Origin of the sequence: Microbacterium sp. OVT16B, from assembly GCF_019969705.1 — a bacterium.
GTDB lineage: Bacteria > Actinomycetota > Actinomycetes > Actinomycetales > Microbacteriaceae > Microbacterium > Microbacterium natoriense.
On record NZ_JAHXZA010000001.1, the window covers coordinates 3,347,195 to 3,404,030 of the forward strand.

At 69.4% G+C, this 56,836-nt stretch carries 49 protein-coding genes and 3 tRNA genes (1 of these 52 only partly in view); 20 read left to right on the forward strand and 32 right to left on the reverse strand.

The window, feature by feature from the left end; genetic code table 11:
* Positions 1 to 7: 7 nt before the first annotated feature.
* From LC438_RS15865 to hpt, 10 genes are all read right to left on the reverse strand, one after another.
* Entirely contained in the window at positions 8 to 712 is a 705-nt protein-coding gene (locus LC438_RS15865) for a DUF2520 domain-containing protein (RefSeq protein WP_223587150.1), read from the reverse strand.
* Positions 705 to 2,777 carry a PH domain-containing protein gene (locus tag LC438_RS15870; protein WP_223587151.1) on the reverse strand — a complete coding sequence of 691 codons (2,073 nt, stop codon included), beginning with the start codon at positions 2,775 to 2,777 and terminating at the stop codon, positions 705 to 707. Before LC438_RS15870 ends, LC438_RS15865 begins: the two co-directional genes overlap by 8 nt.
* Positions 2,774 to 3,370 carry a PH domain-containing protein gene (locus LC438_RS15875; RefSeq protein ID WP_105674867.1) on the reverse strand — a complete coding sequence of 199 codons (597 nt, stop codon included), beginning with the start codon at positions 3,368 to 3,370 and terminating at the stop codon, positions 2,774 to 2,776. The genes LC438_RS15870 and LC438_RS15875 overlap by 4 nt, the downstream gene beginning before the upstream one ends.
* Positions 3,306 to 3,803, reverse strand: a complete 498-nt coding sequence (locus LC438_RS15880) for a DUF3180 domain-containing protein (RefSeq protein ID WP_223587152.1) — start codon at positions 3,801 to 3,803, stop codon at positions 3,306 to 3,308. Before LC438_RS15880 ends, LC438_RS15875 begins: the two co-directional genes overlap by 65 nt.
* Positions 3,800 to 4,339: a 2-amino-4-hydroxy-6-hydroxymethyldihydropteridine diphosphokinase gene (gene folK, locus LC438_RS15885; RefSeq protein WP_105674871.1), complete on the reverse strand. Its 540-nt coding sequence runs from the start codon at positions 4,337 to 4,339 to the stop codon at positions 3,800 to 3,802. The genes LC438_RS15880 and folK overlap by 4 nt, the downstream gene beginning before the upstream one ends.
* Positions 4,336 to 4,731: a dihydroneopterin aldolase gene (folB, locus tag LC438_RS15890; protein ID WP_105674873.1), complete on the reverse strand. Its 396-nt coding sequence runs from the start codon at positions 4,729 to 4,731 to the stop codon at positions 4,336 to 4,338. The genes folK and folB overlap by 4 nt, the downstream gene beginning before the upstream one ends.
* Positions 4,732 to 4,737: 6 nt before the next feature.
* Positions 4,738 to 5,535 (reverse strand): dihydropteroate synthase, encoded by a 798-nt coding sequence (folP, locus tag LC438_RS15895; RefSeq protein WP_105674875.1) that lies wholly within the window; start codon positions 5,533 to 5,535, stop codon positions 4,738 to 4,740.
* Entirely contained in the window at positions 5,532 to 6,122 is a 591-nt protein-coding gene (gene folE / locus LC438_RS15900) for a GTP cyclohydrolase I (RefSeq protein WP_105674901.1), read from the reverse strand. The genes folP and folE overlap by 4 nt, the downstream gene beginning before the upstream one ends.
* Before the next feature lie 2 nt (positions 6,123 to 6,124).
* Positions 6,125 to 8,125, reverse strand: coding sequence for an ATP-dependent zinc metalloprotease FtsH (gene ftsH, locus LC438_RS15905; RefSeq protein ID WP_223587153.1), 2,001 nt, complete (start codon positions 8,123 to 8,125; stop codon positions 6,125 to 6,127).
* A gap of 118 nt (positions 8,126 to 8,243) precedes the next feature.
* Positions 8,244 to 8,795: a hypoxanthine phosphoribosyltransferase gene (gene hpt, locus LC438_RS15910; RefSeq protein ID WP_105674879.1), complete on the reverse strand. Its 552-nt coding sequence runs from the start codon at positions 8,793 to 8,795 to the stop codon at positions 8,244 to 8,246.
* A 193-nt stretch (positions 8,796 to 8,988) separates the two neighbouring features.
* Here hpt and LC438_RS15915 point away from each other — a divergent pair, with 193 nt between their 5' ends.
* Positions 8,989 to 9,576, forward strand: a complete 588-nt coding sequence (locus LC438_RS15915) for a DUF937 domain-containing protein (RefSeq protein WP_105674881.1) — start codon at positions 8,989 to 8,991, stop codon at positions 9,574 to 9,576.
* A 125-nt stretch (positions 9,577 to 9,701) separates the two neighbouring features.
* On the opposite strand, the gene tilS is transcribed toward LC438_RS15915, so the two are convergent.
* The gene (tilS, locus tag LC438_RS15920) at positions 9,702 to 10,694 is read right to left on the reverse strand and encodes a tRNA lysidine(34) synthetase TilS (protein ID WP_105674883.1); all 993 of its coding nucleotides are present in this window, start codon (positions 10,692 to 10,694) and stop codon (positions 9,702 to 9,704) included.
* Positions 10,695 to 10,770: 76 nt separating this feature from the next.
* Between tilS and LC438_RS15925 the strand changes: the two genes are divergently transcribed.
* Together LC438_RS15925 and LC438_RS15930 are read left to right on the forward strand one after the other, a co-directional pair.
* Entirely contained in the window at positions 10,771 to 11,433 is a 663-nt protein-coding gene (locus LC438_RS15925) for a TMEM175 family protein (RefSeq protein ID WP_223587154.1), read from the forward strand.
* Between the two features lie 85 nt (positions 11,434 to 11,518).
* Positions 11,519 to 12,010, forward strand: a complete 492-nt coding sequence (locus LC438_RS15930; RefSeq protein WP_060926386.1) for an inorganic diphosphatase — start codon at positions 11,519 to 11,521, stop codon at positions 12,008 to 12,010.
* Positions 12,011 to 12,105: 95 nt separating this feature from the next.
* Here the strand turns inward: LC438_RS15930 and LC438_RS15935 are convergent, their stop codons facing one another.
* Complete coding sequence (locus LC438_RS15935) at positions 12,106 to 13,458, reverse strand: M23 family metallopeptidase (protein ID WP_223587155.1); 1,353 nt, start codon at positions 13,456 to 13,458, stop codon at positions 12,106 to 12,108.
* Positions 13,459 to 13,686: 228 nt separating this feature from the next.
* On the opposite strand from LC438_RS15935, the gene LC438_RS15940 reads away from it, so the two are divergent.
* From LC438_RS15940 to LC438_RS15950, 3 genes are all read left to right on the forward strand, one after another.
* Positions 13,687 to 13,759, forward strand: a tRNA-Glu gene (locus LC438_RS15940).
* 28 nt (positions 13,760 to 13,787) lie between these two features.
* Positions 13,788 to 13,861 (forward strand) — tRNA-Asp (locus LC438_RS15945).
* Between the two features lie 69 nt (positions 13,862 to 13,930).
* Positions 13,931 to 14,003, forward strand: a tRNA-Phe gene (locus tag LC438_RS15950).
* Between the two features lie 161 nt (positions 14,004 to 14,164).
* On the opposite strand, the gene LC438_RS15955 is transcribed toward LC438_RS15950, so the two are convergent.
* Positions 14,165 to 14,587 (reverse strand): GNAT family N-acetyltransferase, encoded by a 423-nt coding sequence (locus LC438_RS15955; RefSeq protein ID WP_223587156.1) that lies wholly within the window; start codon positions 14,585 to 14,587, stop codon positions 14,165 to 14,167.
* 2 nt (positions 14,588 to 14,589) lie between these two features.
* Entirely contained in the window at positions 14,590 to 15,111 is a 522-nt protein-coding gene (locus LC438_RS15960; RefSeq protein ID WP_219844602.1) for a GNAT family N-acetyltransferase, read from the reverse strand.
* A 120-nt stretch (positions 15,112 to 15,231) separates the two neighbouring features.
* Between LC438_RS15960 and LC438_RS15965 the strand changes: the two genes are divergently transcribed.
* Positions 15,232 to 15,684, forward strand: a complete 453-nt coding sequence (locus tag LC438_RS15965; RefSeq protein WP_308116183.1) for a GNAT family N-acetyltransferase — start codon at positions 15,232 to 15,234, stop codon at positions 15,682 to 15,684.
* Between the two features lie 79 nt (positions 15,685 to 15,763).
* Here the strand turns inward: LC438_RS15965 and LC438_RS15970 are convergent, their stop codons facing one another.
* Positions 15,764 to 16,780, reverse strand: a complete 1,017-nt coding sequence (locus LC438_RS15970; RefSeq protein ID WP_223587157.1) for a CHAT domain-containing protein — start codon at positions 16,778 to 16,780, stop codon at positions 15,764 to 15,766.
* A gap of 95 nt (positions 16,781 to 16,875) precedes the next feature.
* On the opposite strand from LC438_RS15970, the gene LC438_RS15975 reads away from it, so the two are divergent.
* A complete protein-coding gene (locus tag LC438_RS15975) occupies positions 16,876 to 17,793 on the forward strand; it encodes an AEC family transporter (protein WP_223587158.1) in 918 nt (305 codons plus the stop codon).
* Here the strand turns inward: LC438_RS15975 and LC438_RS15980 are convergent.
* Entirely contained in the window at positions 17,697 to 18,482 is a 786-nt protein-coding gene (locus LC438_RS15980; RefSeq protein ID WP_223587159.1) for a DUF2071 domain-containing protein, read from the reverse strand. The two genes, LC438_RS15975 and LC438_RS15980, sit on opposite strands and share 97 nt — an antisense overlap.
* Complete coding sequence (locus tag LC438_RS15985; protein ID WP_105673970.1) at positions 18,479 to 18,817, reverse strand: metalloregulator ArsR/SmtB family transcription factor; 339 nt, start codon at positions 18,815 to 18,817, stop codon at positions 18,479 to 18,481. The genes LC438_RS15980 and LC438_RS15985 overlap by 4 nt, the downstream gene beginning before the upstream one ends.
* A gap of 69 nt (positions 18,818 to 18,886) precedes the next feature.
* Between LC438_RS15985 and LC438_RS18790 the strand changes: the two genes are divergently transcribed.
* The 3 genes from LC438_RS18790 to LC438_RS16000 all read left to right on the forward strand — a co-directional run bounded on the left by LC438_RS18790 (position 18,887) and on the right by LC438_RS16000 (position 21,849).
* Positions 18,887 to 19,411 carry a hypothetical protein gene (locus LC438_RS18790; protein ID WP_223587160.1) on the forward strand — a complete coding sequence of 175 codons (525 nt, stop codon included), beginning with the start codon at positions 18,887 to 18,889 and terminating at the stop codon, positions 19,409 to 19,411.
* Positions 19,408 to 20,256: an NAD(P)-dependent oxidoreductase gene (locus LC438_RS18795; protein ID WP_223587161.1), complete on the forward strand. Its 849-nt coding sequence runs from the start codon at positions 19,408 to 19,410 to the stop codon at positions 20,254 to 20,256. The genes LC438_RS18790 and LC438_RS18795 overlap by 4 nt, the downstream gene beginning before the upstream one ends.
* A 138-nt stretch (positions 20,257 to 20,394) precedes the next feature.
* Positions 20,395 to 21,849, forward strand: coding sequence for a cell division initiation protein (locus LC438_RS16000; protein WP_105673964.1), 1,455 nt, complete (start codon positions 20,395 to 20,397; stop codon positions 21,847 to 21,849).
* A 120-nt stretch (positions 21,850 to 21,969) separates the two neighbouring features.
* Here LC438_RS16000 and LC438_RS16005 read toward each other — a convergent pair whose 3' ends face one another.
* The 6 genes from LC438_RS16005 to LC438_RS16030 form a co-directional block, all read right to left on the reverse strand.
* Positions 21,970 to 22,566, reverse strand: coding sequence for a DUF998 domain-containing protein (locus tag LC438_RS16005; RefSeq protein ID WP_105673962.1), 597 nt, complete (start codon positions 22,564 to 22,566; stop codon positions 21,970 to 21,972).
* On the reverse strand, positions 22,563 to 23,000 hold the full coding sequence (locus LC438_RS16010; protein WP_105673960.1) for a MarR family winged helix-turn-helix transcriptional regulator: 438 nt from the start codon (positions 22,998 to 23,000) through the stop codon (positions 22,563 to 22,565). Before LC438_RS16010 ends, LC438_RS16005 begins: the two co-directional genes overlap by 4 nt.
* A gap of 101 nt (positions 23,001 to 23,101) precedes the next feature.
* Positions 23,102 to 24,223 (reverse strand): acyl-CoA desaturase, encoded by a 1,122-nt coding sequence (locus LC438_RS16015; RefSeq protein ID WP_308116193.1) that lies wholly within the window; start codon positions 24,221 to 24,223, stop codon positions 23,102 to 23,104.
* Positions 24,224 to 24,329: 106 nt separating this feature from the next.
* Positions 24,330 to 24,614, reverse strand: a complete 285-nt coding sequence (locus LC438_RS16020; protein ID WP_146114292.1) for a hypothetical protein — start codon at positions 24,612 to 24,614, stop codon at positions 24,330 to 24,332.
* Positions 24,615 to 24,847: 233 nt separating this feature from the next.
* On the reverse strand, positions 24,848 to 25,816 hold the full coding sequence (locus LC438_RS16025; RefSeq protein WP_223587163.1) for an intradiol ring-cleavage dioxygenase: 969 nt from the start codon (positions 25,814 to 25,816) through the stop codon (positions 24,848 to 24,850).
* Between the two features lie 90 nt (positions 25,817 to 25,906).
* A complete protein-coding gene (locus LC438_RS16030) occupies positions 25,907 to 27,073 on the reverse strand; it encodes a low temperature requirement protein A (protein ID WP_223587164.1) in 1,167 nt (388 codons plus the stop codon).
* Positions 27,074 to 27,387: 314 nt separating this feature from the next.
* Between LC438_RS16030 and LC438_RS16035 the strand changes: the two genes are divergently transcribed.
* From LC438_RS16035 to LC438_RS16050, 4 genes are read left to right on the forward strand one after another with little or no spacing between them, the layout of a single operon-like run.
* A complete protein-coding gene (locus tag LC438_RS16035) occupies positions 27,388 to 28,920 on the forward strand; it encodes a sugar transferase (protein ID WP_105673950.1) in 1,533 nt (510 codons plus the stop codon).
* A 5-nt stretch (positions 28,921 to 28,925) separates the two neighbouring features.
* Entirely contained in the window at positions 28,926 to 30,092 is a 1,167-nt protein-coding gene (locus LC438_RS16040) for a DUF1972 domain-containing protein (RefSeq protein ID WP_223587166.1), read from the forward strand.
* Entirely contained in the window at positions 30,086 to 31,219 is a 1,134-nt protein-coding gene (locus LC438_RS16045; RefSeq protein ID WP_374197880.1) for a glycosyltransferase family 4 protein, read from the forward strand. Before LC438_RS16040 ends, LC438_RS16045 begins: the two co-directional genes overlap by 7 nt.
* A 4-nt stretch (positions 31,220 to 31,223) precedes the next feature.
* Positions 31,224 to 32,237: an acyltransferase family protein gene (locus LC438_RS16050; protein ID WP_105673946.1), complete on the forward strand. Its 1,014-nt coding sequence runs from the start codon at positions 31,224 to 31,226 to the stop codon at positions 32,235 to 32,237.
* A 21-nt stretch (positions 32,238 to 32,258) separates the two neighbouring features.
* Here the strand turns inward: LC438_RS16050 and LC438_RS16055 are convergent, their stop codons facing one another.
* Positions 32,259 to 35,459: a right-handed parallel beta-helix repeat-containing protein gene (locus LC438_RS16055; protein WP_223587168.1), complete on the reverse strand. Its 3,201-nt coding sequence runs from the start codon at positions 35,457 to 35,459 to the stop codon at positions 32,259 to 32,261.
* A 79-nt stretch (positions 35,460 to 35,538) separates the two neighbouring features.
* Positions 35,539 to 36,912, reverse strand: coding sequence for a polysaccharide biosynthesis tyrosine autokinase (locus tag LC438_RS16060; RefSeq protein WP_181155869.1), 1,374 nt, complete (start codon positions 36,910 to 36,912; stop codon positions 35,539 to 35,541).
* A gap of 259 nt (positions 36,913 to 37,171) precedes the next feature.
* On the opposite strand from LC438_RS16060, the gene LC438_RS16065 reads away from it, so the two are divergent.
* From LC438_RS16065 to LC438_RS16075, 3 genes are read left to right on the forward strand one after another with little or no spacing between them, the layout of a single operon-like run.
* Complete coding sequence (locus LC438_RS16065) at positions 37,172 to 38,248, forward strand: polysaccharide pyruvyl transferase family protein (protein ID WP_223587169.1); 1,077 nt, start codon at positions 37,172 to 37,174, stop codon at positions 38,246 to 38,248.
* Positions 38,245 to 39,456: a Coenzyme F420 hydrogenase/dehydrogenase, beta subunit C-terminal domain gene (locus LC438_RS16070; RefSeq protein WP_223587170.1), complete on the forward strand. Its 1,212-nt coding sequence runs from the start codon at positions 38,245 to 38,247 to the stop codon at positions 39,454 to 39,456. Before LC438_RS16065 ends, LC438_RS16070 begins: the two co-directional genes overlap by 4 nt.
* A complete protein-coding gene (locus tag LC438_RS16075) occupies positions 39,456 to 40,922 on the forward strand; it encodes a lipopolysaccharide biosynthesis protein (RefSeq protein ID WP_105673938.1) in 1,467 nt (488 codons plus the stop codon). The genes LC438_RS16070 and LC438_RS16075 overlap by 1 nt, the downstream gene beginning before the upstream one ends.
* Here LC438_RS16075 and LC438_RS16080 read toward each other — a convergent pair.
* The 7 genes from LC438_RS16080 to LC438_RS16120 all read right to left on the reverse strand — a co-directional run bounded on the left by LC438_RS16080 (position 40,850) and on the right by LC438_RS16120 (position 54,862).
* Positions 40,850 to 42,148, reverse strand: coding sequence for a hypothetical protein (locus tag LC438_RS16080; RefSeq protein WP_105673936.1), 1,299 nt, complete (start codon positions 42,146 to 42,148; stop codon positions 40,850 to 40,852). The genes LC438_RS16075 and LC438_RS16080 overlap by 73 nt on opposite strands.
* A 60-nt stretch (positions 42,149 to 42,208) precedes the next feature.
* Positions 42,209 to 46,885: a PKD domain-containing protein gene (locus LC438_RS16085; RefSeq protein WP_223587171.1), complete on the reverse strand. Its 4,677-nt coding sequence runs from the start codon at positions 46,883 to 46,885 to the stop codon at positions 42,209 to 42,211.
* A gap of 331 nt (positions 46,886 to 47,216) precedes the next feature.
* Positions 47,217 to 51,887 (reverse strand): PKD domain-containing protein, encoded by a 4,671-nt coding sequence (locus tag LC438_RS18800; protein WP_308116184.1) that lies wholly within the window; start codon positions 51,885 to 51,887, stop codon positions 47,217 to 47,219.
* A complete protein-coding gene (locus tag LC438_RS16105; protein WP_223587172.1) occupies positions 51,887 to 52,420 on the reverse strand; it encodes a DUF4352 domain-containing protein in 534 nt (177 codons plus the stop codon). The genes LC438_RS18800 and LC438_RS16105 overlap by 1 nt, the downstream gene beginning before the upstream one ends.
* Positions 52,421 to 52,581: 161 nt before the next feature.
* Positions 52,582 to 53,220: a hypothetical protein gene (locus LC438_RS16110; protein WP_105673928.1), complete on the reverse strand. Its 639-nt coding sequence runs from the start codon at positions 53,218 to 53,220 to the stop codon at positions 52,582 to 52,584.
* A complete protein-coding gene (locus tag LC438_RS16115; RefSeq protein WP_223587173.1) occupies positions 53,217 to 54,122 on the reverse strand; it encodes a glycosyltransferase family 2 protein in 906 nt (301 codons plus the stop codon). Before LC438_RS16115 ends, LC438_RS16110 begins: the two co-directional genes overlap by 4 nt.
* 5 nt (positions 54,123 to 54,127) lie before the next feature.
* Complete coding sequence (locus LC438_RS16120; RefSeq protein ID WP_105673924.1) at positions 54,128 to 54,862, reverse strand: CDP-alcohol phosphatidyltransferase family protein; 735 nt, start codon at positions 54,860 to 54,862, stop codon at positions 54,128 to 54,130.
* A gap of 181 nt (positions 54,863 to 55,043) precedes the next feature.
* On the opposite strand from LC438_RS16120, the gene LC438_RS16125 reads away from it, so the two are divergent.
* On the forward strand, positions 55,044 to 55,997 hold the full coding sequence (locus LC438_RS16125) for a glycosyltransferase (protein WP_223587484.1): 954 nt from the start codon (positions 55,044 to 55,046) through the stop codon (positions 55,995 to 55,997).
* Positions 55,994 to 56,836 carry the 5' portion of a glycosyltransferase family 2 protein gene (locus LC438_RS16130; protein ID WP_223587174.1) on the forward strand. Its footprint extends 66 nt past the window's final position, so the window shows 843 of its 909 coding nt (coding positions 1-843); the start codon lies at positions 55,994 to 55,996; the stop codon falls past the right edge of the window. The genes LC438_RS16125 and LC438_RS16130 overlap by 4 nt, the downstream gene beginning before the upstream one ends.

Genomic DNA, 56,836 nt, shown 5'->3' on the forward strand with positions numbered 1-56,836 from the left:
AGAGGACTCAGATCAGCGGAGACGGATCGGATGCCTCGCGCAGCGCCCGCTCCACGGTGGACTGCACCAGCGCCGAGAGGTATCCCCCGGGGTTCTCGATGCCGATCTCCCGGAGCCGTCCGGTCGACTGGCCGATGAGCGACCGCGAGAACTCCGTCACGGCGACGATCGCATCCGCGTACGCCTCACGGTCGGACTCACCGACCACGACCGGCTCGCACCCCATCTCGACGGCGAGCGCCTGCGCGATCGGGAGGACGGGAGCGGGCGCGGTCACGGCGGCATACCCCGCCTGCAGCTGCCGGAGGTCGATCGACGTCCCGGTGAACGTGATGGCCGGATGCACGGCGAGCGGGATCGCGCCGCGCTCGGCCGCGGGACGCAGCACCTCGATGCCGTAGGCCGGGTCGGTGTGCAGGACCAGCTGACCGATCTGCCAGCCGTCGAGCTCGGCGATCCCCGCGACGAGGGCGGGAAGCTGATCGTGCGGCACTGCGATCACCACGAGCTCGCTGCGGCGGACCACGTCGAGCGCATCGAGTACCGGGACGCCGGGGAGCACCGCCGACGCGCGTTCGTCGTCGGAGCCACTCGTCATCCCGGTCACCGCGTGACCGGCACCGGCGAGCGCCGCGCCGATCACCGGTCCGACTCGCCCGGCGCCGATGATCCCGACGCCGAGGCGTCCGTCGCGGCGCAGGGGGTCACTCATCGGTCGATGCGGGCGGGACGACGGGCGGGGCCGGCGGGACGACGTGTTCCGGCGCAACCGGAGCCCCGGACGGAGCGACGTATGCCGGCGGAACCGGAGCGACCGGAGGAACCCGCGGCGCCGCGTACGTCGGCGGAGCAACCGGCGGCGCCGGGGGGACCGCATACGTCGGCGGAACCGGGGCCGTCGCGGTCGCGGGCGGAGGCACCGGGGTGCCCGACGTGGTCGACGGGGTGCCGGGGTACACGTACGGCGGCGGAACCGGAGCCGTACCGGGCGGAACCGGCGGCGCCGGGGTCGTCGAAGACGCCACGGGAGCGCCGGGGATGTACGGCGGCGGTGTCGGCGGCATCCCGGAACCCGCTGGTGCGTACGCGGGCGGGACGGCAACAGCATCCGGGGCGTGCTCTCCCCAGCGGTGGCTGTGATCGCGGGAGGCGGCGAGCACGGCCGCCCGGCTCACACCGTTGATGAGGTCGAGCGCGTCGGCTCTCTCGAGCCCCGACAGCAGGCCGGTGATCGGCCCCTGCACGGAATGCACCTGCGCGCCGGAGACGCGCTGCGCGCGGTCGATCGGCCCCTGCGACAGCGAGACGCCCTGCAGCCGGGCCAACGGGAAGATCGCGAGCTTGCGCCAGACCGTTCCTCTGCGCAGCAGCAGGCCGAAGTCCGTGACCGCGTAGCCGTGCCGCTTCCACGACACCGGTCGACGCCACCAGGCGCGGGCGGGCATGGTGCGGTAGGGGTCCCCGGCCACCGGGCCGAGGATGCCGTGCTCCCAGACCAGCGGGATGTCGGCGACGGGGGCGTCGGGGAGGATCAGCCCGAGCACACGCTCGACATCGGCCCGCTTGCCCACGGGGAGCACGATGTTGAACTGCTGCGCGCTGCCCGACTGCTGCTGCGCCGCGCTCTTGCCGCCCATGCGGTTGATCTTGATCGTCCACCAGCCGAACGGGCGCCACAGCAGCGACTGCGACACCTCGACCGCGAAGATGCGGCCGGGCGGCAGCGTCTCGGTGACCGTGGTGAGCAGGCCGTAGGTGATGCGCACGCCGTCGGGCGTGGGGGCGATCGAATAGCGCAGCGACTTGGAGATCTGCGCCCAGGTGATGCCGACCACGGCGATCACCATGGGGATGCCGATGCCCAATCCCACGCCGAGCCCGATGACCGAGGTGATCGGCTGCCCGTCGATGAGGCCGCCGATGAAGATGCCGCCGGTCGCGACGAGCAGGATGATGACGAAGAACGCCACCCACAGCAGGCTCGAGATGAGCTGCGAGCCGACGAGACGACCGGTCGGGATCTTCACGACGCTCTCGGGAGCGACGTCGGCGAGGTCGACACCGGCGATGAGTCCGGTGACGCCGTGGTTCACCGATCCGACGAACTGGGCGCGAGCCGACGACGGCGCCGCCGCGGCATCCGCCACCGGCCTTCCGGACGCGGCGTCCACGGCCGCCTGCCTCGCCGCGCGTGCACCGGAGGCGAGACGCAGGATGTCGCTGCGCACCGACTCCGCACGGGTGGTGGCGAGGTACTCGAGGTCGACGTTCGCATCGGTGCCGGCGCCGACGACCTCGAGCTTCGCGAGGCCGATGATGCGGGCGGGGAACGGACGGGTCAGGTTCACGCCCTGCACGCGGTCGAGCGGCGCCCGGCGGTGCGAGCGGAAGATGATGCCCTTGCGCACCTCGACGTGGTCGCCGGTGATGCGGAACTGCTGGAATCGCCAGATCACCCAGAAGATCGCCATGAGCACGACCACCAGGGCGAGGACGGACAGCAGCGCGATGATCGCCAGGTTGTTCGACAGCACCCAGTCGACGGGGTCGCCGCCGTTGTACTGGTCGTAGTGCGCGTCGGGCTCGAAGAGGTCGACCACCCAGGTGATGAGCCTGTCGCGCAGGTTCGCGATCAGGAAGCCGCCGATGATGAGAAGCGCCAGCCCGCCCTTGAAGAGCGGGGTGAGCGGGTGCATCCGATGCCACTCGCCGTCGGCGAGGGAGTCGCTCGCTGCGGGGCCCGTGGTCTGCGCCTGGGCGGGGAACTGCTCGCTCACAGGCCGGTCCGGCGGGTCTCGGCCACCTCGATGAGCGTGTCGCGGAGTGCCTCCGCCGCCGCCTGCGTGAGACCGGGGATCTGCACGCCCGTGGTCGCCGCAGCCGTGACCATCTTCAACTGCGAGATCCCGAAGGCGCGGTCGAGCGGTCCCTGCGTGATGTCGACGAGCTGCATGCGCCCGTAGGGCACCGCGATCATCCGCTGCCACAGGATGCCCTTGCGGAACACGATGTCGTCGTCGCGCAGCATGTAGCCGATCGCCCGCGCCTGCCTCGGCAGGATGATGAGCGTGATGAGGGTGATGACGACGATCACCGCTCCGGGGATGAGCGCCCAGAGCTGTCCGAGGACGAACGCCAGCACGAGAGCGGCGATCACCACGATGGCGATGAAGATCAGGTTCTGCACGATCTGCGACACGACGTAGCGCGGGGAGATCTGGTGCCACACGCCGTCGAGCTCCAGCCGCGACTCGCTGCGTGTCGTGCGCAGCGCCGTGTAGGTGCCCTGGTCGAGGGCGCCGCCGTCAGTGACTGCCGCCGAACTCAGGGGAGCCGGGATCAGGGGAGGGTTCTCGGGGTTCTGAGTCATCAGGATCCTTCGGAAGAGTGCAGAACTGTTCGGCGATGAGCGAGGCGATCACGAGCACGACCGCGCTCGCGATCAGGGCGATCATCGCCACAGTCGACCCTACCTGTGGATCTATCGGGCGGGACAGGAGGAACACCAGCAGTCCCGCGCCGAATCCGGCCATGATCGCGCCGAGCAGGCTCGATGCGCGGGCCAGGGTCACGGCGCGCGTCGCGCGGAACGGATCGATGCGGATGCCCGTCCGCACGCTCCGCCGCACCGGCCATGCCAGCGCGAGCGCCGCGGCGCCGACGATCACGAGGAGGACGGGCAGCAGCAGAGACGGGGTGAAGGTCACCCTCCCCATCGCGGTGAGCACCTGGTCGACGAGGAACCCCGCCCCCGCGCCGACGAGCGCGAGCACGACGAGGACGCCGGCGGAGGTGCGCCTCATGCGCTCCCCTGCCTGCGCAGCGTGGCGGCGAGGTCGGCGATGCGTCCGTGGCCGGAGAGCACGGCGTCTGGGTCGAGATCGAGCCAGGGGTCGAGCACGAACAGCCGCTCGGCGGCGCGAGGATGCGGCAGCTGGAGGTTCGGCTCGTCGGAGGACTCGTCGCCGTAGGCGATCAGGTCGAGGTCGAGCGTGCGGTCGCCCCAGCGCACCTGGCGCTCGCGCCCGTTCTCGTCTTCGATCGCGTGCAGCATGCCGAGCAGGATGCTCGGGGCGAGACGGGTCGTGACCAGCGCTACGGCGTTGACGTAGCCCGGCGCTTCGGGGTCGGGGCCGTCCAGGGTCAGGGCGACCGTCTCGTGCAGAGGAGACAGGCGCACGTCGCTCACCAGAGGCAGTCGCGCGATCCGCTCCGCCGCCTTCCTGATGGTGCCCTCGCGGTCGCCCAGGTTCGCGCCGAAGGCGACGACGGCGACGGCATCCGCCCTCCCCTCGCGGGGGACGGTGATGTCGGGCGGGATGGTGAGGTTGCGGCTCATGATGCGGAGAACTCCACGGCGGATTCGGGGCGGGACCGGCGGACGGTCACCGAGACGTCGGAGAACGTGAGCGGGATGGGAGCGTGCGGCTTGTGCACGGTGACGGTCGCGAACAGGACCCGCGGATCCTCGAGCGCGACGTCGGCGATGCGAGCGGCGAGGGTCTCGATGAGGTTCACGGGCTCGCCGGCGACGACGGCGGCGATCTTCTCGGCGAGCTCTCCGTAGTGCACGGTGTCGGCGACGTCGTCGGATGCCGCGGCCGGCCCCAGCGGCAGGTTCAGTCGCACGTCGATGGTGAACTCCTGTCCGTCCCGGCGCTCGTGCTCGTAGACGCCGTGCCGGCCGAACACCGTGAGCCCGGTGAGGGCGATCTCGTCGATGGGGAACATGGGGGTCTATCCTTCCCAGGCGTGCGCGATCGCGAGCGCATCCCGCGTCGCGGCCACGTCGTGGACGCGCACCGCCCAGACGCCCGCGCGGGCCGCGAGGGCGCTCGTGACGGCGGTCGCGAGGTCTCGCCGCGTCTCCGTGATCGGCTCACCCTGGTCGAGGGTCTCAGCGAGGAACCTCTTGCGCGAGGTTCCGATGAGCACGCGGGGTCCGAGTGCGACGATCTCGTCGAGCCCGCGCAGCACGTCCCAATTCTGCTGGCCGGCCTTCGCGAAGCCGACGCCGGGGTCGATGATGAGGCGCGACGGCGCGATGCCGGATGCCGCGGCCTCCCCCATGCGCTCCTGGAGCTCTCCTGCCACCTCGCGCGCGACGCGGCGGTACTCGGCGTTGGCGTACATGTCCGCGGAGAACCCGCGCCAGTGTCCGATCGCGTAGTCGGCGCCGGACTCGGCGACGGCCGCGCGCATCTCCGGGTCGGCGAGCCCGCCGGAGACGTCGTTGACGATCCGCGCTCCCGCCCGCACCGCCGCAGCGGCGGTCGACGCATTGAGCGTGTCGATGCTCACGGGCGCACCCGCGGCGGTGAGCTGCTCGATGACCGGGATCACGCGCGCCTGCTCGACCTCCGGGGTCACGCGGTCGGCACCCGGTCGCGTCGATTCGCCGCCGACGTCGAGCACGGTCGCCCCCTCGGCGCGCAGACGCAGACCGTGCGCGACCGCCCGCTCGACGTCGAGGTAGCGTCCGCCGTCGCTGAACGAGTCCGGAGTGACGTTGACGATCCCCCAGATGCCGGTCATTCCGCGCCCCGGCCGATCAGGGCGATGAGCTCGGTGCGGGCCACGGCATCCGTGTACTCCCCGCGGGCCGCGATCGTGAGGGTCGTCGCCTCCGGCTGACGTCCGCCGCGCATCGTGACGCAGCCGTGGCTGGCGTCGAGGACGACGAGAACGCCACGGGTGTCGAGATGCTCGGCGATGGTGTCGGCGATCTGCTCGCCCAGCCGCTCCTGCACCTGGGGGCGGGCGGCGAGGATCTCGACCACCCGCACGAGGGCGCCGAGCCCGACGACCTGCTCTCCGGGGAGGTAGGCGATGTGGGCGTGCCCTGCGAACGGCAGCAGGTGGTGCTCGCAGACGGAGCGGAATCGGATGTCGCGCAGCAGCACGGCGCCAGAGGGCAGGGTGTCGGGCGCAGGCCCCCTCGTCACGCTGATCGTGCGCGCGAGGGGCTCGGCGGGGTCTTCTCCCACGCCTGCGAAGAACTCCGAGTACAGCTCCGCCATCCGCGACGGGGTCTGCTTGAGGCCCGGTCGGTCAGGATCCTCGCCGATCGCCTCGAGAAGCTCATGAGTGAGGCGTGCGACGCGTTCCCGGTCGACGGCCACGGTCACGCCGTCGCAGGTCGTGCGTGACCGGCACCTGCCGTTCCCGGCTGCGTGCGAGGCGCAGCGGACGGCGCCTCGACGGATGCCGCGAGCGAGACGTCCTTCTTGGGCACCTCGATCGGCGGACGCTCCGACACGGGGCGATCGTCGCTCGACAGCCACAGCGGACGCTCGGGGAGCTTCTGCACCTCGGTGAAGATCTCCGCGATGCGGTTGTGGTCGAGGGTCTCCTCCTCGAGCAGCGCGAGGGCGAGCTTGTCGAGGATGTCGCGGTTCGCGCTGATCACCTGGTAGGCCTCGTTGTGCGCCTGCTCGATGAGGGCGCGCACCTCGGCGTCGACCCGCTGGGCGATCGTCTCGGAGTACTCGCGGCCACGGCCCATGTCGCGGCCGGCGAAGGGCTCGCCGCCCTCGGTGCCGAGCTTGACCGGACCGAGCTCGGTCGTCATGCCGTACTCGAGCACCATCTTGCGAGCGATCGAGGTCGCCTTCTCGATGTCGTTCGAGGCGCCGGTGGTGGGGTCGTGGAACACGATCTCCTCGGCGACGCGACCGCCCATGGCGTAGGTCAGCTGATCCTGCAGCTCGTTGCGGGTGACGGAGTACTTGTCGTCCAGCGGCAGCACCATCGTGTAGCCGAGCGCCTTGCCGCGGGGCAGGATCGTGATCTTGGTGACGGGGTCGGTGTAGTTCATGGCCGCGGCTGCGAGGGCGTGGCCGCCCTCGTGGTACGCGGTGATGAGCTTCTCCTTGTCCTTCATCACGCGGGTGCGCCGCTGCGGACCGGCGATCACGCGGTCGATGGCCTCGTCGAGGGCGCGGTTGTCGACCAGCTGCGCGTTCGAGCGGGCGGTCAGCAGGGCCGCCTCGTTCAGGACGTTGGCGAGGTCGGCTCCGGTGAAGCCGGGGGTCTTGCGGGCGACGACCTCGAGATCGACGCTCTGCGCGAGCGGCTTGCCCTTGGCGTGCACCTCGAGGATGCGCTGGCGGCCCTTGAGGTCGGGGGCGTCGACGCCGATCTGGCGGTCGAAACGGCCGGGCCGCAGGAGCGCGGGGTCGAGGATGTCGGGGCGGTTCGTCGCTGCGATCACGATGACGTTCGCGTTCGGGTCGAAGCCGTCCATCTCGACGAGCATCTGGTTGAGCGTCTGCTCGCGCTCGTCGTTTCCGCCGCCGAGCCCGGCGCCGCGGTGGCGTCCGACGGCGTCGATCTCGTCGATGAAGATGATGGCCGGGGAGTTCTCCTTGGCCACGTTGAACAGGTCGCGGACGCGGGACGCTCCGACGCCGACGAACATCTCGACGAAGTCCGAACCGGAGATCGAGTAGAAGGGGGCGCCTGCCTCGCCGGCGACGGCGCGGGCGAGCAGCGTCTTTCCGGTTCCGGGAGGGCCGTACAGCAGCACGCCCTTCGGGATGCGGGCGCCGATGGCCTGGAACTTGGCCGGGTCCTGCAGGAACTCCTTGATCTCGTGGAGCTCCTCGATCGCCTCGTCGGCGCCGGCGACGTCGGCGAAGGTGACCGTCGGGGTCTCCTTGTTGACGAGTTTGGCCTTGGACTTGCCGAACTGCATGACCTTGCCGCCGCCGCCCTGCATCGAGGAGAGCAGCCACCAGAACAGCAGGCCGAGCAGGAGCATCGGGATCAGGAGCGAGAGGAAGCCGTCGAACCAGCTGGCGCGCGGAACGGCGTCGTCGAAGCCCTTCTTCGGGTCGGCCTTGTCGATCGCGGCGACCACGTCTGCCGCGCGGGCGTCGACGTAGTAGAACTGCACCGACTCCGAGCCCTCGAACGGCTTCGAGAGCGTCATGTCGACGCGCTGATCGCCGTCGGTGTTGACCACCTCGGTGACGGTCTCGCCGGCGAGCAGCTTGAGACCCTCCTGCGTGGTGATCTGCTTCGGGGCGCCGAGGTTCGAGATCAGCAGGAAGCCGCCGAAGAGCAGCAGACCGATCAGGGCTACGTAGATCAGCGGATTCCGGGTGAGCTTCTTCACATCCATGATCGGATCAGCGTATCGCGCGAGCGCTTGGTGCCTGCTGTGCGTTCACCCACGGCGTACCGGCCTCCGCAGAGCACGGCTCGGCGGGGCAGTCGGCGCCATCGCGCCACGACGCCGGTCAGCTGTAGACGTGGGGCGCGAGCACCGCGACGTCGCGCAGGTTGCGGTAGCGCTCGTCGTAGTCGAGGCCGTATCCGACGACGAAGTCGGTGGGGATGTCGAAGCCCACGTACTTGCAGTCGATGACGACCTTCGCCGCCTCCGGCTTGCGCAGCAGGGCGAGCACCTCGATCGACTCGGCTCCGCGCGATCCGAAGTTCTCCAGCAGCCAGCTCAGGGTCAGTCCGGAGTCGATGATGTCCTCGACGATCAGGACGTGCTTGCCGTTCAGGTCGCTGTCGAGGTCCTTGCGGATCTGCACGACGCCGCTCGACTTCGTGCTGGCTCCGTAGCTCGACACCGCCATCCAGTCCATCGGCGCGTGGAACGGCAGCGCCCTGGCGAAGTCGGCCATGACCATCACCGCGCCCTTGAGCACGCCGACGAGGAGCAGATCCTTGCCCTCGTAGTCCACGGCGACCTTCGCTGCGAGCTCGTCGAGCTTGGCGATGATCTGCTCCTCAGTGACGAGGATCTGGGCAAGGTCGTCCTGGATGTCCGCGGCGCGCATGGATCGATTTTAGGTGAAGGGATCGGGTGTCGAGTCCAGTGGCATCCGATCCCGCGTCGCGCGGCCCTGCATCGACCGGGATCGGCCGCGGATTCCGGTCGTGATGTATCGGGTCGCGTATACCCGCACCCCGTTCTTCCGCACTACTGTGAGCCTTGAGACGGGCGGACGCCCACAGACGGAAGGATTCACCATGGCCCTCGACGACATCCTCGCGCAGGTCCCGATCGACGACATCGCGGAGAAGCTCGGGGTCTCCCCCGACGTCGCCAAGGCCGCCGTGGAGCAGGGCGGCGCCGTGCTGCTGAGCGGACTTGCGAAGAACGCCTCCACGGAGGAGGGCTCCTCCGCCATCGAGAACGCGCTGAAGCGTCACGAGGGCTCCGCCGGCGCGACCAAGGTCGATGACATCGACCAGGCGGACGGCGGCAAGATCGTGTCGCACATCCTCGGCGCCAAGCAGCAGGAGGTCACCGAGAAGCTCACGACCTCGAAGGAGACCGCCGGCATCGACTTCGGCAAGCTCCTGCCGATCCTCGCGCCGATCATCATGGGCCTGATCGCCAACGCCAACAAGGGCAAGGCGGAGACGTCGGATGCCGGCGCACAGCAGTCCGGCGGACTGGGCGACATCATCGGCGGTCTCCTCGGCGGTGGCGGCAACGGTGCGAGCACCGGCGGCATCGGCGACATCATCGGCGGTCTGCTGGGCGGCGGCAGCGGCTCGTCCGGCGGCGGCATCGGCGACCTGCTCGGCGGCCTCTTCGGCGGCAAGAAGTAGGACTCCCCTCCCCTCGCGCCCCGGTCGCCTGGCGGTCCGGGTCGCCGAGCGAGGGAACGCAGCGACAGAGACGAAACGCCTCACCCGACGTCGAACGTCAGGTGAGGCGTTTCGTCTGCGTCCGCTCAGCGACCGGATGCCGTGAACACGATGCGCCCGCCGACACGGGTGGCGGAGCATCCGGGCAGGTCGATGGGCCCCTGCCCTGACCAGTCCGTCGCGAGACGGGCGACCTCGACGGTCTGCGTGCGGGTGAGGCTCGCGCCGAACTCGCTGTCGACGACGAGGCGGATGATGCGGTTCCGCAGCGCGGCGGGGTTGGCCGCGAGCGCCGCGACGCTCACCGAGATGCCGGCCTCTGCGTGCTCGACGATGTCCTCGATCGTCTCGTGGATCATCTCGTCGAAGGCCTCTGCGTCCTCCCGCAGCTGCTCCGCGGTGCGCGCGAGGGCCTCGGCGATGCCTGGTCCGAGCTCGGACTCGAGAACCGGGAGCACGCGTTCCCGCACACGGACCCGGGCGAAGCGGCTCTCGGAGTTGTGCGGATCGTCCCAGAACTCGATGTCGGATGCCGTGCAGAACGCGCGCGTCGTCTCACGGCGCACACCGAGCAGCGGGCGGATCCAGCGCAGACCGTCGTCGTCCTCGCGCACCGGGGCCATGCCCTGCAGGCTGGTCGCCCCCGACCCTCTCGCGAGGCCGAGCAGCACGGTCTCCGCCTGGTCGTCGAGGGTGTGGCCGAGGAGCACAGCGGCAGCGGCGACGTCGGACGCGGCATCCCGCAGCACCCGATGACGCGCATCACGAGCCGCCGCCTCCGGCCCCCCTTCCTCGCCCACCTCGACCCTCACGACGAGCGGATCGAGACCGAGCCCCGCTGCGGTCTTCGCTGCGCGGAGGGCGACGGCATCCGACCCCTCCTGCAGTCCGTGGTCGACGGTGAGGGATGCGGCGCGCAGACCGAGCTTCGGCGCTTCGAAGCCGACGGCCGCGGCGAGCGCGAGCGAGTCGGCGCCGCCGGAGAGGGCGACGATGACCGTCGCTCCTTCAGGCAGCTCTGCGAGCGCGGTGCGCACGGCGAGGCGGATCTCGGCGACAGCGGGTGGGAGCGACGGCACTCCTCCACGCTAGGGCACGCACCCGGCATCCGCGCGTCCGTCTCCGCACGGGAAGCGCGCGGACTAGTCTGACGCCGTGGCAGATCACAGCGGCATGAGGACTTTCACGACCGAGCGGTTCAAGGCGTTCGTCGACGCGGTCGTCGCCATCGCGATGACGCTTCTCATCCTTCCCCTCATGGAATCGGTGTCGGAGGCGGCATCCGGGCACCTCGGCACGGCGGAGTTCCTGTCCGAGCACTCCGGCCAGCTGCTCAGCTTCGGGCTGAGCTTCCTCCTCATCGCGACGTTCTGGATGGGCCACCACCGGCAGTACCGCGACGTCGAGCTGATCACCGCGCCCCTGCTGTGGATCAACGTCGCCTGGATGGCCACGATCGTGTGGCTGCCCGTGCCCACCGCCATGATCGGCCAGATGGACACCGATCCGCTGCAGGCCGTGGTCTACATCGGAACGCTCATCATGACCCAGGTCACGACCCTCGCCGGCTGGATCTATCTGTCGCGCCACCCCGAGCTGACGACGGCGCCGGCAGACACGCTGCGTGCGGGGGTGATCGGCGATGTCACGGCGATCATCCTGTTCGCGGGGGCGCTCCTGATCGCGGTGCTCGCGTCCCCCAACGGCTACGTGGGGCTGTTCCTGCTGCTCCTGAGCGATCCCGTGAGCCGTCTGCTGAGCCGCCTCTCGCGACGGCGCACTCCCCCGTCCTCCCCCGCGACGGGGACCGACGCCTAGACCGAGCGGGGCCGACTCTGCGTGAGCGCGCGGCCCGAGTAGGCTGGTCCGCGGCATCCAACCGTCTTTTCTGAGGAGCACACGCATGGGCGCACACGACGCCGTCATCGAGATCCCGCGCGGCAGCCGCGTGAAGTACGAGGTCGACCACGAGACCGGGCGAGTGCACCTCGACCGCGTGCTCTACACGACCTTCGGGTACCCGGCCGACTACGGCTACTTTGACAACACCCTCGGCGAGGACGGCGACCCGCTCGACGTGCTCGTGCTCCTCGACCACGCGATCTACCCCGGCGTCGTCGTCGAGGTCCGCCCCGTCGCCGTGCTCAAGATGAGCGACGAGGCCGGTGGCGACGACAAGCTGGTGGCGGTGCTGTCGAAGGACCCCCGCTGGGCGCACATCCAGGACATCGGCGACATCGCCGAGTACACGAAGAAGGAGATCGCGCACTTCTTCGAGCACTACAAGGACCTCGAGCCCAACAAGTGGGTCAAGGTCGACGAGTGGGGCGACGCCGCCGAGGCGCAGCGCATCCTCGACGAGGCGATCGTCCGTTTCGGCGAGCAGGGCCATTGACCCTCGACGTCTAAACGAAGAGAAGACCCCCGGTTCCGCTCAGCGGCCGGGGGTCTTCTCTTCGTTCATGAGGTCTGCGCCTGTGAGGCGGGTGTTCAGACCGAGATGCCGCGCTGGGCGAGGAAGTCGATCGGGTTGACCGTGCCGCCGTTGATGTACACCTCGAAGTGCAGGTGGCAGCCCGCCGAGTTGCCGGTGTTGCCTGCGTAGGCGATGACCTGTCCGGCGCTGACCTGCTGGCCGCGGCCGACGGCGAAGCCGCCCGGCTTGATGTGCGCGTAGCCGGTGCCGACGCCGCCGCCGTGCTGGATGCGGATGTAGTTGCCGTAGCCGCCGTTGGGGCCGGCGAAGTCGACCGTCCCGGCGTGGGCCGCGTAGATCGCCGCGCCACAGCCGTTGGCGATGTCGACGCCACGGTGGAACGTCGAGCATCCGCTGCAGGGCGCAGGACGCGAGCCGTAGCCGGCACTGCGGTGGCCGCCGTGCGGGCGGACCCAGCCGCCGGTTCCAGGGGTTCCCCCGGTACCGCCGCCGCCTCCGCCGCCCCCGCCGTTGTTGCCGGCGGCTGCAGCTGCGGCCTCCGCGGCTTCGCGACGCTTGCGCTCCTCCTCGGCGACGCGGACACCCTCCTGGTAGCCGGCGACGGTGGTCGCCGTCTGGTCCTTGAGGGCGGCCAGCTGAGCCTGCATCGTGGCGAGGTTGGCCGTCTGCTCGTCGAGCGCCGCCTGCGCGGCATCCGCTGCGGCCTGCGCCTCGAGCATCTTCTGCTCGGCGAGCTTCTGCAGGCGATCGCGCTCGTTGCGCGCGACCTCGGCCTGATCGCTCAGCGACTGCGCGGTGTTGCGCGCCTTCACGGCGGTCTCGTACACCGTCTGGGTGTAGCCGTATACCTTGTCCATCGTGCCGAGGCGCGAGAGGAGATCGTCGGCGTTCGCGGCAGACCCTGCGAAGAAGAGCTCGAGAGACGTGTCGTCTCCGCCGTCGCGGTAGAGCTGGGTGGCGACCTGAGCGGCCTTGCGCTCGGCCTCCGTCGCGGTGGCCGCCTGCGTGTCAGCCTGGCTCTGCAGCTCGTCGGCCTTGGTGGCGGCGTCGAAGAACGCCTGCTGGGCGTCGTAGAACTCCTGGCCGGCCTTCTCGGCGGCGGCCTGGGTCTCGGCGACCTTCTGCGTCAGACCGTCGATGAGCCCCTGGATGCGGGTGACCTCCGCGGCCTTGGACGATTCGCTCGCCATGGCGCGCTGCACGTCGTCCCAGCTCGGATACGAGGCCGCATACGCAGCGGAGACGCCCGACGACACCCCGAACGCGCTGAGGGCGACGGCACTGAGCACGCCGATCCCGAGGGCGTTGCGACGGGTGATCGAGCCGTTCTTCCAGAAGGCACGGCTTTCGGCGGGCGTGGGTGCGCACCCGCAGTCGACGGATGCCGCTTCCGCAGCATCCGCCATAGATGGCTTGTCGTTCACACGGCCCCTTCCGCCGGTTTCACTCATGCCACACTAACAACAACTTTCACATCCGCAACAGGGTGTGGAGCAGGTTCGCGGGCATGGTGAACACCCCCATCGTCCTCCCGAACACGCCCGGGCGGAAGCAGACTCGCCCTCGATTCGCGATTTGCCTGAAACATCCCTTATGCTTGAGCGTCGGCAAGGAAGTCCCCCGGGACAGACTTCGGCCCCATCGTTTAGCGGCCTAGGACGCCGCCCTTTCACGGCGGTAGCACGGGTTCGAATCCCGTTGGGGTCACTCATCCGATACAATTGAAAACAAGTATGGCCCTGTAGCGCAGTTGGTTAGCGTGCCGCCCTGTCACGGCGGAGGTCGCGGGTTCAAGTCCCGTCAGGGTCGCTCTGTGCGATTGGTCCTTTTCTCGGAGAGGGCCTTTCGTCTAGATGCGACAGGTTTCGCCGGTCGCACGGCTCTGTAGCTCAGTTGGTAGAGCGCACGACTGAAAATCGTGAGGTCACGGGATCGACGCCCGTCGGAGCCACACGGACCGTCGTTACAACGGTCCCAGAAACCCTCGCCTAGCTTCTACATGGCGGGGGTTTTGTTTTGCCCGTGGTGGCTCCACCGTTGCCGCCGTGCAAGCGGATCGCCCTCCGCCCCGCTCGTCGAGCGCAACGAGACCACACGCCCTCGTGACCCGACTCACCGCCCGACCGGACGCCTCCCCTGCCTGACCATCGCCGTCGCATCGGGGGCGCCGAAGCCGAACTTCTCATAGAGGCCGTGTGCGTCGCCGGTGAAGAGGGTCCAGCGAAACGCGACCCCGGGGCCGTCGTCGATCATGGTCTGCACGAGCAGCGCACCCGCTCCGTGGCCGCGCGCCGCAGGGTCGACGATCACGTCGGCCAGGTATGCGTCGTTGACGCCATCGGACACGGCGCGCGCGAAGCCGATCTGCGCCCCGGAGTCCGCGTCGTACACGCCGACCACCCGCCACGCGGCATCGAGCTGGGCATCGACGTCCGCTCTCGTGCGCCAGCGGTGCCAGTAGGCCTCGGTCGACAGCATCCGCCACACCCACTCCCGGTCGATCCGCGTCGGGTCGTCGTCCGCGATGATTGCCATGCTCAGCCGAGCCTCCGCCCGAGCAGCTGCCCTGGCCAGTCGTCTTCATCGAAGGTCGAGATGCGCTCGTATCCGCAGGACTCGTAGAACTCCACGAGCGCTCCCGTGCCTCCGCCGTAGCAGTCCACGCGGAGGCGATCCACTCCCGCGGCGCGCGCCTCGTCGTCGGCGAAGGCGAGCAGCCGCCTGCCGGTGCCGCGAGCGCGGGGGTCCCTCGATGCGAGCAGCAGTCGCACGTACAGTTCGGGTTCCTCGGCGGCCGGCACGTAGTCCATCGCGTCGCCCAGGACCAGCACGCCGATGACACCCACATCGGGATGCTCGGCGATCCACGCACCGGGCAGCGCACAGGCCTCGGTCACCCTGGCGATCTGCCGATCCTGCGTCGACCAGGGCTCCACGCCCCACTGCCCCTCGTTGCCGATGGAGACGAACCAGGCGATGATCTCGTCGAAGAGCCGCAGCACCTCGGGGACATCGGCGGGTGTGGCCCTGCGAATCGTCGCGGGCGGTGTCGTGTTCATCGTCATCCTGTCGGCAGCCTCTCGCCCGTGTCGTCGCATGCGCGTCCACCGTATCGGCGTCCCGAGCCGATCAGCCTGTCGCGCGCCCGCGGTTTGGCGAGGACGGCACCGACTGGTTCGATGGCAGGCATGGGAGCGAACTGGACCTTCAGACCGAGCCTCGCGGCAGATGCGCCGTGGATGGCCGAGGTGCGGGCGGAGACGATGCGCCCCGACCTGGAACGTCTCGGCGTCTTCGACGAGAAGCGCGTGCGGACGCGGTTCCTCGATGCCTTCACGCCCGCCCACACCCGCGTCATCGTCGTCGATGCTCAGGACGCCGGGCTCGTCGCCGTCCGCCCCGCCGGCGACGAGCTGTGGATCGAGCACTTCTACCTCTCGCCGCGGTACCAGGGGCAGGGAATCGGCGGACAGGTCCTCCACCGCATCGTGGCGGAGTCCGGCGACCGTGCCGGAGATCTTCGGCTCGACGTGCTGCGCGGAAGCGCCGCGCAGCGCCTCTACGAACGCCACGGTTTCGTCCTGTACTCCGAGGACGGAGTCGACCTCTTCCTGAGGTACTCCCCGCAGTAACGGACATCCGCGCGAACCCGCCGGCGGAGTCCATCCGCCCTCACGACTCAGAATCGAGAGGTCACGGCCTTCGCATGCGTCAACCGGCGCCGATCAGTGGGAGCTGCTTGTCATCTGGGAGATGAGAGTTGACGAAGCGCAGGAGAAAGTCGCGCGACCGGTCGATCCTTTCACCGAGATGATTCAGGAAGTCAGTGTCGGCCGCAGGAACTCTGGTCCAAAATCCCGGGTCCGTCACAAGACGGGGGAACGACGACCTCAGCTGTCGAAGATCCGCCTGGACGACGGCAAGCCGCTGCCGTATCCCCCGCACGAGCGACGGATCCAATTCTCCACTGCATCGCACGAACCTCGCCGCGCCGAGAGTCTCGCGTAGCGCTATCCGCCCGAAGCGCACGGAGGAATCCACTCCCCGCAGTGCATCGTCGAAGTCCCCGAACGAGGACTCATGACGAGTGGTGATGCGGAAGGCCTGCCTGCTGAAGACGTTGTGGAGGAATTCGTCATGGTCGAGTTCTTCCATCCACATCGTCGCTGAAGGCAACTCACCAAAGCCGCCCGCCGCGGTCCGCTCCATGGCCTCATCGAATGCACCTCGGGGCTCACGACGGTCGCAGAGGAACTCGTAGAAGCTGTCCGAGAGGAACGCAATCGAATCGTCGTCGATGTCGCGAGTCGTGCCGAGAAACCACCCATCATGCGGAATGAGGTGTGGCGCCCAATGCGCAGTCTGGCATCCGCTGAGGAAGACGCCCCGTAGTCGCGGTGAGCCGCTCTGGAGTGTATGTGCGAGCTTCGCCGGCGAGATCAGGCACCTGCTCCTCATGTTCTCCTCATCGACGTCGAACGTGTCAAGTGAGCCGTTTCGGCCATGCCCGATGAAATGGAAGATGTCCGGCGAGAACGCTGCCATCGCGACTGCTAGCTCCGACCATGGGCGGTCCTTCACGACCTCGACCACGCCTCCCGCGCGTCGTCCATGCAGTTCGATCTGTGCGATCTCGTACTCGGCATTGTCCAGGGGCGGCTCATACGCGGATTCCGCCCAGATGAGTATTCGGAGAGAAGAAGGGGATGATGGCGCCACGCTCGTCACGCCCCGATCCTACGAGTCGCGCATCACGAACGCCCGTCCGCACTATCCGATGGCCCCGCCGCAGGCCCCTCCCCCGCCCTCGCTACGCTCGAAGCATGATCGATACGCTCACCGGCTTCGCCGTCGTCGGCGTCGCGATCGCGCTGGGGTACGTCATCGGGCGCATCGATCTGCTCGGACCCCATGCCCGGCACGTCCTCGGACGCCTCATCTTCTTCGTGCTCTCGCCGTTCCTGCTGTTCAGCGTGCTCGCCCACGCCGACGCCGGGATGCTGTTCTCCTCGCTCCTGCCCGTCTCGGCGATCGCGGCCGTCGCGGTGATCGTCGTCTACGTCCTGTTCGCGCGCCTCTGGTGGAAGCGCCCCATCGGCGAGACGGTCATCGGCGCCCTCTCGGCCGGGCAGGTGAACTCGAACAACATCGGCATCCCGCTGTCGATCTACCTGCTCGGCAGCGCGGCGTACCCCGCACCCGTGATCCTCATGCAGCTGCTGGTGTTCACGCCGATCTCGCTGACGATCCTCGACGCCGTGACGAGCGACACGGTCTCGATCCGCCGCACGCTGGTGCGCACCGCGACCAACCCGATCATCATCGGCTCCCTGCTCGGCACGCTCGTGTCGGTGCTCGGCATCCGCGTGCCCGACATCGTGATGGACCCCGTCCAGCTCATCGCCGACGCCTCGGTGCCCGTGCTGCTCATCAGCTACGGCATCTCTCTGCACGGACAGCGCGTGCTCGGAACTCGCGGACATCGCCGCGACGTCATCCTCGCCAGCATCCTGAAGCTGATCGCGATGCCGGTGGTCGCGTGGGGAGCCGCCCTGCTGTTCGGACTCTCGTCGGAGCAGACGCTGATCGTCGTGGTGCTCGCTGCACTACCGACCGCGCAGAACGTCTTCAACTACTCGCAGCGCTACGACGTGGGCGAGACGATCTCGCGGGACACGGTCTTCCTGACCACGATCGGATGCCTGCCCGTGCTGGTGCTCATCATGGCACTGCTGGGCTGAGGCGCGGACAGCACGACGGGGAGGTCCCGCATGACGACCACGCTGTCGAAGACCGCGGTGCCCTCGGGGAGCGCGTCGAAGAACGACGACCGCAGGCTGTGCAGCCGTGCGCCCTCCACGGCCCACTCATCCGAGGCCAGGGCGACGGGCTCGACCTCGCGGCCGTCGTGGCGGTACGACCAGCCGACGCGTCCGGCGCGGTAGAACTCCGACGCCTCGTCGACCGAGTCGAAGAATCCGCTCGCCCACTCCCCGCCGACCTCCACGTCGGCGGCGATGCTGTGGGCGCCGGCGTCCATCGTCAGGGCGTAGCGGCCGCTCCCCTCACGGGTCGTGAAACGCGCCCGGTGATGCACGCCGGGGAAGAGCCGCCCGCCGAACAGCACCGGATGCCACGCCGAGCTGTGCCGCTCGAAGATGAAGACGCCCTGTTCTGTCCCCTCCGGGCCGTCCCACTCGACGGCGATGCGATGGGCGGCGTTCTCCGATCGGAGCCCCCACCGCGGAGCGAACCATCGCGGCCGGATCGCCTCCAGCCCCAGCACGCATACTCCGGCGAGCGCGGAGCCGTCGACGAGCTGCGGGCGGAACCCTTCGGGGAGCAGCGACGCCGCGACATCGGGATCGACACGGTAGCTGATCAGGAGGCGCCGACGCAGCTGCGCCTGCACACCCCTCACGATGCTCATGCGGGAAGCCGGTCCTCCGCGGGACCGGCGGTACGGCGCTTGCGCACCTCGCGCAGCACGATCTGCTCGGGGCACACCGCCGACAGGAAGTCCCCCACCGACGAGGCCAGCCGATCGGTGACGGCGGAGTAGAGGATGCGGTTGGCATCGCGTCGCTCGGTGACGAGTCCGGCCTCGCGCAGTACACGGAGATGCCGAGAGATCGTCGGCCCGCTCGCCGCGAACCTCGCCGCGATCTCGCCAGCCGCGAGCTCGCCGTCTTTGAGATCCTGCAGGATCTGCCGACGCGTCGGATGCGCCAGTGCCTCGAAGACGCTCGTCACCTCATCGCTCATATTCGCAATCTAGCACTGCTGCTAAATAGGAGCAATGACGGACGTCCTCCGCTCCCGTAGATTTGTCGCGTGGACAGCACGCTCTTCTTCGCCATCGTGATCGTCGGGCTGGTGGTCCTGATGTTCTTCCTCCCCGGCTGGATCCGGCGCTCGTCGCGTTCCGCGGGAGACCGCGCAGGGCACAAGGTCGCCACGTCGCAGACCGAGAGGCTCCTCGCCGAGCTGGGCACGCCCCTGGTGATCCACGCGCCGGCGACCGCAGCGCGCGAGATCGTCGACGGCGTCGTCTTGCAGCAGCCGCGCCGGTTCACGCCACTCGACGGCGGCGCCTACGGCATCCGCTTCGTCGAACCGGACGACGCCGTCGTGCGCCTCATCGACGATCCAGACGGCACACGGATGCAGATCGAGCAGACACGCGAGCACCTGGGGATGCCGCAGAACCTCGAGTTCTGGCGCGATCTCCGCTCCCGCGTCGCCTCGGGCGCGGGGGCTCAGGACATCTCGGTCGCCGACGGCATCCGCGCCGAGTACTCGCGAGACGCCGGAGAACCCGCCGTCTGGAGGATCGTCCGCGAGGACGAGCGCTCGTGAACGTCGGCTTCATCGGGCTCGGCATCATGGGCTCACCCATGGCGGCCAACCTCGTGCGCGCCGGCCACGACGTCACCGCGTGGAGCCGAACCCCCAGGGAGCTCACCGGCGCGCGGACCGCAGCATCCGTCGACGACGTCTACGCGACCAACCGCGTGGTGGTGCTCATGCTCCGCGACGAGCAGGCCGTCGATGACGTGCTCGGACGCGGCAGCCCCGCCTTCACCGCTCGCGTCGCGGGCCGTATCACCGTGCAGATGGGCACATTCACCCCCGCCTACTCGCGAGCGCTGGCCGAGGACGTGTGTCGGGCCGGTGGCGAGTACGTGGAGGCTCCGGTCTCGGGATCGCGCGGCCCTGCCGCCGACGGAACCCTGGTCGCGATGCTTGCAGGCTCCACCGCGGCGATCGACGAGGTCGCGCCCGTGATCGACGCGATGTGCGCGCAGCGGTTCGTCTGCGGAGAGGTTCCCGCGGCCCTCGGGATGAAACTCGCCGTCAACACCTTCCTCATCACGATGGTCACGGGCCTCGCCGAGGCATTCCACTTCGCCCGAGCCACCGGCGCGGACATCGATGTGCTGCGCCAGGTGCTCGACGCGGGTCCGATGGCGTCCGACGTGTCGCGCGGCAAGGCCCACAAGCTGATCGGCGGGGACTTCACGGCCCAGGCCGCGATCGCCGACGTGCTGAAGAACGCCGCGCTCGTGGAGGATGCCGCGACCGAGGCCGGCATCCCGCATCCGCTTATCGCCGTCTGCCGCGCGCTGTTCGCCGATGCCGCAGCCATGGTCCCCGACGAGGACATGATCGCCGTGATCAAGGCGATCGCGCGTCAGAACTGACTGCACAACTCACAGGCAGCGCGGCTAGGCTGGATGACAGCGCCATCGCAGGTCTTCGCGGTGCGCGTGCCCCTCCTCCTCAGGCCTGCGCGGCCCCACGACCGGTCTGCGCCACGGCCCCGCCAGAAAGGCCGACCCATGAGCGAAACTCCCGCCGACAACGACTTCTTCGACAAGCTGATCGAGGAGACTCCGAAGGACCAGTCCTCGACCGGCGGATTCACCGCCTCGTTCCGCGGCTACGACAAGGCCGAGGTCGACTCGGCCCTGAGCTCCCTGCGCAACCAGCTGCAGCAGCTGAAGGCCGACCTCGCCGACGCCGAGGCACGCCACGAAGACGCCCTGGAGTCGGTGCGGTCCGAGGAGCGCTCCGCCCGCGAGGTGCTCGAGGCCGAGCTCACCGCCGCGAAGGCGCAGGCAGCGGATGCCGAGCAGCAGGTCTCCACACTGACCAACGAACTCGTCGACGCGCCCCGCCCCGAGGGCAAGGACGCGCCCTCGCGCGAGCAGTTCGAGGCGATCCTGCGCGTGGCGGAGGAGCAGGCCAACGTCCTCATCCAGAACGCCGCCGTGCAGGCCGACCGTCTGATGGCCGCCGCCCGCGAGGAGGTCGCCGCGCAGCGCGCCGAGGCCGACGCCGACGCGACGCGCATCATCGCGCACGCCCAGCACGACGCCGACCAGATCCGTCTGAAGATCGACACCGAGTTCACGGCGCACGAGGCCCGCCTCGAGCGCGAGTCGGCGCACGCCGCCGAGAAGGTGCACCAGGCGTCGCAGGAGGCCACCGCCATCCGCACCGAGGCCGAGAAGGGCGCCGCCGCCCTTCGTTCGCTCGTCACGCGCGAGACAGAGCAGCTGCGCGCGGACGCCGAGCGCGAGGTGCGCGAGATGAACGCGCGCGTCCTCGAGTTCGAGGAGACGCTCACCCGCCGCCAGGACGACGCTCAGCAGGAGTTCCTCGTGCTGCACAACCAGGCCGTCGCCCATGCCGAGCGCATCACCACCGATGCGAACGAGCAGGTCGCCGCCTCGCTCGACCACGCCCAGCGGATCTCCGCGAAGGCCGATGACTACGAGCGCCTGATGCGCACGCAGGCATCCGCGATCGAAGCCGACGCGCAGGTGCGCGCCCGTGACACGCTCGACCGCGCTCGGGTCAAGTCGCAGAAGATCGTCGACTCGGTCACCACGCACACGTCCACCGTGCTGCGGGACGCCGAGGACCACGCGCGTCAGCTGCGCTGGCAGCAGCAGCAGCTCGCCAGCTTCATGGCCGAGGTGCGCGAGATGATCCGTCCGGAGGGCGTGTTCAGCGACGAGTCTCCTGCGTCGGCCCCGAAGGCGGATGCCGCGGTGGCCGTCGCCGGTGCGACCGAGGTTGCCGCAGCGGCCGCCTCCGACGACGTCGAGATCGATGACGTCGACGACGAGGTCGAGACCTTCGAGGCCGAGATCATCGAGGCGGAGCCCGCCGACGTGTTCCTCGGCGACGAGGTCCTCGAGGACGAGCTGCTCGACGACGAGGCCGCCACCATCGACGGCAAGATCACCATCGACGTGGTCGACGCCGAGGAGTCGACCACTCGCTGATCGACATCTTCGCCCAGAGGGGGTGCGAGCGGTCTTCCGCTCGCACCCCCTCTGGCGTTCCGCACTCCACTCCGACCGTCGCCCGGTCCGCGACGTGGGCGCGGCCGCCCGTGAGTCCCGTCAGCCGAGGAGCAGGATGATCGCGACGATCAGGTAGAACACGTTCACCGCGACGATGAACACCCGCTCGGCGATGCCGAAGGTCCGGGAGCGGAGCCACGGCAGCACGAGCGAGGCGATCAAAGCCACGAGCGCCACCATCGTCACCACGCTGAGCACCGAGAGCGTCGCCGCCAGACCACCGCCGACCGTGCTCTCCGCAAGTCTGACGAAGTTGCCCATGCACGAGTAGCTGATCGCGAACCACGCTACGGCGGCCAGCATGTGCAGGCGGCCGATCGTGGTCATCTCCTCGCCCTCGAGCGTGGTCGGCACGAACGGCAGCGCGACGAAGATCACCGCGAGAACGCCGAGCCAGGCGGCGACCCCGACTCGGTCGCTCCACTCGGGGAGCCCGAACCAGACCGCAGCGGCGAGCGCGCCCCACCCGCCGGCGGTGGTCCAGGTCATGATCGAGCTGAGCGTGCGAGTGCGCCCGACCGCATAGTCGCTGACCGCGTGCTTCACGGGCGAGTAGTCGCTGCGCACGATGTGCAGGGCGACGAACATGCCGAGCCTGGCCGTCCAGAGGGCGGCGGCGAGTGCGGCGAAGATCATGAGGGCTCCTCGGTGGTCGCGGCGCGCACCAGGCGCACCTCGTCATGCAGGGTGCGGATGACGCCTGCGAGGTGAAGGGGGTCGATGCCGATCGTGCGGGCGTTGCGATCGAGAGAGTCGCCGAGCAGTTCGGCGCATCTCTTCTGCAGCGCGTGCCCCGCGTCGGTCGCGCGCAGGCGGCGGATGTTGCCCGCTCCCTCGGGAGCGATGTTCTCGACGAGTCCGTCGCGCAGCATGGCCCTTACCAGGCCGCTCGCAGCGGGCTCGCTGACCCCCAGCCCTCTGGCGAGGTCACGTCCGGTGAGCCCCGGGTGCTCGCACACGATCACCAGGGCGACGTAGCGGCTGTAGCTCAGCCCTTCAGGCTTCAGCATCCGCTCCGCCCACCTGTCGAGCGTGCGGACCAGATCGTGCAGTTCGTAGGCGAGATCCATGATCAGTAACTTAATACCTTAAGTTAGTGATCGCAAGCAGAGGATGCAGAAGGGGCGCGACCGGCCGAAGCCGATCGCGCCCCTGTCAGGCAGGACTCTCTCTATGCGCGCCCGAACTGGGCGACCGCGGGGCAGTCGAAGGGATCAGCGCCGGCGGCCAGGCCCACGCGGTTCAGGTACTCGATGACGATCGCGTACGAGCGGCCGAGGCTGGTCTCCGTGTACGGCACGTCGTTCGCCGCGCAGTAGTCGCGCACGATCTCCCGAGCCTTGGACAGGTGCGGTCGCGGCATGTTCGGGAACAGGTGGTGCTCCACCTGGTAGTTGAGTCCGCCCATGAGCGTCGTCGCCCACCAGCCTCCGCGGATGTTGCGGGAGGTGCGGACCTGCTTCGTGAAGAAGTCCAGTCGAGCACTCGGGTCGATGATCGGCATGCCCTTGTGGTTCGGCGCGAAGGAGGCGCCCATGTACACGCCGAAGACGGCGAGCTGCACGCCCATGAAGGCGAACGCCATGCCGAGCGGCAGCATCAGGAACACCGGCACGAGGATGATCGCGAAGCGCAGGGCGATGATGCCCAGCTCGGTCCAGCGTCCCTTGACGTTCTTCTTGGTCATGAGGTGCTTGAGGCCGATGTAGTGCAGGTTCAGGCCCTCGAGCGTCAGCAGCGGGAAGAAGAGCCACCCCTGCTTGCGGGTGATCAGCTTGATGAGGCCGCGCGACTTCGCGGCATCCGTCTCCAGGAAGGAGATCGTGTCGACCTCGATGTCGGGGTCCTTGCCGACCTGGTTGGGGTTTCCGTGATGCTTGGTGTGCTTGGAGTCCCACCAGGAGTAGCTCATGCCGATGCTGCCGGCGAGGATGCGGGCGAGCCGGAAGTTCGCTGGGCCCGTGCTGAGGATCTGGCGGTGCGCCGCCTCATGGGAGAGGAACGCGATCTGCGTGAAGATGAGCCCGAGCGCGCCGGCGATCAGGAGCTGGAACCAGCTGTCGCCGAGCAGGATGAAGCCCGTGACGGCACCGCCGAGTGCGAGCAGGATGCCCGTACCGACGAGGATGTAGAACCAGCGGGCGCGCTGGAGCAGCCCGGTCTCCCTGACGACCTGCGACACCTGCTTGTAGGCGTGCGCCATCGGCGGGAACTCCGCGTTGCCGGAGTACGTCTGCCGGATCGGTCCGAGCGTGGCGGTTGCGGCGGTCTTATCGACCTGTGTGATGGAGATGGTGCTCTCCTGTCGATCGGGAGCCCTTGAGCTATGGAAGCCAAGGGCGGATGCCGATCGCTATCCTCAGGCTAGACCTGTCCGCATACGCCGAACGGCATACGATTCAGGCCCTGGCGCGCCGCGGACGGCGCGGCAGCGCACGAGGAGGGCTCAGGGGAAACGTCGGCGCGCGATGCGCCGACTCCTGAGCCTCCTCCAGCGCCAGGAACGCGTCGTCGAGGGTCGAGAAGGAGCCGATCTCGGTGCCGCGGTTGTCGCGGACGAGATGGGCGGTGCCGTCGAACTCGACGAAGCCGGCGAACTCGCCGGCACGCGTCGCGACGTGCACATCATCGTCGGCCTGCTTCCAGGTCAACGGGTCGAACGGAGGAAAGGTGGTGTTGCTCATGGTGGTGCTCATTGCTTTGTGGCGGGCGCGCAGGCGCACCGCAGATTTCGTGAGATCGAGGGCAGACTGCGCACGCGTCGATGCATGCGGTCCGTAATGGCCCTGATCAATGGCGACGTGTCGGCCGAGAGGGGCGAATCACACACGTTGCATCCTCACTATAGCAGATCGACTCGCGCGCCGCTCAGCCCCCGACGGAGCACATCGCCGGGAGCCACTCTCGTCGCGGGTTCTCAGTGCGCGGGAGGCGTGCCGCCGGCACCGCCGCCGGCTCCCCCACCCCCGGACGGCGCAGAGCCCGCCGTCGGCGTCGTCGCGGTGTCGACGCGGACGACGAGGGTCGCCGTGTACCCGTTCGACACATCTCCCGTCACGGTGGCCAGCTGCGAGGCGCCCGAGTCGTCTCCGAACACGTTGTCGCTCGCGAGAGTGACCTGTGCGAGGTTCTGCGCCGAGCCGTCGTAGGCGGACTCCCCGTAGACCTCGGTGCTCGACGACGCGGGCATCGCCATCTGCGAGGTCGCGATGGCCTTCGCGGAGTCGTCGATCGAGCCGACATCGGGATAGACCTCGAAGTGGATGTGCGGCCAGCGTCCCGAGTAGCAGCCGGGGTAGACGGACGTGAAGGAGACCTTCCCTTCGGCATCCGCCACCTGCACGCCGCGCAGGTACGTGACGTCCTCGAGTCCTTCCGAGTACATCGAGTACTCGCCCTGCGCCGTGCAGTGCCAGGCGTAGACCGCGACGCCCTCGAAGGGCTTGTCGCCGTTCGCCATGTCGAGCACCTGGAACTCGAACGTCAGCGGAACGCCCTCCGCGGTGGCCGAACCGTCGATCGATGTCCTGATGTCCTGCCGCACGATGCCGGACTCCTCCAGGACATCGGGTCCGTTCGAGCCGTCGCCAGGGTACGGCCCAGCCGTCTCGTCGGGGATCTCTCCACTCGACGTCCCGGTCGTCGCCGAGTCGCCTCCGGTCCCGGTCGTCGCGGTGGTCGAGCTCGACACGGCCGGGGCGCACGCCGCGAGCACGACCGCGCCCACGCCGATCCCTGCGAGGCCGAGCACGCCGCGACGGCTGATCAGGGTGCGGATGTCGAACGGAGCCCCCTGATCGACGACCTCCTCGTCTGGATGATCGAGCAGGCGCCCTTCGTAGGCGGGGCCGTTCGGGGTCGGTGTCGGCTCGGGGATACGGCTCATGATCTGGCTCCTCTCGTGCGCACGGCTGGTGTGCTGTGACCAGGTTCGCGGAGGAGTCGAGCAGGACCCTTTGCCTCTTCTCTGCGGAATCTATGAACGCGCGACGGGAGGGCGGAGGACGAGGGTGACCACGATCCCCACCATGACGACGGCGGTGATCGCGACCGACGTGGGAAGCACGGCATCGATCAACACCAGCGCGGCGCCGATCGGGACGACCGTGTTGACGACGCGATCGGCGTTGTCGCGGATGGCGATCCACCACACGCCGAGCAGGAAGACCGCGATCGGGATGGACACCGTGAGCGAGGCGGCGATCGCCGACAGGTGGCTCTCGTGGGTGAGCACGCCGAGCTGCACCTCGATACCCGCCGAGAACGCCGCGGCCGCGGCGAAGACGAAGTAGTGGGTGTACCCGTACCGCAGCGAGCTCCGGAACGTCGTGATGGCGCGGTGGTGGGGCGGCCAGAAATAGATCCACCACAGGGATGCCGTCACCACGAGCGTCAGCACCGAGATGCCGATCAGCGGCCCGAGGGCGTCGACCTCGTCGATCGCCGTGATGATCGCGTTCGCGGAGGCGAGCAGGCTCTCGCCGAGCACGATGAGGGTGAACAGTCCGTAGCGCTCGGTGATGTGGTGCGGGTGCCACGGCGTCTGATACCGAAACTCGGCGAACACGGGTACGCAGATCTCGATGAGGGCGAACACGATGAAGGCGATGAGCTGCAGCGGTCCGCTCGGGATGAGCAGGAAGAGGATCCAGAGGACCTGCACCGCCCCGATCCCCACCGCGTACCGGACGGTGGCGGTGCGCAGAGGCCCCTCGCTCGATCGGCTGGCGCGCAGCCACTGCGCGATCATCGCGAACCGCATCACGATGTAGCCGATCACGGGCACGGTGAAGTTGCCGGCGAAGGCCTGCGGGATGCCGGCGGCCAGGATCAGCACGCCGCCCATCTGGACGATCGTCGTGACGCGGTACAGCCAGTCGTCGGTGTCGAACGAGGTGGCGAACCACGTGAAGTTCATCCACGCCCACCAGATCGCGAAGAACACCATCGCGTAGGAGGTGATGCCGTGCGCGAACTCGCCGTGGGCGAGCGCGTGGTGCAGCTCTGCGGAGGCCCTGCTCACGGCGACGACGAACACGAGATCGAAGAAGAGCTCCAGCGAGCTGGCGGCGCGATGCGGCTGGGCCGGGTCTCGCGGAAGCATCTGGCCGAGGCGGAATCGCGGTGCAGAGGTGGCGGTCACCGGGTCAGAATAGCGGGCTGAATTCGCACCATAGCGCGTGTTCTGGAATATCGGTTCATCCACTCGTATGAAATACCTTCCCTCCGCCACCTCCATCCGCTAGAGTGATGTGGTCTGCAGTTCCTGCTGCATGCGAACCCGTGTGGGACGGCGTTCGCGAATCGTGACGTGGGGTCACGATGATCCAGCAGGCCCGAGGGGTCGGGTTGCAGACGCAATGCCGCGAGCGTGGGGTTCGCGGTCTGGGGAACTACTGGGGAAACTATGTCGCACTGGGGATTTCTGCGTACATTCAAGGCTCACGAGGCCTCGGCATGACGTCCGTCGAAGATGCTGTGAGCATCACTCGCACGGGTTCCGTCTTCCTGCCGGTCGCCGCTCCGCGGGCCACCAAGGCGGTCTCACGCACGGTGGTCACACCGCGCGCTTCCGCCACACTCGAGCGACGCCGCCAATGGGAGCGTCGCTACCGGATGCGACTGCGGATCACGGATGCGGCTGTCATCCTGTTCGCGGTCGGTGTCACCGCAGCGATCCAGCTGATGACCGGCGCCGCGGGGGAAGAGGCCCTGCGTGACGGCATCCTTCTGGGTACGCTCTGGTACCTGACGCTCAGCGTGCTGCACACTCGGGATGCAGCCCTGTTCCGCGCCAGCGCCACCGAGTACCGCGGCGTCGCGAACGCCAGCGGTCTCGCATTCGGGATCATCGCGATGATCGGCGTGCTGCTCGCGTGGCAGCACATGCAGCTCGTCCTGCTCGTCGGACTTCCGGTCGGGCTGCTCGCGCTGCTGATCACGCGTTGGGCGTGGCGCCACTGGCTGGTCGCACAGCGTGTGCACGGCCGGTTCGCCTCGCGCACACTGGTCGTCGGCAACAGGGACGACGTCGAGTACGTCGTGCGCACCCTGCACCCGATCGGCGCCTCTGGCTACCAGGTCGTCGGCGCCACGCTCCTCGACGGCAACGCGCGTGACGTCGAGGTCGACGGGACCCTGTTCCCCGTGCTCGGCAACGTGAACACGGTCGCGACCGTGGCCGCAGAGCTCGGGGCCGACACGATCATCGTGGCGAGCCGTCCCGACGGAGACCCCGAGTTCGTCAAGCAGTTGAGCTGGCAGCTGGAGGGCACGGCCTCAGAGCTCGTGCTCTCCAGCCGCCTGACGGACGTCGCGGGCCCACGCATCTCTTTCGCCCCCGTCGAGGGGCTGCCCCTGATCCAGGTGCAGATCCCGAGCTACGAGGGCGGCCGCCACGTGCTCAAGCGCGCTCTCGACGTCACGGTCGCGACTCTCGCGCTGATCCCGATCGGGCTCGTGTCTCTCGTGCTCGTGCCGCTGATCAAGCTCGACTCTCCCGGACCCGCGCTGTTCTTCCAGGAGCGCGTCGGCCGCGACGGCCGTCGCTTCAAGATCGTGAAGTTCCGCTCCATGAAGACGGACGCCGAGCAGCAGCTCGCCGCCCTCAAGGCGCAGAACGAAGGCGCCGGCCTCCTCTTCAAGATGAAGGACGACCCCCGGGTCACCCGCGTCGGCAAGATCCTGCGCAAGCTGTCGCTCGACGAGCTTCCGCAGTTCTGGAACGTGCTCGTCGGCGACATGAGCGTCGTCGGCCCGCGTCCCCCGCTGCCCAGCGAGGTCACCGCGTACGACGGCACGGTCTTCCGTCGCCTCTACATCAAGCCCGGCATCACCGGCCTCTGGCAGGTCTCCGGACGCAGCGACCTGTCGTGGGACGAGAGCGTCCGCCTCGACCTGCGCTACGTCGAGAACTGGTCCGTGATGAACGACCTGCAGATCATGTGGCGCACCGCCAAGGTCATGGTGCAGCCGAGCGGGGCATACTGAGACGCATGAGCAAGGGGAACGCCCTCACCATTGCGATGGTGGGGACACGAGGGGTGCCCGCAGCGTACGGCGGATTCGAGACCGCGGTCGAGGAGGTCGGCAGACGACTTGCCGACCGCGGCCACGACGTCGTCGTGTACACGCGCGGCTCGGAGAGCCGTGAGAAGGAGTATCTCGGGATGCGGGTGGTTCACCTCCCCGCCGTCCCGGTGAAGCAGGTCGAGACGCTCAGCCACACCGGGCTGTCGACGCTGCACCTGATGTTCCGACGCCGTCCCGACGCCGCGTTCGTCTTCAACGCGGCGAACTCGCCGTTCCTCCCCTTCCTGCGGCTGCGTCGCGTGCCGACCGCGCTGCACATGGACGGGCTGGAGTGGCGGCGCTCGAAGTGGGGGCCGCGCGGCAAGGCGTACTACCGGTGGGCCGAGCAGTTCGGCGTCCGCAAGGGCGACGCTCTCATCGCCGACGCCCCGGGCATCGCCGACTACTACGCTCACCAGTTCCAGGTCCCGACGGAGATGATCCGCTACGGGGCGCCGATCCTCGACGAGGTCGCCGAGGGGCGCGTCGAGGAGCTGGGTCTGAAGCCCGGGGGCTATCACCTCATCGTGGCGCGCTTCGAGCCCGAGAACCACGTACTCGAGATCGTCGAGGGCTACCGCCGCAGCACAGCGACGCTTCCGCTCGTCGTCGTCGGCTCCGCGCCGTACAGCAGCGAGTACACGCAGAAGATCCAGCAGGCCGCAGCCGGCGATGATCGCATCCGCCTGGTCGGCGGCGTGTACGACCAGGAGCTGCTCGACGCCCTCTACTTCCACGCTCTCACCTACGACCACGGCCACTCGGTCGGAGGCACGAACCCCTCCCTGCTGCGCGCCATGGGCGCCGGCACCGCGGTCATCGCCTTCGACGTGCCCTTCAACCGCGAGGTCCTCGACGGAGACGGGTGGTTCTTCTCCACCCCGGCCGACGCCGCTGCCGCCTTCGAAGAGGCCGAAGCCGACATCGAGGCCACGCGCGAGTCCGGCGAACGCGCCAAGGAGCGGGCCCGGGTCGCGTTCCGCTGGGACGACGTCGCCGACGCCTACGAAGACCTCGCGCGCAGGATCGCGGCAGGGCAGAGTGTGCACCGCGTCGCGCGGCGAGCACGCCGTCGGGCGGAGGAATGGTGACCGCGAAGAAGACCGTGCTCGTCGCCCACCCCGGCGCCGAGATGTTCGGCTCCGATCGGATGCTCCTCGAGAGCGTGATCGGGTTCGTCGAGTCGGGAGCGCGTGTCGTCGTCGCCCTGCCCAGCCGTGGGTTGCTCGACGTCGCGCTCCGCGAGGCGGGCGCCGAGGTCGTCATCATCCCCATGCTCGTGCTGCGCAAGGTCCTGCTCACGCCCAAGGGGCTCCCGCGACTGTTCCGCGACATGTTCCGCGGGCTCGGTGCGGCGTGGCGCCTCATCGGGAGCATCCGCCCCGACGCCGTCTACGTCTCGACCATCATCATCCCGCAGTGGCCGATCATCGCGCGGCTGCGTCGCACCCGCTCCGTGAGTCACGTGCACGAGGCAGAGGCGTCGGGCAACCGCATCGTGAACGCGCTGCTGTACCTGCCGCACCTGGCCTCTCAGCGCACACTCGTCAACAGCCGTTTCAGTCTCGACACCATCCGACAGGCCCTTCCTGCCCTCGCCCGGCGTGCGGCGGTCGTCTACAACGGAGTGAGCTCCCCCGACGATCCCACCCCGGCGCGAAAGACGGTCGACGGGGCACTGCGCGTCCTCTACGTCGGACGTCTCTCGCCGCGCAAGGGCCCCGACCTCATCGTGGACGCGGCGTCGGTGCTTCGCTCTCGGGGCGTCGACGCCTCCGTCACCCTGCTCGGAGCCGTCTTCGACGGATACGAGTGGTACGAGCAGCAGCTGCGCGAGCAGGCCGAGAGCACGGGAGTCGATGTGGACTTCGCGGGCTTCCACCCCGATGTGTGGCCGTTCCTCGCCGACGCCGACGTGCTCATCGTGCCCTCGCGCGTCGACGAGCCGTTCGGCAACACGGCGGTCGAGGGCATCCTCGCGCTGCGTCCGGTGATCGCCAGCGACAGCAGCGGCCTTCGCGAAGCGGCCGGCGGGTATCCGACCGCCCAGCTCGTCGTCCCCGACGACGCCGAGTCGATCGCCGACGCGCTGGTCCGCGTCCGCGACGAGTGGGAGCGGATGGTGGACGAGACGCCGGGGTCCCGCGCGGAGGCACTGCGCCGCCACGCACCGGCGATCTACCGCTCCGCCGTCGCCGACGCCGTCATCGCCGACTGAGCCGATGACGTCGCCGCCGCAGACTCGCGAGTCGACCCGCGTCCGCATCGGCTGGATGGATGCCGTGCGGGGCACCGCCATCCTCCTGCTGCTGATCTGGCACGCCAGCGCCGTCCCGGTGCTCTACGGCCAGGAGATGCCCGAGCTCGTCCGCACGGTGAACGAGTTCTTCCTCCCGTACCGGATGCCGACCCTCATGTTCCTGTCGGGGATGCTCCTGCCGCGATCGATCAGCAAGCCCGCGGGGAAGTACTTCGCCGGGAAGTTCGCGATGGTCCTGTGGCCCTACCTTGTCTGGGTCACGATCGCCATGGTGACGTTCCTCGACGAGGGCGCGCCGTGGTGGCACTGGCGCGCCTGGTACGCCACCTCGTACCTGTGGTTCCTGTTCTTCATCGCCGTCTACTACCTGGCGGCCCCGGCGCTGCGTCGCCTGCCTGCGTGGGCGCCGGTGGCGGTCGCCGCCGTGGCGGGCCTCCTCCTGCCCCACGGCAGCACCGAGCAGCGGCTGGCCTACTTCGCGGTCTTCTTCTTCGCCGGCAACTGGCTCGCACAGCATCCCGATGCGCTGAAGCTCGTCACGCATCGCTGGGCGGCCCTGATCGCGGCGGTGCCCGTCGTGCTCTTCGGAGTGGCCTCGTGCATCTGGCCCGAACAGCTGCAGTACGCCGTCTGGGGCGCACCCGCCAGCATCGCGGGCACGGTGCTGCTGGCGGCGATCTTCTCGCACCTCACCCGCGGCGGGGAGGGCGTGCGCCTGCTGCAGTTCCTCGGGCGCTCCTCGATCATCTACTACGTCAGCCACTTCCCGGTCATGGCGATCCTGTCGATCTGGCTGGCCGGATCGATCGACGGGATGCTGCTCGCGCTGATCAACCTCGTCGCCGCCGCCGCGATCGGCACGGTACTCGCCGTCTTCAAGAAGCGGGCCCCGATCCGCTGGCTCTTCGAGGCCCCACGACCGCTCCGTCACGCGATCGAGCGGCTGATCACCAGGATCAGCCGCTCGACACGTTGAGTTCGGCGCGGAGCGCCCGGGTCAGCGCGGCTGAGCCCCGAGCAGCTTCGCCCCCGACGGCAGGCGCGTCTCCGCGGCGATCGCCGTGGGGATCGTCTGCGCGATCGACGTAACCGCCGGCGCCGCGGCGGCCAATGCCGCCGGAGCCGCAGGGACCACCAGCTGATACTCGTCGTCGACGACGGATCCTCCTTCGACGAGCATCGAGTGCGTGTCCTGCCCGGTGGCGGTGCTGAACGCCTTCAGCGTGTTGGTCACCGCAGGATCGCCCGCGGACCCCCGCGACCAGATGCCGAACCACACCGGGGCGGTGACGGCGGGTCGGGAGTAGAGGTTGCCGTCGCTGCGGGCCACGAGCTGACTTCCGGTGAACTCCTTCGAACGGTCCTCGACGCAGATCAGGCAGTTGCCTCCGGCATCCCCCACCACGTTGTTGACGATCACGGTGTTGCGTGTGATCCACGGCACCGTCGGGTCGGGGTTCGGCTGCCGCGGGTCGTGACCCGCGGCGCTCGTGTCGGACGCGCGGCGCTTGTCCTGGATGATCGCGATGTTGCGCTGATTGCCGACCGCGGTGTTGTTCCAGATCTGGACGTTGCCGGTGTCGATGATGTAGATGCCGTTCAACGCGTTGTCGGACACGATGTTGTCGGCGATGACCGCCTTCTCCGAGAGCTCGAACACCAGTCCGTTGCCGGTGTTGCCCACGACGTCGTTGCCCGTGAAGGTGATGTCGTAGACGGACTCGTCGAACCAGGGTCCCTGACCGAGGTTGTCGAGGAACGCACTGTCCTTCACCTCGATGTCGCGGGACCTCGTGACCTTGAACGCCCCCGACACCGGCGCCCGGTTGAACTGCTGAGCGTTGTTCCCCACCGACAGCAGGTGGTTCACCCGCAGCCCGTCGGCGGTCGATGCGCCCGCACCGAGCAGACCGTTGCCGAGCACGGAGACGCGGGTGAAGGTCGATCGCGGAGACCAGGTGTAGAGGCCGGTGGTCGAGTTGTCGCGGATCGTGACATCGGAGACCGTGACATCGGCGGCCGCGATGACGACCGTTCCCATCTGGGGCACGCTGGTCGCATAGCGCCTGACGCCGATGCCGCGGAGCACCGTGCCCGCTGAGCGGATCGACAGCGCCTGCGTCAGCGTGCTGGCCTCGACGGGCTTGCCCGACGGGTCCGTGCCCATGACCAGCTGCGAGCTGGACTTGTCGACGTAGAACGTGCCGGCCTTCACCTGCGCACGCGTCGCGACCTCGGTGAGCTGCACCCCGCCGACCCAGAGCTGGTCGGGATGCGCGGCCATCGGGTACTGCGGGTTCACGAACTGCCACCCCGCCGACGTGCCGTCCGGAGCGCCCTTGGTGTAGGTCGGGCTTGCGTCGAGCCTGACAGTCCAGCCGTCCTTGACCCAGACGCCGCCCTCGGCACGCCAGCCGGTCACTGCCTCGGCGCCGTCGAGCCAGACCTCGTCACCCGGGGCCGGCTGGATCGTCACGCGCTTCTGCGGCGGGACGAGCACCTCTTCGTGGTACGAGCCCTTGTGCACGACGATCGTGCCGCCGCTGGGCACCTTGCGCAGCGCCGCGGTGATGGTCTGCATCGGCTGCGACGCCGTGCCGCTGTTGGCGTCGGACCCCGTGCGGGCCACGTGCACCGCGGTCGCAGGCGCGGAGAAGGAGAAGGATCCGGGGGCTGCCGCACCGGCGTCACCCCGCGGGAAGGGCCCGTCGGGGTTCGGGTTCGTCGGAACCTCGGGCTCTGTGGGCTCCGTCGGCTCGGTGGGCTGCTCGGTACCGGCCTTGGCCGCGCGCACGGCGATCGACTCGATCGCGACCTGCGGAGTGCTGCCGCCGCTCGCCGAGTACAGCGCGATGCCGATGCGGCCGCCGTCCTTGACGTGCGCTGCCGAGGCGTCCGTCGCCGACACGTTCCACGCTGCGGGTTCGGCACCGGCCACCGGCCATGCCTTGCCCGAGAGGGTGACGGTCGCCGTACCGGTCGTCTGGAAGGAGATCCGCAGCTCATCGCCGGCCGCCACCTTGCCCTCGAGACGGGCGGAGGCGAGCACCTCGGCGCTGACGAGCTTCTGCAGCCGGACCAGCTGCAGCTCGGAGCTTCCGTCGGGCATGACCCGCAGGCGGACAGCGTAGGAGGAGTCGCCCACAATGCGGTTCGCCACGCTCAGGTAGATTCCCGAGCCCGCGGTCGGCAGGGCGCGGATGCCGATGTCGGCGGTGACGCGAGAGTCGGCGGCGACCGGGGCCGCAAGGGTCGCGGTCGACGAACGCCCGGCCGCAGGGCTGGAGATGACTCCGGCATCGCCGTCGACGCTGAGGACGGCCGCGCCGGACGCGGTCCACGCCCCACCCAGATCAGCCGAGCCCCATCCGGTGCCGTTCGTGCGATCGAACTGGTCGCAGGCGAGGTCGCCGTCGGCGCAGCCCTTGCCCGTGCCCGTGTCGGGGAGGGTGCCAGGGGTCGCCGTGACGTCCTGGATCAGGACGGGCGCCACCGCGCCCCCGGTGGAGGCGTACTCGCTCCACGCGAGTCCGCCCGCGGCGGTGATGCGGGTCGCCGAGGAGTCGGACGCCTTCACCTGCCAGTCGGGGCGGGTCTCCCCCGTGGCCCAGGCGCGCGCCCGAAGCTGGACGGGGTTCGTGCCGACGGCGACGACCTCGACCGAGAAGCCGCTGCCCACTGCATCGCCCAGGGCGATCGTCTTGCCCGACAGCACGGACGCCGTGAACCCGGAGAACGACACGAGCTCGAGCTCGGTGCGCCCGTCGCCGAGAAGGCGCAGCCGGGCCGCATACGAGCGATCGCCGGAGTCGCGCACGTGGGTGCTCAGGTACACGCCGCTCGACGCGGGGAGCTCCGGCACGGATGCCGTCGTCACCAGGTCGACGTCGGCGGCGGTCGTCGCGTTCCAGCGGACCATCCCCGTGCGCCCGGCCGCCGGGGCCTCCAGCGAGGCCGCTCCCTCGGACACGCTCGTGACGGAGGACGCGGATGCCGTGTAGGCGCCGCCAGCGGGTGCGGAGCCCCAGCCGGAGGCCGAGGTGCGGTCCATGGTGTCGGTGAGGATCGTCCCCGTTGTCGCCGCATCAGCGCGGGACGTGCCCGTCAGCATCGCGGCGAGCGCGGTGATGACGACGAGGAAGGCGAGGATGCCGTGCGATGCGCGCGCACGACGGAGTCTGGATGGGATGGAAGTCACGTATGAACCGTTCTGTATGCAACAAGACACACCCGTCGCTAACGACAGATGCCCCCATCCGCAGAACAGGGTAGCAGGCCTAGCTTGAAGACTTCTCCTGCGCGTAATACGTGGTGCGGCTGCGCGGGAGGCGCACCTTGTTCAGGACGATGCCGATGATGGGCGCGCCCGACCCCTCAAGCGTGCGGATCGTCGCCGCCAGCTGGGGCCTGCTGGTCTTCGATGCGTCGACCACGATGACGACGCCGTCCACGAGAGGCGCGACGAGGTTCGTGTCGGCCACCGTGAGCGCCGGCGGGGAGTCGATCACCACGACGTCGTGCCCCTCACTGGCGGCGCCGAGGACCTCGGCGAACGCGTGGGAGGTGAGCACGGATGCCGAGTTCGGGGGCACCTCGCCGGAGAGCAGCAGATCGGGTCCGCCCTCGCGCCACGGGATCACCGCTTCGCTGAGCTCGGCGGAGCCGAGGACGACCGATGTGAGCCCGACGGCGGCGTCGAGCCCGAAGATCTCGCCGATGCGCGGGCGCCGGAGATCGGCGTCGATCAGCAGGGTGTTCTCGCCGAGATCGGCGAGGGTGAGGGCGAGATTCGCCGAGAAGGTCGACTTGCCCTCGGCGGGGGACGCCGACGTGATCAGGAGTCGACGCGACTGCCCGTCGATGTTGGCGAACGCCAGCGACGCCTGCACCCGCCGGAAGTCCTCCGCGATGTGGCTGCGCGGCTCGCGCACCACGATCAGACCGGCATCCGTCCCCCGCTTGGTGCGGGTGATCGAGCCGAGATAGGGCAGGTCCGTCACACGGGCGAGCGCCGCCTCGTTGCGCACGCGGGTGTCGGCGATCGTCGCGATGAAGGCGACGAGGATGCCGAGGACGAGACCGAGGACAGCGGCGAGGCCGGCATCCTTGCTCTTGTTGGGCAGCGACTGGAACTGCGGGACCACTGCCTCGTCGATGACGGACGGGATGATCGTCGGCTTCTGGTCGACGCCCTTGGCCACGATCGTCTTCACCGCGCTGGACAGCTCCTCGGAGATCGCGTTGGCGATGTCCGTCGCGCGCTGGGCGCCGGTCGACGTCACCTGCACGCTGAGGATCGTGGTGTCCTGCGGGATCGTGATCGCGATGCTGCGGACGAGCTCCTTGGGCGTGATGTCGAGCCCGAGCTCGTCGATGACCGGGGCGAGCACGCGCGACGACGTCGCGAGCTGCGCGAAGGAGAGCATCTGCGACTGGGTGTAGGTCGAGCCCTGGTTGAGATCGGTGCCCGTCGTGCCCTGGTTCATCGCGAAGTACAGCGTCGCCGTCGACTGGTACTGCGGCGTCGTCGTCGCCGAGATGCCGTACCCGACGGCTCCCCCGATGATGGCCATGCCGATGATGACGTACCAGAACTTGCGAATCGCAGACCATGCGCTGGCGAGCGACCAACCCGTCGCGTCAGCTTTCATCCGTGCCCCTCCAGTGCCGGCAAGCGTCGCCTCCCCATGTGACGACGTCGCCGAGCGAACGCGGCGCGTTCTCATGGTAGCCGACCGCCTGCGCGAACCCTGAGGATACGGGGCTCGTGATGCTAGGATGAGCCTGCTCAGCCGTATCCTCGTACGGCGCGCTGAGCATTCATCTGGGGAGATGTGCGGTCGTCATGACCGCGTCTGAAGGGCAGCGGCCCGATCGCGAACGGGGCGCGTCGGGGTCGAGGGGGTTTACGTGCGCGTTCTCATCGCATGGGCGAACGATTCCAGCGTCAATCTGGGAGTCCGCGCGCTCGCGCGCGGGTCCGAGGATCTGGTCAGATCGGTCTGGCCCGACGCGGAGTTCACCTATCTCAACTACGGGCGGCGGCAGCCCGAGGTTCCGTGGAGTCCGCGCGCCCTGGTGCGCGAGCGGGTCACGGGGCGCCTCGGCATGCAGCGCTGGCTCCGCGGCTTCGACCTCGTGTGGGACACCCGCTCGGGCGACAGCTTCGCCGACATCTACGGCCTCACCCGGCACACGACGATGTCGCTGCTGCACGAGTTCGCTGCCCAGGCAGGCGTCCCGTCGGTCATGGCGCCGCAGACCATCGGCCCGTTCCACACCCGCCGCGGCCGCGCTCTCGCCCGCCGCAACCTGCGCCGCAGCCGCCTGGTCTTCGCCCGCGACATCGTCAGCGCGAACGCCTCCGCCCAGCTGGGGCGCCCGGTCGCCGCGGTCACGAGCGATCTCGTGTTCGGCATCGACCAGCCGACGCCGTCGGCGACGAAGCGCGACGTGCTGCTGAACGTGTCCGGCCTGCTGTGGAACGACAACCCGCACGTCGACGCCCCGCACTATCGCGACGCCATCCGCCGCATCATCGACGAGCTGCTGGCGGCAGGCCGATCGGTCACGATCTTCCCGCACGTGCTCGACTCGCAGAGCCACGACAACGACGTGCCGGTGAGCCGCGAGCTCGCCGCCGAGTACGACGGACGGGTCGACCTCGTCGTGCCCGCCGACCTCGAGGACGCACGGTCGATCATCGCGGCGAGCGAGCTCGTCATCGGCGCCCGCATGCACGCCTGCCTCAACGCGCTCTCCACCGGCACGCCGGCGGTCGCGATGGCCTACTCGCGCAAGTTCGCACCGCTGATGGATGCCGTCGGCTGGACCCGCGTCGTCTCGATCACCGAGAACGGGGACTGGGCGGGCGAGGTGCTCGCACACGCCGCGGCCCCCGATCTGCGCAGCGGCGCAGAAGAGGCCCGCGACAGGGGTCGTGCCCTGCTCGAGCCCCTGGTGGCCGGCCTAAAGCAGTCGCTGTGACCGCGCTGCAGGAGCGCATCGCCGATGTGCTGACCCGCGACGCGTGCTCGGGGTGCGGCCTGTGCCCGCGACTCGATCCCGGCGTCAGCATGCGCCTCGACGACCGCGGCTACCTGCGCCCGACATACGAGGCGGAGTCGGCGCCGATCGACGGAGCGGCCGAGGTGTTCGATCGCTCATGCCCGGGCATGCGCATCACCGCTCCCGCTGCTCCGGAGGGAGCCGAGCACGATGCCCTGCTCGGTCCGAACGTCGGCCTCTGGCAGGCCTGGGCGACCGACGACGACATCCGACGCGCCGGCAGCAGCGGCGGCGCGCTCACGGCGCTGCACGCCTGGCTGCTCGACACCGGCCGGGCCGCCCGCATCACCGGAGCCGCCGCCGAGCGCACCTCCCCGCGGCGCACGGTTCCCGTGACGATCACGACGCGCGAGCAGGCCCTCGCCGCCGCGGGCTCGCGCTACGCGCCCGTCGGCGCCCTGGAGAACCCCGACGTGTTCCGCACTGACAGCGCGGTGGCGGCGAAGCCCTGCGAGGTGGCGGCGCTGCGCGCCGCGGCGCCTCAGCTCGTCGACGGAGAGGCTCCGCTGCTGCTGTCGTTCTTCTGCGCCGGCACGCCGAGCCAGAAGGCCACCGAGTCGCTGCTCACCGAGCTCGGCGTCTCCCCCGACCAGCCCGTCGATGCGCTGCGCTATCGCGGCAACGGCTGGCCCGGCCGCTTCACCGCTCGCAGCGGCGATCTCGAGGTCTCCGCCGACTACGACGAGTCCTGGGGCAGGGTTCTCGGGCCCACCACGCAGTGGCGCTGCAAGATCTGCCCCGACGGCGTCGGACAGGCCGCCGACATCGTGTGCGCCGACTCCTGGGAGACCGACGAACGGGGATACCCGACCTTCGCCGAGGGAGACGGCATCAGCGCCCTCGTCGCCCGCACGCCGCGCGGACGGGACGTGATCCTCGCCGCCGTCGACGCCGGAGTCATCGCCGTGCGTCCGCTCCCCGGCGCGCACCTGCGCGACGCCCAGCCTCTGCAGACAGCACGTCGACAGTTCCTCTTCGCACGCCTGCTCGGCTCGCGCCTCGCCGGTCGACGCCCTCCGCGCTACCGCGGCTTCGACCTGATCCGCCTGACCGCTGCGCGGCCCCGCGAGGCGATCCGGGTGCTGCGCGGGACGTTCCGCCGGGTGCGCGCGGCCCAGAGGCGCTGATGGCCTCGTCCCTCGCGCACTCCGCAGCCCGCGGCGCCTACTTCACCCTCGCCGCGCAGGCCGCGAGGATCATCCTGCAGCTGCTGTCCGTCGTGGTGCTGGCGAGGATCCTCTCTCCGCACGACTACGGTCTGCTGGCGATCGTCCTGGTCGTCGTCGGCCTCGGCGAAATCTTCCGCGACTTCGGCCTCACGTCGGCATCCATCCAGGCGCCCGAGCTGTCCACCGGCCAGCGCGACAACCTGTTCTGGATCAACGCGGCGATCGGCGTGGTGCTCACCGCGATCATGTTCTCGCTGTCGTGGGCGATCGGCGCCGTGACCGGCGAGCCCGAGCTCGTGGGCATCTCGCAGTGGCTGTCGCTGACGTTCCTGCTGAACGGACTCGCCACGCAGCACAGGGCCAACCTGATGCGCGATCTCAAGCTGCGTCCCCTCGCCGTCATCGACGTCGCGTCCTCGGCCATCGCCCTCGCGGTCGCGATCGTCGCAGCGGTCGCCGGCATGGGCTACTGGTCCCTGGTGATCCAGCAGCTCGTCACCGGCATCATCCTGCTCGTCGGCGTCGTCGCGGCCGGCCGCTGGCTGCCGCGTCCGTACTCGCGATCGCATCCGGTCAAGCAGCTGGTGAACTTCGGATGGACTCTGGTCGCGACCAACCTGATCGGCTACGCCGCGCGTCAGATCGACACGGTCATGATCAGCTTCCGGTTCGGCACGGCCCCTCTGGGTCTCTACAACCGTGCCTTCCAGCTGATCATGACGCCTCTGACGCAGGTGCGCTCCCCGCTGCAGTCGGTGGCCCTCCCCGTGCTGTCGCGCGTGCAGCAGGACCAGCCGCGCTTCGAGACCTATGTGACGGCCGCGCAGCTCGCGCTGGGCTTCCTGTTCGGCATCCCGGTGGCGATCGTCGCCGGCCTCGCCGAGCCGGCCGTCGACATCATGCTCGGCAGCCGGTGGGCGGAGGCCGCCCCGATGCTGCGCATGTTCGCGATCGCCGGCATCCTGACCACCGTGTCGTTCGTGGGGTACTGGGTGTACCTCGCGCGCGGCCTTGGCGCCGACCTGCTCCGGTACACGATCGTCACCGCCCTCATCAAGGTGGTGTGCATCGTGATCGGCTCGTTCTTCGGCGTCCTCGGCGTCGCCATCGCCTTCGCCGTGCACCCCGCGATCGCGTGGCCCATCTCGCTCGCCTGGCTCTCCCGGATCACGCCGATGCCGCGAAGGCAGCTGTACCAGGGCGCCGGGCGCATCATCGCCGTCTCGCTGGCCGCCGGACTCGCCGCCTGGGGCGCCGCGCAGGCCCTCACGGCGACGAACGCCTGGGTGCAGCTCGGAGTGGGTCTCGTGGCCGGTCTCGCGATCTCCGCGGCCGCCCTCGCGATCCCTGTCTACCGCCGCGACGCGAAGACGCTGTCCTCGTTCGTGCGGCTCATGCTGAAGAGGGACGGCAGCGCCGCTTGATCGTCGGCCGCATCGGCATCCCTCCCCTGCTGAGCCCACGCGACGGCGAGGCCGGCGAGGAACCACAGGTACGCGCCTGCCTGCGTGATGAGCGCGACGGCGAAGATCGCGGGCAGCTGGGAGGCCACGGCGATCGACGGCGGCGACGCCTTGCCGGGGCGGAGGATGTACGCCGCGGCGAACACGAGCGCGGCGATCAGGAGCAGTGACGGGATCCACCCGAACCGCAGTGCGAACACGAGGAACGCGTTGTCGACCGACTTCGCGTAGGCACCGAGATACTCGCCTCCGACGGTGAGTCCGCTCCAGTCGCCCGCGCTCCCGAACAGCTGCACCTGCGACACGAGCGAGAACAGTCCGGAACGGTAGTCGGCGCTGCCGCCCGCCTCATCGCCCGCCTCGAGGAAGATCTCCCCGACGAAGGGGATGATGATGATCGCGGCGACCACTCCGAGAGCCGCCACCGACCAGCGCATCGCGCGATCGAGCCCGGGGAGCAGCAGCACCGAGAGCACGACGGTGAAGGCGAGGGTCAGCATGCCGATGCGGCTGATGGTCGTGACCGTCGCCGCAGTGACGATGCCGAGCGCGACCAGCCGGACGGCGACCGGCCATCGGGCGGCGACGATGAAGGCGGACGACATCGCGAAGGCCGCGCCCATCGCGATCGAATGACCCCAGGCGCCCTCGACCCGCAGCCGATCGGCACGGACCTGCAAGCCGCCCCAGCTGGCGTAGAGGTCAGCCCCCATCGCGGGAAGCGACACGAAGATGTTCGTGCCGGTGGCGAACTCAATGAGACCGAGCACGGCCGCCACCGTCACGACGGTGGCGAGCACCGCAGTGACGAACGAGCGCTTCACGCGCGACAGCACCAGTCGACCCCAGATGTACGGCAGCACCCACTCGAGCAGAGCGATCACGGTGGCCGAGAGTCCGGTCATCTTGAGGGCGAACTGCGTCGCCGCCATCAGCGTGAACACCCCCATGATGAGGTCTATCCCGTTGAGGCGGATGTCGGAGATGTTCGTCAGCACCGCGACAAGGGTGAGCAGGGTGATCGCCGACCAGAAGAAGCCGACGTTGACGCCGATCCACACGGGCACGAAGAAGAGGACGAGGGCCCAGACCACGAAGGTGAGACGTGGGCTGGCCCGGAACAGCAGGATGCCGATCACGCCCACGCCAGCGGCGATCGCCGCGAGCAGGAGAGTGCTCCCGTTCACGACGATCGCCGCATCAGCTGTTCGGACATCAGCACGAGCCTATGGCACGTGCCCTGGGATTCACCCGTTGTCCGTGACCCGGAAACCGTCGACCCTCAGGACTGCCGGACCGGTGGCGGAGCTCACGCGGTTCGCGTGCACCCCGACCGCTCCGGCGGCGTCGATCCCGGTGGTGTCGACGAACGAGGTCTGCCAGGCGGCTGGTTCGGTGGTGCCCTGCTTCCAGAGCTTGGCCGAGATCGTCGTCGAGGCCCCGCCGGACACGTCGACCTTCAGGGTGAAGGCGTCGCCCGCACCGCGCGTGATCCCCGGCACCTGGTACGTCGAGAGCACCGCGGACCCCTGCTGGATCACGATCCACACGGTGCCGTTGGCGTTCAGCCACGCGCGCACGAGGTAGTTGTCCGTGGCGCTCGATCGTGCGATCAGGCCGGCGTACGCCTGCCCCGTGGCCGGTGCGGCATCGGCGCTGAAGTCCATCGACATCGTGACGTTCTTCGCCGACACCGTGTTGAGCAGCATGTTGCGCGTGCTGCCGGCGCCGAGCGTGAGCACGCCCGATCCGTCGACGGATGCTGCGGACGCCGCACCCCCGGAGAGCGTCCACGCGCCACCCAGGTCGGCGGTGCCCCAGCCCGCAGTCGCCGTCCTGCCGAAGTCGTCGCTCGCGACGACCGCTCCGGGCTGCGGACCGACGGGCGGGTCGGTGGCGACCACCTGATGGGTGACGGTGCCGGTGGCGCCGTCGTCATCCGTGACCGTCAGCGTCACAGTGTACGTGCCCGCCGCGGCGTAGGTGTGCGTCGCGGTCGCGCCGGTGCCTGCGGCCGTGCCGTCTCCCCAGTTCCAGGAGTACCCGGCGACGGTGCCGTCGCTGTCCGTCGACGTGGATCCGTCGACCGCGACACCGAGGTTCGTCACCGTGCTCGTGAACGCCGCCGTCGGAGCCACGTTCGGCAGCGGGCCGACCGGGGCCTTGAGGTCGGTGACCCGCAGCGCGTCGAACGAGAACGCCGCGGTCGAGGTGGCGCTGCCGGCGCGGTTCGCGTGGACGCTCGTCCATCCGCTGCCCTGCAGTCCCGCCGTGGCGTCGGTCGTGGAGAGCTGCCAGTCGGCGGGCTCCGCGGTGCCGTCCCTCCAGGTCTTCACCTGGATGGTCGTCGGCGATGCGCCCGAGACCTTGACCGAGAGGCGGAACACGTCTCCCGCCGCCCACGTGGTCGTCAGCGCCTTGGACACCAGGACGGTGCTGTCGCGCTGGATCACCAGCCACAGCTTTCCGTCGTTGCGCATCCACACACGGGTGAGGTACTCCGAGGTCGCCGACTTGCGGGCGCTCACCCCCACATAGGAGCTGCCGGTGGCAGGGCCCTGATCGGCGGAGTACGTCAGCGTCGTGAGCGTGTCGGCGAGCGACGTGCCCTGCAGGGCCACGTTGCGCGTCTGCCCCGCCGCCAGCGTCAGCTTTCCTGCGCCGCCGGACACGGATGCCGCCGACGCGGCCCCGTTCATCACGGTGTAGGCGCCGCCGAGCTCGGCAGATCCCCATCCGGACGATGCCGTGCGCTCGAAGTCGTCACGGATCGCGAAGGACTGGTCCGCCACCGTGACGGTGCGCGTGGTCGTGGCGGTCGCACCCACGCTGTCGGTCAGCGTGAGGGTGATCGTGAAGTCGCCGGCCGCCGCGTAGACGTGCGAGGCGGTGGCTCCGCTGCCCGCGGGGCTGCCGTCTCCCCAGTTCCACGAGTACGCGAGCGTCGCGGCATCCGATGCCGTGGACGCCGACCCGTCGACCGAGACGGTCAGCGCGTTGGCGGCGGCCGTGAAGCTCGCCACCGGCGCCGCATGGGTCACTATGACGTTCGCGGTCTTCGTCGCCTGCCCGCCGCGGTCGTCGGTCACGGTCAGCGTCACCGCGTACGTGCCCGGCGCCGCATAGGCGTGCGAGGCGGTGACGCCCGAGCCGGCCGCGGAGCCGTCGCCCCAGTTCCAGGAGTACGACGCGATCGTGCCGTCGGGGTCAGCCGACGTCGCGCCGTTCACCGAGGCCGTGAGGCCCGATGCCGTCGAGGTGAAGTCCGCCGTCGGCAGCACGTTGGGCCCGGTGACGGCGACCTGGTGCGTGACGGTACCCGTGAGGCCACGGCTGTCCGTGACGCTCAGCACGACGTTGTAGGTGCCGGAGGCCCCGTAGACGTGAGTCGGGGTCGCGCCGGTTCCGTTGTGGCCGTCGCCGAAGTCCCACGCGTAGCCCGTGATCGTCTGTCCTGCGTCGACCGTGCTGGCCGTCGCGTCGAACGCCACAGACAGGTTCGTCGGCGTGGAGGTGAACGCGGCGGTCGGTGCGTGGATGCCGGCGCCCACCGCGTAGTGGGCGGCGACCTGCGCGGCGCTCAGCGCCGTCGGGTAGACCGCGAACTCGTCGACCGTGCCGTTGAACTCCCAGCGTCCGGGGGCATCGGGCCAGCCGCCCATGTTGTCCCCGCCCACGCGCCAGTAGCCGTCGTAGCCCTGCGCATCGGTGACCGAGGCGTCCTGCGCGATGAGGGCACCGTCGACGTACAGCTTCATGCCGTCATCGCCGAGCGACGTCACCGCGTGGTGCCACTGACCGTCGTTGTACGAGGCGCTCGACGACACCGTGCGCACCCCGCCCGGGTAGACGCCGAACGTCAGTCGTCCGTTGTTCTGCATGTACAGATGCCGGTCGTAGTTCCCGGAGAAGCCGGTCTGCTGGTTGCCGAAGCCGACGATCTTGCCGCCGTCGGTGGTGGTGGTCTTGAACCACACCTCGGTGGAGAAGACGTTCGGCCCGCTGACCGAGGACCCGGACGAGACGAGGCCTGATGTCGTGCCGTCGAGCTTCGACGCCGACGTCCCGGTGGTGCCCTCGACGGCTCCCGGCGACGTGACGCTCACCCCGCTGCTGAACAACGGGTCGGCTCCCCCGGCCCAGTCCGTGGTGGTGCTTCCCAGCGGATAGTAGAGCTGTGCGCCGTCATCGAGCACGGCGTTGGCGTAGTCGGAGGCCGATCCGCTCGTCGCCGTGGCCGTGACCGGTTGACTGGTGGCGGCGTTGCCGTTCGCGTCGACCGCTCTCACGGTATAGGTGTACGTGGATCCCGGGGCGACCGTCTTGTCACTCAACGAGAGCTGCGTCTTGTTCCACCACCCCGACGACACGACCTTCTGGTCGAGCACGCCGGCTGTACCCGTGCGCAGGAGCTGGTAGGTCAGGTCGCGGTCGTCACGATCCCAGTTGACCGGGATGGACACGCGGATGCGGCCAGGAGATGCGGTCGCCGCCGTCGGGGCGCCCCAGCTCGCGCCGGTGAGACGCGGTCCCTGCTTCGCGCCGCCCGAGGGCGTCGTCGAGAACCGCACGATGCCCTGGTAGCGCTGGCCGTTGACGCTCGTGAACTCGCCGGCGACGGAGATGTAGTCCCCCACGCCGGTGATGGAGAGACCGGCCTGACCGAGTCCGGACGCCGTGCCTACCGTGAAGTCGGGGTACCAGGCGTATCCGGACGGGGAGGGCGTGCCGCTCCAGTCCTTGTAGATGGAGCCGACGGAGACCGAGCGGCTCAGGGTCCCCTCGGCCGTCGTGGTGAAGGCCTCCATGTAGCGGTACTGACGCACCGGCTGCTCGGGCCACAGGTTCACGGTCTCGCACTGGTGCATGTGACTCGTCGCGTAGACGACCTTGCCGGTGGAGTAGACGCCGTAGTGGTCGCCGTGGCAGTCGGCCACCCAGCGGATCGCACCGCTGCCGGCATCCGCGGCGAAGACGCCCTCGAGGTTGCCGGTGTTGACGTCGGAGAAGACCCAGCCGGTGCCGTAGACGCCCGTGGCATCGGTGGACAGGGCGAAGATGCCCGCCTTTCCGGATGCCGCGCCGTTGATGACCGTGCTGTTCGCCTGCCATCCGGTGTTCACGACACCGGAGACGGGGTCGATGGCCGAGAGCCCGCGCTGCGAGGCGAGACCGTTGACCATGGAGAAGCGGCCGCCCGCGATGATCTGCGAGCCGTCGGGGTCGGTGACGAGCGCGTCGACCTGCAGGTCAGACGTCGGAGCCCAGCTCCGCAGAGCGCCGTTCGAGGTCGCGAAGGCGGCGAAGTTCTTGCGGGCGGTCCCGTTGGCCTGAGTGAAGTTGCCTGCCACGTAGACGGAGTCGCCGAGCAGGGTGATGCCGAACACGCCGACCCCGCCGACGGAGGGGGTGAAGCCGGAGATCAGCTGACCGGTCTGGGCGTCGAGGGCGGCGAAGTTGAAGCGCGCGGCGCCGTTCACCTGGGTGAAGGAGCCGCCGATGTAGATGCGCGACCCGTCCGTCGAGTGCGCGATCGACTTGATCACGCCGTTGACCGACGGCGCGAAGGGCAGGAGATTGCCGGTCGTGATGTCGTAGGCGAGGATGTTGCTGCGCGGAGTCAGGTTCGTGCCGGGAGCGGCGAGCGCGGCCCGTGCGTTCGAGAAGCTGCCCGCCGCGTACACGGTGTTGCCGACCGTGGTCTGCGCCCACACGTAGCCGGAGTCGATCTGCACCGTCGGCAACGCGTCGGCCGTCGCCACGTCGGCGGTTCGCTGGAGGAACGGCGCCTTGGCGGTGGGGACGGCTGCGGATGCCGTGACGGGAGCGATCAGCGCTGCGCTGAAGGCGAGGACGATGCCGACGAATGCGGCGAACACCGCGCGCCAGCGCGCGGTCCTGCGACGTGCGACCAGAGTGCTCATCAGGCGACCTTTCCGAATATGACTGCCACGGGCTCCCCGACGGCATGGCTGACGGAGGCTGTGGCCGGAAGGCCAGACGCAGTGAATTCGAACAGCGCCGAATTCCCTGTTCGGCGCGTGCACCGATGACGGTTCACGTGATCCCCAGTTTCCCCAGTATTACGGCCACTCCCCTAAGCGGTCGCATTGGTATATTACCCCGTCGCCCTCATCCCCGTCGAGGGGTGTTTCTGCAGATTTCCACCGATTTCACGCAAGAAAGCGGCCGCCCCTCGCAGAGAAATGTCTCGGCGAGAGGCGGCCGCCTGTCGACTCTTCGTTTGCGGCCGGATCAGCCGTTGTCGAGAACCCGGAAGTTGTCGACGGAGATGACGGTCGGAGCGGTGGCGGAGCTGACACGGTTGCCGTGCACTCCGACGGCGCCAGCCGCGTCGATACCGGTGGTGTCGACGAACGAGGTCTGCCAGTTCGCCGGCTCCTCGGTGCCCTGACGCCACAGCTTCGCCGAGATCGTCGTGGATGCTCCGCCGGATACGTCGACCTTGAGGGTGAACGCGTCTCCGGCGCCGCGAGTGATTCCCGGGACCACATAAGTGGACAGCACAGCGGATCCTTGCTGGATCACGATCGACACGGTCCCGTTCGCGTTCAGCCAGGCGCGCACGAGATAGTTGTCCGTGGCGCTCGATCGTGCGATCAGGCCGACATATGCGGACCCGGTGGACGGAGCCGCATCGGCGCTGAAATCAGCCGACATCGTGACATTCTTCGCGGACACCGAATTCAGCAGCATATTGCGCGTTCCGCCCGCCGCGAGGGTGAGCTTTCCGACGCCGTCTGCGACGGATGCGGCCGATGCCGCACCGCCCGTGAGAGTCCACGCACCGCCGACGTCCGACGGGCCCCAGCCCGAGGTCGCCGTGCGGGCGAACACATCGCGCGCGATCGCCGGGTCCACGACGGGCGGGTCGGTGGCGACGACCTGGTGGGTGACGGTGCCGGTGGCGCCGTCGTCATCCGTGACCGTCAGCGTCACGTCGTACGTGCCCGCCGCGGCATAGGTGTGCGTCGAGGTCGCGCCGGCGCCTGCGGCCGTGCCGTCTCCCCAGTTCCAGGAGTACCCGGCGACCGTGCCGTCGCTGTCCGTCGACGTCGATCCGTCGACCGCGACACCGAGGTTCGTCACCGTGCTCGTGAACGCCGCCGTCGGAGCCACATTCGGCAGCGGGGCCTTGAGGTCGGTGACCCGCAGCGCGTCGAACGAGAAGACCGCGGTCGACGTCGCCGTGGATCCACGGGATGCGTGCACGCTCGTCCAGCCGGTCCCCTGCAGGTCGGCGGTCGAGTCGGTCACGGTGAGCTGCCAGTCGGCGGGCTCGATCGCTCCGTCCTTCCAGGTCTTCACCTGGATGGTCGTCGGCGACGCACCGCTGACGTTCACCGCGAGACGGAACACGTCTCCTGCGGCCCACGTCGTGGTGAGCGCCTGCGTGGCGATCACGGTGCTGCCGCGCTGGACGGTGAGCCAGAGCTTGCCGTCGGTCCGCATCCAGACGCGGGCCAGGTACTCGTTCGTCGCGGACTTGCGTGCGCTCACGCCGACGTAGGATCCGCCGGTGGACGGCGCCTGGTCGATCGAGTACGACAGAGACGTCAGCGTGTCGGCGAGCGACGTGCCCTGCAGGGCCACGTTGCGCGTCTGACCGGTGGCGAGAGTCAGCAGTCCTCGACCGCCCGCGACGGATGCCGCGGCCGCCGCCCCGTTCATCACGGTGTACGCGCCGCCGGCCTCGGCAGATCCCCAGCCGGATGCCGCGGTGCGCTCGAAGTCGTCGCGGATCGCGAACGGCTTGTCGGCGACGGTCGCCGTGCGGGTGGTCGTCGCGGTCGCGCCGAGGCTGTCGGTCACCGTCAGGGTGATCGTGTAGTTGCCGGCCGCTGCGTAGTGGTGCGACGCGGTCGCTCCACTGCCCGCGGCCGAGCCGTCGCCCCAGTTCCAGGAGTAGCTGAGCGTCGCGGCATCCGACGCTGTCGAGGCCGAGGCGTTGACGTTCACGTCGAGCACATTCGGGCTCGCCTCGAACGACGCGACCGGAGCGGCATGCGTCACGACGACGTCGCCCGTCGTGGTCGCCTGACCGCCGCGGTCATCCGTCACCGTGAGCGTCACGGTGTAGGTTCCCGCCGCCCCGTAGGCATGCGTGGCCGTGGCTCCGGCACCAGCGGGCGTTCCGTCGCCCCAGTTCCAGGAGTACCCGGCGATCGTGCCGTCGGAGTCGGCGGACGGCAGGCCGTTCACCGATGCGGTGAGTCCGGAGACCGTGGAGGTGAAGTCCGCCGTCGGCAGGACGTTTGGCGCGAGGGCCGTGACCTGCTGGGTGGACACCCCGATGATCCCGCGGCTGTCCGTGGCGGTGAGCGTGACGGTGTACGTGCCGGAGGCGGCGTACACGTGCGTGGGCGTAGCGCCGGTCGCGGTCTGTCCGTCGCCGAAGTTCCAGGAGTAGCCCGTGATGGTCTGTCCGGTGTCGGCGGTTGCGGTGCCGGTGAAGGCGACCGAGAGGTCGGTCGCGGCCGTGGTGAACGAGGCCGTCGGGGCCTTGAAGCCCATACCCGTCGCGTAGTGCTGCGCGACCTGCGCGGCCGTCAGCGCGTTCGGGTAGACCGCGAACTCGTCGATGCTGCCGGCGAAGGAGTTCGACGTCGGTGCGCTCGGCCATCCGCTCAGGTTGTCGTAGCCGACGCGCCAGTAGCCGACGTAGTTGTCCTGCGCGGCGACCACGGAAGTGTCCTGCGCCACGGCCTTGCCGTCGACGTAGAGAACCATGCCCGCCGGGCCCAGTGTCGAGACGACGTGGTGCCACTTGTTGTCGTTGTACGACGTCGTGGTGGTCACGGTCTTGGTCGACCCCGGGTACACGCCGTAGATCAGGCGGCCGTTGTTCAGCATGTAGACGTTGCGGTCGTTGGTGCCGGAGCTGCCCGTCTGCGAGGTGCCGTAGCCGAAGATCTTGCCACCACGGGTGGTGTTCGTCTTGAACCAGGCCTCGGCGGCGTAGTTGTCGTCGCCCTTCGACGAGGTCGCCGACGAGACGCGGCCCGACGTGGAGCCGCTGAAGCTGGAGGCGCTGGCGCCGGTCGTGCCCTGCACGGCTCCGGGTGACGTGTTGTTCACGCCGCTGCCCACGACGGGGTTCGCGCCGCCGGCCCAGTTGCCGCCGAGGCTGCCGAGCGGGTAGTACAGCTCGGCGCGGTCGTTGAGGACGAGGTTGGCGTAGTCGGAGCCCGTGCCGCCGGCGGCGGTCACCGAGACCGGCTGGCTGAGCGCGGAGTTGCCGTCGGCATCCACCGCCTTGACCGTGTAGGTGTAGTTGGTTCCGGGTGCGGCCGTGGTGTCGTTGAGGACGACCGCGCCGACCTGCCACCACACCGACTGCGTGGTCACCTGATCGACCGGAGTGGCCGAGTCGGAACGGAGCAGCTGGTAGGTGAGGTCGCGGTTGTCGCGATCCCAGTTCGTTGTGGTCGACACGCGCACGCGTCCGGACTGCGTCGACGTCGCCGTCGGCGTGGTCCAGTCGGTGCCGGACAGTCGCGGCCCCTGCTTGGCGCCGCCCGCGGGCTTGGAGGAGAAGCGCACGATGCCCTGGAACATCTTGTTGTTCACGCTCGTGAACTCTCCCGCGACGGCGACGTAGTCGCCGGCGCCCGTGATCGACAGGCCCGCCTGGCCCAGACCCGACGTATTGCCGACCGTGTAGTCGGGGGTCACCGCGTACGCGGAAGGGGAGGCCGTGCCGTTCCAGTCGGCGTAGGTCGTGCCCGCCGTGAGGCTCCGCGTGAGCGTGCCCTCGGCGGTGGCGGTGAAGGCGAGCATGTAGCGCCAGGTGCGCGTGCTCTGCTCGGGCCAGAGGTTGGCCGTCTCGCAGGCGTGCGTGTGGCTCGTGGTGTAGACGACCTTGCCGGTCGAGTACACGCCGTAGTTGTCGCCGTGGCAGTCGGCCACCCAGCGGATCGCCCCGGTGCCCGCCTCGGCAGCGAACGCGCCCTCGAGGTTTCCCGACGCGGCGTTCGCGTAGACCCAGCCGGTGCCGTAGACGCCGGACTGGTCGACGGACAGGCCGAAGATGCCGGTCTTGCCCGCGTAGCTCGAGCTCAGCGGTGCGCCGTTCTTCACGGTGTTCGGTGCGGCCCATCCGGTGTCGATGCCGCCGGTGGTCGGATCGAGAGCCACGAGCCCGCGCTGGGTCGCGTTGTTGATGAGGTAGAAGCGTCCGCCGGCGATCACGTGCTGCCCGCCGGGCTCCATGACGAGCGCGTCGACCTGCTGGTCGGAGGTCGGCGCCCAGTCGCGCAGCGCCCCGTTCGAGGTCGCGAAGGCCGCGAAGTTCTTGCGCGCCACCGTGTTCGCCTGCGTGAAGTTGCCCGCCACGTACACGGAGTCCGCGCTCACCGCGATGCCGTACACGCCGGCGCCGCCGACAGCGGGCGCGAAGCCCGGGATCAGCTGCCCGGTCTGGGCGTCGAGGGCCGCGAAGTTGTACCGCGCGGTGCCGTTGACCTGCGTGAACGAGCCGCCGATGTAGATGCGCGATCCGTCGGGAGACGCCGCGACGGCCTTGATCACGCCGTTCACTGCAGGAGCGAAGCCCTGCAGCTCACCCGTCGTGATGTCGTAGGCAAGGATGTTGCTGCGCGGGGTCAGGCTCGTGCCCGGAGCCGCGAGCGCGGCCCGCGCGTTCGTGAAGCTGCCGCCCGCGTAGACGATGTTGCCGATCGTGGCCTGCGCCCACACGTACCCCGAGTCGATCTGGACCGTCGGCAGCGGGTCGGAGGTGATCACGTCGTTCGTGCGCTCGAGCAGAGGCGCCTTCGCCGCCGGCACCGCCGCGGACGCGGCGTTCGGGACGGCGACGACAGCGGCCGCTGCGAGAGCGATGCCGACGCCGAGCGCCAGGGCCGCCCGCAGACGCGAGCGCGAGGTTCCAGCCTGAACAGCCATCAGGAGACCTTTCCGGTGAAGATCGCCACGGGCTCACCGGCGGCGTAGTTGACGGAGACGGCGACGTCGCGACCGGACGCGGAGCCGAGCATGAAGACATAGCGACCGGTGGCGGACTTCCCCGGTGCGAGTGAGCCGGTCAGCGGCGCGGGATCGCCCGCGGTCGTGCCGATGCCGGGCTCGCCGTCCTGCGCGTTGACGGTGACGACGGCGGAGTCGAGGCTCTGCGCGGCATCCGTGCCGTTCTTCGCGGTGACGGTGACGACGACGGCGGTTCCGGAGACCTCGCCGGGCGTCTCCGCCTTGACGGTCACGGACTCGACCTTGTCGATCACGACGGAGATGCCGGTGTCGAAGGCGACGGTCTCGCCGACGGCTGCCTCCTGCGTCGGAAGCGGAGCCGCGGTCTGCGGGCCGTCCCCGGCGTCGGGACTCTCGGTCGCGCCGGGCGGCAGGATCTGCGTCGCGCTTGGCGACGGCGACGGCGAAGCGCCGTCCGTCTCAGCGGGCGCGCATGCGGCAAGGGTGAGCATCGCCGCGATGACGACGGCTCCCCCGACAGTTTTTGACAGCGTCGAATACCCCGTTCGACGCGTGCACCAATGAAGGCTCACGTTTTTTCCCCAGTTTTCCCCAGTGGCGGCTCCCCTAAGCCGCTCCCATGCGCGACTCCCTAAGTCGCACAACCCGAATCCTACTGGACGGGTGCCCTCCGTGTCGAGAGAAAAGGCAAAGTCGGATCCGTGGCCATCGCCCTGACCAGCTCTGCGACCGTCTTCTGCACCTGCTGGAGCGTCGCGGCATGAGCACGACGACCGGCGCCGTGCCCGTCTGCGATGTCGAAGGGGTGAGCAGCGCGCCGCCACGGACGCGCCCGCTTCACCGGAACCTGCTGGAGCCCGCGCTGCGCATCGAGGTGCGCGGCGAAGTCGCGCACGAGGTCGTCACCGACCGCGCCCGGTCTCGGTGCGAACCCCGGAGCGAGCCACAGGGCCTCGCGCATCGTGAAGACCCGGCGCCGCGCACCCGGAACCAGCGACACGACCGCCGCGCGGGAGCTCGTCGTCGCCGTCAGGATCAGATCCGCGTCCTCGATCTCCTCGGCGCCGAGCTGGAGCGACTGATGCCGTCGAGACCGCGCGAGCCAGGTCTCGTCCTCGCGCATCTCCGCCACGAGCCGACAGGCGGAGTGGGCCTGCAGAGCCTGCGCTCCTCGACTGGAGACCCGCACCCCCGCGAGCGAGGCGCGCTGCGAGAACTCCTCGGCGAGGAGGAACTCCGCTGCGACCGAACGGCACACGTTCGCGTCGCAGACCGTGAGGATGCCGCTCATCGTCCCGTCGCCTTCCCCCGGCTCACCCGGAAGCCGTCGCGGACCCCGCGCGCATAGGCGCGCCACGGGGCAGTGGATAGAAGCTGGCGTCGACCACCCTGAAGGAGGATCCCGTACCCGACGCGCAGCGAGGAGCGCCGCCACCGGCGGATGCCGTCCTGATCGAGATGCTTGCGGGCGTACATCATCCGGTTGCGGATGTTGAAGTAGTAGTACGTCGGCGACTTCGCACGATCGGTGGTCTCGCCCTCGTGGGTGCCGCCCTCGTCGTGGACGACGACCGCGTCGGCCAGCACGAGCGCCCCGCCGGCATCGAGCACACGATGCGAGAGGTCGATGTCCTCCCAGTACAGGAAGTACTCCTCGTCGAATCCGTCGAGGTCCCGCCACACGTCGGCGGACAGCGCGAAGCACGCGCCGGTGGCCCACTCGCGTCGAGGGCGGCCCTCGTGCCTCGCCCTGGCCGCGCGCCCGGCGGTCGTGCCGTCATCGAGGTAGAGGTCGGCTCCCGCGAACCAGCTGGCGCCCGTTCCCGTGACGATGCGGGGAGACACGAGATCTCGGGTGCCGTGCGCGGCGTCGACGATCCGACGCAGGTCGTCGATCGCGATGCTCGCATCGGGGTTGAGAGGCACGATCACCTCGGCGCCGAGCTCGAGCGCCCGCGCCGCCCCGGCATTGGTCCCGCCGCCGTAGCCGAGGTTCTCGTCGAGCAGCACGCACTCGGCGCCCAGCGCGTCGGCCACGGTGCGGACGGCCTCGCGCTCGGCCGCGGAGCTGAAGCTGTCGACGATGACCAGTCGCCCCTCCGGGGGCAGCGCGAGACGGCCGAAGTTCTCGGCGATCAGCGCACTGGAACCGTAGTTGACCGTGACGACCGCGAACGCGGGTGCGGCAGCCATGCCGCTCAGCCGTCCTCGCGGTCGAGCGCGCTGATCTCACGGAACCACTTCACGGCGGCGAGCGCGAGGAACAGCGCGTTGATCAGGGCGAGCACGGCGTAGACGGCGAGGAAGCCGGTCGTCCATCCCCACAGGGCGAACACCAGGCAGAGCAGCCCGAAGTCGGTGGGCAGCAGGATCATCGACCGCAGGAAGGTGCCGCCGCCGCGGGAGTGCGTCGACTGCACTCCCTTCTTCTGCTTCAGCAGGTCGTTGAGGAGCATCCCGAAGAACGTCACGACGTCGACCACCGAGAAGGCGAGCGGGATGAGCAGCCACGGCGTGCCGGCGAGCGGGGTGTGCAGCTGCAGAGCGAGAAGCACGACGAGGTGCAGCGAGGCGATCTTCAGCGCGTCGACGAAGTGGTCGAGCCACTCGCCCGCGAGGCTGCCGCCGCCGCGGAGCCGTGCGATCTGACCGTCGGCCGAGTCCCACGCGTAGCCGAGGGCGAGCAACAGGGCGACGAGGATGCCGGTCCACCACGCCGCCGGGAGGAGGAGCAGGAGCGCGAGACCGGTGAACGTGTGCACGGCGCTGATGGCCGTGGCCTGGTTCGGCGTGATGCCCACGCGGAACGCGAAAGCGGCCAGCATCCGCCCGACCCTGCGGTTCACGTACACCGAGTAGCCGGGCGCCCCGCGGGCATGGCCCTTCTGCGCAGCGGCCAGCTGCCGGTATGCGGCAGCGAAGGATGCGGACATGTCGACTCCCCTATGTCACGACCCGCGGGCACCCCACATGCCCGGGTCATTCCCGACCAGTGTAGAGCCCGACTGCTGGCACACTGGAACCATGGGGAACAAATCAGGGGGTTCTGCGCGCCCGATCAGGGTGATGCAGTCATTCGGGGCGCCGCGCCCCACATCCAATCCGTATGTGCACATGCTGGATGAGGCGCTGGCGTCGACGCCGGGCGTCGAGCACCGGCGCTTCGACCGCCGTCAGGCGCTGTTCGGCCGACTCGACGCCATCCAGTTCCACTGGCCGGAGACGCTGTTCGGCTCCGGGACGGGTGCGAAGGGCCTCGCCCGTCGGGCGTACGCGATCGCGCTGCGGGCCCGCATCTCGATGGGCCGGGTCGCCGTCATCCGCACCGTGCACAACGTCGAGCTCCCTGGCGACGTCTCCCCCTGGCAGCGCCGCTACCTCGAATGGGTGGAGCGTCGCACCGATCACCGCATCGTGCTCAACGAGCTGACGGAGCTGCCGGAGGGCGCGGAGTCGACGCTGATCCCGCACGGCCACTACCGCGACTGGTTCGCCGATGTCGAGAAGACGGATGCCGCTCCCGGAACCCTCGGATTCGTCGGCCTCGTGCGACGGTACAAGGGCGTCGAGGACCTGATCCGCGTCTTCTCGGAGACGGCGGAGATCGCCCCCGAGCTGCGGCTGCGCATCGCCGGCAACCCGACCAGCGCCGGCCTCGCCGACGAGGTGCGGGCGAGCGCGAAGGCCGACGGCCGCATCGAGCTCGACCTCCGCTACCTGTCGGAGCCCGACTTCGCCCGCGCCGTCATGAGCAGTTCCGGCATCGTGCTGCCCTACCGCTTCATGCATAACTCCGGCACCGTGCTCGCGGCGCTGTCCCTGAACCGCCCCGTGCTGGTGCCCCGCACCGCCGTTAACGAAGCCCTGTCGGCGGAGGTCGGCCCCGGCTGGATCACGATGTTCGACGAGGAGCTCGCAGCATCCGACCTCCTGGCGTTCGCCGAGGCGATCCGCACCCTTCCCGCCGGTGAGCCCGACCTCTCGGCCCGTGACTGGGACCGGGCGGGCGTCGCCCATCGCGAGGCCTTCACGCGCGCGGTGGCGCACCGTCGCGGAGCGACACGATGACCGAGTCCGTGCTGATCGCCGTCCCGACGTACCGACGCGCTGCTCTGCTGCCCCCTCTGGTCGCGGCGATCCGCACGCAGACCGATGGGCTGCGCACGCGCATCCTGCTCGTCGACAACGACCCGGAGCGATCCGCCGAGGTCGTCGCCGGAGAGCTGGGCGTCGAGTACCTCTCGGAGACGACCCCCGGCATCGCCGCCGTCCGGCAGGCGGCCCTCGACGCGGCATCCGACGACGAGCTCACGGTCATGATCGACGACGACGTGTTCCCCGAGGACGGGTGGCTGCACGGCCTGGTCGACGTCTGGCGCGACACACGTGCGGCCGTCGTGATGGGCTACGTCCGCTACGTGTGGCCCGAGGGCACCGAACCGTGGATCGCCGCGGGCGGCTTCATGCGCCGCACGCGCTTCCCGAACGGCAAGCGGCTCGACTCCCTCGCCACGGGGAACGTGCTCGTCGACACCGCCCAGGTGCGGACCCTCGGCGTGCGCTTCGACGTCTCGCTCGGTCTCATCGGCGGCGAGGACAACGTGTTCGGCCGCGCCGTCGTCGCGCGGGGCGGATCGATCGTGGCCTCCGCCGACTCCGTGGCCCGCGACGACATCGCGCCCGAGCGCACGACGCGCGAGTTCGTGCACCGCCGCGCGATCTCGCACGGGCAGGCCCGCGTGCGGCTGCTGATCCGGGAGGCGCCGGCGTGGAAGCGCCCGCTCCTGCACGTCGCGCACCTGGTCGGCGGAGCGGTGCGCTGGGTCGCCTTCACCGGCGGACGCGCGGTCTCGGCTCTGCGACGCGACACGGCGGCGAACGCCGTCTACCAGCGGCGCGCCTGGTTC

What these genes read in the sequence shown, in the direction of transcription:
- LC438_RS15865 (WP_223587150.1), bottom strand. Translation starts at nt 712, where the DNA reads ATGAGTGACCCCCTGCGCCGCGACGGACGCCTCGGCGTCGGGATCATC.
- LC438_RS15875 (WP_105674867.1), bottom strand. Translation starts at nt 3,370, where the DNA reads ATGACTCAGAACCCCGAGAACCCTCCCCTGATCCCGGCTCCCCTGAGT.
- LC438_RS15880 (WP_223587152.1), bottom strand. Translation starts at nt 3,803, where the DNA reads ATGAGGCGCACCTCCGCCGGCGTCCTCGTCGTGCTCGCGCTCGTCGGC.
- folK (WP_105674871.1), bottom strand. Translation starts at nt 4,339, where the DNA reads ATGAGCCGCAACCTCACCATCCCGCCCGACATCACCGTCCCCCGCGAG.
- folB (WP_105674873.1), bottom strand. Translation starts at nt 4,731, where the DNA reads ATGTTCCCCATCGACGAGATCGCCCTCACCGGGCTCACGGTGTTCGGC.
- folP (WP_105674875.1), bottom strand. Translation starts at nt 5,535, where the DNA reads ATGACCGGCATCTGGGGGATCGTCAACGTCACTCCGGACTCGTTCAGC.
- ftsH (WP_223587153.1), bottom strand. Translation starts at nt 8,125, where the DNA reads ATGGATGTGAAGAAGCTCACCCGGAATCCGCTGATCTACGTAGCCCTG.
- hpt (WP_105674879.1), bottom strand. Translation starts at nt 8,795, where the DNA reads ATGCGCGCCGCGGACATCCAGGACGACCTTGCCCAGATCCTCGTCACT.
- LC438_RS15915 (WP_105674881.1), top strand. Translation starts at nt 8,989, where the DNA reads ATGGCCCTCGACGACATCCTCGCGCAGGTCCCGATCGACGACATCGCG.
- LC438_RS15930 (WP_060926386.1), top strand. Translation starts at nt 11,519, where the DNA reads ATGGGCGCACACGACGCCGTCATCGAGATCCCGCGCGGCAGCCGCGTG.
- LC438_RS15935 (WP_223587155.1), bottom strand. Translation starts at nt 13,458, where the DNA reads ATGGCGGATGCTGCGGAAGCGGCATCCGTCGACTGCGGGTGCGCACCC.
- LC438_RS15955 (WP_223587156.1), bottom strand. Translation starts at nt 14,587, where the DNA reads ATGGCAATCATCGCGGACGACGACCCGACGCGGATCGACCGGGAGTGG.
- LC438_RS15960 (WP_219844602.1), bottom strand. Translation starts at nt 15,111, where the DNA reads ATGAACACGACACCGCCCGCGACGATTCGCAGGGCCACACCCGCCGAT.
- LC438_RS15965 (WP_308116183.1), top strand. Translation starts at nt 15,232, where the DNA reads ATGGCAGGCATGGGAGCGAACTGGACCTTCAGACCGAGCCTCGCGGCA.
- LC438_RS15975 (WP_223587158.1), top strand. Translation starts at nt 16,876, where the DNA reads ATGATCGATACGCTCACCGGCTTCGCCGTCGTCGGCGTCGCGATCGCG.
- LC438_RS15980 (WP_223587159.1), bottom strand. Translation starts at nt 18,482, where the DNA reads ATGAGCATCGTGAGGGGTGTGCAGGCGCAGCTGCGTCGGCGCCTCCTG.
- LC438_RS15985 (WP_105673970.1), bottom strand. Translation starts at nt 18,817, where the DNA reads ATGAGCGATGAGGTGACGAGCGTCTTCGAGGCACTGGCGCATCCGACG.
- LC438_RS16000 (WP_105673964.1), top strand. Translation starts at nt 20,395, where the DNA reads ATGAGCGAAACTCCCGCCGACAACGACTTCTTCGACAAGCTGATCGAG.
- LC438_RS16005 (WP_105673962.1), bottom strand. Translation starts at nt 22,566, where the DNA reads ATGATCTTCGCCGCACTCGCCGCCGCCCTCTGGACGGCCAGGCTCGGC.
- LC438_RS16010 (WP_105673960.1), bottom strand. Translation starts at nt 23,000, where the DNA reads ATGGATCTCGCCTACGAACTGCACGATCTGGTCCGCACGCTCGACAGG.
- LC438_RS16020 (WP_146114292.1), bottom strand. Translation starts at nt 24,614, where the DNA reads ATGAGCAACACCACCTTTCCTCCGTTCGACCCGTTGACCTGGAAGCAG.
- LC438_RS16025 (WP_223587163.1), bottom strand. Translation starts at nt 25,816, where the DNA reads ATGAGCCGTATCCCCGAGCCGACACCGACCCCGAACGGCCCCGCCTAC.
- LC438_RS16035 (WP_105673950.1), top strand. Translation starts at nt 27,388, where the DNA reads ATGACGTCCGTCGAAGATGCTGTGAGCATCACTCGCACGGGTTCCGTC.
- LC438_RS16040 (WP_223587166.1), top strand. Translation starts at nt 28,926, where the DNA reads ATGAGCAAGGGGAACGCCCTCACCATTGCGATGGTGGGGACACGAGGG.
- LC438_RS16045 (WP_374197880.1), top strand. Translation starts at nt 30,086, where the DNA reads ATGGTGACCGCGAAGAAGACCGTGCTCGTCGCCCACCCCGGCGCCGAG.
- LC438_RS16050 (WP_105673946.1), top strand. Translation starts at nt 31,224, where the DNA reads ATGACGTCGCCGCCGCAGACTCGCGAGTCGACCCGCGTCCGCATCGGC.
- LC438_RS16060 (WP_181155869.1), bottom strand. Translation starts at nt 36,912, where the DNA reads ATGAAAGCTGACGCGACGGGTTGGTCGCTCGCCAGCGCATGGTCTGCG.
- LC438_RS16075 (WP_105673938.1), top strand. Translation starts at nt 39,456, where the DNA reads ATGGCCTCGTCCCTCGCGCACTCCGCAGCCCGCGGCGCCTACTTCACC.
- LC438_RS16085 (WP_223587171.1), bottom strand. Translation starts at nt 46,885, where the DNA reads ATGAGCACTCTGGTCGCACGTCGCAGGACCGCGCGCTGGCGCGCGGTG.
- LC438_RS18800 (WP_308116184.1), bottom strand. Translation starts at nt 51,887, where the DNA reads ATGGCTGTTCAGGCTGGAACCTCGCGCTCGCGTCTGCGGGCGGCCCTG.
- LC438_RS16105 (WP_223587172.1), bottom strand. Translation starts at nt 52,420, where the DNA reads ATGCTCACCCTTGCCGCATGCGCGCCCGCTGAGACGGACGGCGCTTCG.
- LC438_RS16110 (WP_105673928.1), bottom strand. Translation starts at nt 53,220, where the DNA reads ATGAGCGGCATCCTCACGGTCTGCGACGCGAACGTGTGCCGTTCGGTC.
- LC438_RS16115 (WP_223587173.1), bottom strand. Translation starts at nt 54,122, where the DNA reads ATGGCTGCCGCACCCGCGTTCGCGGTCGTCACGGTCAACTACGGTTCC.
- LC438_RS16120 (WP_105673924.1), bottom strand. Translation starts at nt 54,862, where the DNA reads ATGTCCGCATCCTTCGCTGCCGCATACCGGCAGCTGGCCGCTGCGCAG.
- LC438_RS16125 (WP_223587484.1), top strand. Translation starts at nt 55,044, where the DNA reads ATGCTGGATGAGGCGCTGGCGTCGACGCCGGGCGTCGAGCACCGGCGC.